34 protein-coding genes and 5 pseudogenes (1 of these 39 cut by a window edge) are annotated in these 57,671 nt (G+C 59.5%); 31 read left to right on the top strand and 8 right to left on the bottom strand.

Annotation, left to right across the window (positions count from 1 at the left end; genetic code table 11):
* Together XI09_RS04480 and XI09_RS04475 are read left to right on the top strand one after the other, a co-directional pair.
* Nucleotides 1–765 carry the 3' portion of a terpene synthase family protein gene (locus XI09_RS04480; RefSeq protein WP_271565803.1) on the top strand. The gene continues 138 nt to the left of window position 1, outside the view, so 765 of the gene's 903 nt are visible here — the last part of the coding sequence; the start codon falls outside the window, past its left edge; the stop codon is at nt 763–765.
* A gap of 85 nt (nt 766–850) precedes the next feature.
* Nucleotides 851–1,337, top strand: a pseudogene (locus XI09_RS04475) (type 2 isopentenyl-diphosphate Delta-isomerase); the annotation flags it as partial.
* A 631-nt stretch (nt 1,338–1,968) separates the two neighbouring features.
* On the opposite strand, the gene XI09_RS04470 reads toward XI09_RS04475, so the two are convergent.
* Nucleotides 1,969–2,442, bottom strand: coding sequence for a Mu transposase C-terminal domain-containing protein (locus tag XI09_RS04470; protein ID WP_097669437.1), 474 nt, complete (start codon nt 2,440–2,442; stop codon nt 1,969–1,971).
* Nucleotides 2,443–2,709: 267 nt separating this feature from the next.
* Between XI09_RS04470 and bioB the strand changes: the two genes are divergently transcribed.
* From bioB to XI09_RS04445, 5 genes and pseudogenes are all read left to right on the top strand, one after another.
* Nucleotides 2,710–3,693: a biotin synthase BioB gene (gene bioB, locus XI09_RS04465; protein ID WP_271565802.1), complete on the top strand. Its 984-nt coding sequence runs from the start codon at nt 2,710–2,712 to the stop codon at nt 3,691–3,693.
* A gap of 51 nt (nt 3,694–3,744) precedes the next feature.
* Nucleotides 3,745–4,085: pseudogene (locus XI09_RS04460) on the top strand (aspartate 1-decarboxylase).
* A gap of 84 nt (nt 4,086–4,169) precedes the next feature.
* The gene (locus tag XI09_RS04455; RefSeq protein WP_271565801.1) at nt 4,170–5,324 is read left to right on the top strand and encodes an 8-amino-7-oxononanoate synthase; all 1,155 of its coding nucleotides are present in this window, start codon (nt 4,170–4,172) and stop codon (nt 5,322–5,324) included.
* Nucleotides 5,321–5,956 carry a dethiobiotin synthase gene (gene bioD / locus XI09_RS04450; RefSeq protein WP_271565800.1) on the top strand — a complete coding sequence of 212 codons (636 nt, stop codon included), beginning with the start codon at nt 5,321–5,323 and terminating at the stop codon, nt 5,954–5,956. The genes XI09_RS04455 and bioD overlap by 4 nt, the downstream gene beginning before the upstream one ends.
* Nucleotides 5,956–7,213: pseudogene (locus XI09_RS04445) on the top strand (adenosylmethionine--8-amino-7-oxononanoate transaminase). Before bioD ends, XI09_RS04445 begins: the two are co-directional and overlap by 1 nt.
* A 990-nt stretch (nt 7,214–8,203) precedes the next feature.
* Here the strand turns inward: XI09_RS04445 and XI09_RS04440 are convergent.
* The gene (locus XI09_RS04440; RefSeq protein ID WP_271565799.1) at nt 8,204–8,566 is read right to left on the bottom strand and encodes a hypothetical protein; all 363 of its coding nucleotides are present in this window, start codon (nt 8,564–8,566) and stop codon (nt 8,204–8,206) included.
* Between the two features lie 631 nt (nt 8,567–9,197).
* Here XI09_RS04440 and panB point away from each other — a divergent pair.
* From panB to XI09_RS04420, 4 genes and pseudogenes are all read left to right on the top strand, one after another.
* Nucleotides 9,198–10,070, top strand: coding sequence for a 3-methyl-2-oxobutanoate hydroxymethyltransferase (panB, locus tag XI09_RS04435; protein ID WP_271565798.1), 873 nt, complete (start codon nt 9,198–9,200; stop codon nt 10,068–10,070).
* A gap of 13 nt (nt 10,071–10,083) precedes the next feature.
* A pseudogene (gene panC / locus XI09_RS04430) lies at nt 10,084–10,934 on the top strand (pantoate--beta-alanine ligase).
* A gap of 1,551 nt (nt 10,935–12,485) precedes the next feature.
* Entirely contained in the window at nt 12,486–12,725 is a 240-nt protein-coding gene (locus tag XI09_RS04425) for a hypothetical protein (protein ID WP_271565797.1), read from the top strand.
* A gap of 847 nt (nt 12,726–13,572) precedes the next feature.
* Nucleotides 13,573–15,567 (top strand): methyl-accepting chemotaxis protein, encoded by a 1,995-nt coding sequence (locus XI09_RS04420; RefSeq protein ID WP_271565796.1) that lies wholly within the window; start codon nt 13,573–13,575, stop codon nt 15,565–15,567.
* A 1,118-nt stretch (nt 15,568–16,685) separates the two neighbouring features.
* Here XI09_RS04420 and XI09_RS04415 read toward each other — a convergent pair.
* Nucleotides 16,686–17,336 (bottom strand): hypothetical protein, encoded by a 651-nt coding sequence (locus tag XI09_RS04415; RefSeq protein WP_271565795.1) that lies wholly within the window; start codon nt 17,334–17,336, stop codon nt 16,686–16,688.
* Nucleotides 17,337–17,396: 60 nt separating this feature from the next.
* On the opposite strand from XI09_RS04415, the gene XI09_RS04410 reads away from it, so the two are divergent.
* Nucleotides 17,397–18,368, top strand: a complete 972-nt coding sequence (locus XI09_RS04410) for a restriction endonuclease (RefSeq protein ID WP_271565794.1) — start codon at nt 17,397–17,399, stop codon at nt 18,366–18,368.
* Nucleotides 18,368–18,514, top strand: a complete 147-nt coding sequence (locus tag XI09_RS04405; protein WP_271565793.1) for a hypothetical protein — start codon at nt 18,368–18,370, stop codon at nt 18,512–18,514. The genes XI09_RS04410 and XI09_RS04405 overlap by 1 nt, the downstream gene beginning before the upstream one ends.
* A gap of 12 nt (nt 18,515–18,526) precedes the next feature.
* Here the strand turns inward: XI09_RS04405 and XI09_RS04400 are convergent, their stop codons facing one another.
* Nucleotides 18,527–18,733, bottom strand: a complete 207-nt coding sequence (locus tag XI09_RS04400) for a hypothetical protein (RefSeq protein ID WP_271565792.1) — start codon at nt 18,731–18,733, stop codon at nt 18,527–18,529.
* Nucleotides 18,734–19,704: 971 nt separating this feature from the next.
* Here XI09_RS04400 and XI09_RS04395 point away from each other — a divergent pair.
* From XI09_RS04395 to XI09_RS04380, 4 genes are all read left to right on the top strand, one after another.
* A complete protein-coding gene (locus XI09_RS04395) occupies nt 19,705–20,967 on the top strand; it encodes a metallophosphoesterase family protein (RefSeq protein ID WP_271565791.1) in 1,263 nt (420 codons plus the stop codon).
* 3 nt (nt 20,968–20,970) lie between these two features.
* Nucleotides 20,971–24,513 (top strand): ATP-binding protein, encoded by a 3,543-nt coding sequence (locus tag XI09_RS04390; protein WP_271565790.1) that lies wholly within the window; start codon nt 20,971–20,973, stop codon nt 24,511–24,513.
* A 129-nt stretch (nt 24,514–24,642) separates the two neighbouring features.
* The gene (locus XI09_RS04385) at nt 24,643–27,327 is read left to right on the top strand and encodes an AAA family ATPase (protein ID WP_271565789.1); all 2,685 of its coding nucleotides are present in this window, start codon (nt 24,643–24,645) and stop codon (nt 27,325–27,327) included.
* A gap of 103 nt (nt 27,328–27,430) precedes the next feature.
* Nucleotides 27,431–27,733 carry a hypothetical protein gene (locus XI09_RS04380; RefSeq protein WP_271565788.1) on the top strand — a complete coding sequence of 101 codons (303 nt, stop codon included), beginning with the start codon at nt 27,431–27,433 and terminating at the stop codon, nt 27,731–27,733.
* A 528-nt stretch (nt 27,734–28,261) separates the two neighbouring features.
* On the opposite strand, the gene XI09_RS04375 is transcribed toward XI09_RS04380, so the two are convergent.
* The 4 genes from XI09_RS04375 to XI09_RS04360 form a co-directional block, all read right to left on the bottom strand.
* Nucleotides 28,262–34,213: a DUF3320 domain-containing protein gene (locus XI09_RS04375; protein ID WP_271565787.1), complete on the bottom strand. Its 5,952-nt coding sequence runs from the start codon at nt 34,211–34,213 to the stop codon at nt 28,262–28,264.
* Between the two features lie 566 nt (nt 34,214–34,779).
* Nucleotides 34,780–34,905 (bottom strand): hypothetical protein, encoded by a 126-nt coding sequence (locus XI09_RS04370; protein ID WP_271565786.1) that lies wholly within the window; start codon nt 34,903–34,905, stop codon nt 34,780–34,782.
* Between the two features lies 1 nt (nt 34,906).
* A complete protein-coding gene (locus XI09_RS04365) occupies nt 34,907–35,839 on the bottom strand; it encodes a nucleotidyl transferase AbiEii/AbiGii toxin family protein (RefSeq protein ID WP_271565785.1) in 933 nt (310 codons plus the stop codon).
* Nucleotides 35,829–36,245, bottom strand: coding sequence for a DUF6088 family protein (locus XI09_RS04360; RefSeq protein ID WP_271565784.1), 417 nt, complete (start codon nt 36,243–36,245; stop codon nt 35,829–35,831). The genes XI09_RS04365 and XI09_RS04360 overlap by 11 nt, the downstream gene beginning before the upstream one ends.
* Nucleotides 36,246–36,865: 620 nt before the next feature.
* Between XI09_RS04360 and XI09_RS04355 the strand changes: the two genes are divergently transcribed.
* The 14 genes and pseudogenes from XI09_RS04355 to XI09_RS45980 form a co-directional block, all read left to right on the top strand.
* Nucleotides 36,866–38,101 carry an NAD(P)/FAD-dependent oxidoreductase gene (locus tag XI09_RS04355; protein ID WP_271565783.1) on the top strand — a complete coding sequence of 412 codons (1,236 nt, stop codon included), beginning with the start codon at nt 36,866–36,868 and terminating at the stop codon, nt 38,099–38,101.
* A 221-nt stretch (nt 38,102–38,322) separates the two neighbouring features.
* Nucleotides 38,323–39,036 (top strand): transporter substrate-binding domain-containing protein, encoded by a 714-nt coding sequence (locus XI09_RS04350; protein WP_271565782.1) that lies wholly within the window; start codon nt 38,323–38,325, stop codon nt 39,034–39,036.
* A 4-nt stretch (nt 39,037–39,040) separates the two neighbouring features.
* Nucleotides 39,041–40,012, top strand: coding sequence for a proline racemase family protein (locus tag XI09_RS04345; RefSeq protein WP_271565781.1), 972 nt, complete (start codon nt 39,041–39,043; stop codon nt 40,010–40,012).
* 11 nt (nt 40,013–40,023) lie between these two features.
* Complete coding sequence (locus XI09_RS04340; RefSeq protein ID WP_271565780.1) at nt 40,024–40,677, top strand: amino acid ABC transporter permease; 654 nt, start codon at nt 40,024–40,026, stop codon at nt 40,675–40,677.
* Nucleotides 40,677–41,522, top strand: a complete 846-nt coding sequence (locus XI09_RS04335; RefSeq protein WP_271565819.1) for an amino acid ABC transporter ATP-binding protein — start codon at nt 40,677–40,679, stop codon at nt 41,520–41,522. Before XI09_RS04340 ends, XI09_RS04335 begins: the two co-directional genes overlap by 1 nt.
* 6 nt (nt 41,523–41,528) lie before the next feature.
* Nucleotides 41,529–42,428, top strand: a complete 900-nt coding sequence (locus XI09_RS04330) for a dihydrodipicolinate synthase family protein (RefSeq protein ID WP_271565779.1) — start codon at nt 41,529–41,531, stop codon at nt 42,426–42,428.
* Nucleotides 42,429–42,515: 87 nt separating this feature from the next.
* Nucleotides 42,516–43,949 (top strand): NAD-dependent succinate-semialdehyde dehydrogenase, encoded by a 1,434-nt coding sequence (locus tag XI09_RS04325; protein ID WP_271565778.1) that lies wholly within the window; start codon nt 42,516–42,518, stop codon nt 43,947–43,949.
* A gap of 36 nt (nt 43,950–43,985) precedes the next feature.
* Nucleotides 43,986–45,374, top strand: coding sequence for an aminotransferase-like domain-containing protein (locus tag XI09_RS04320; RefSeq protein ID WP_271565777.1), 1,389 nt, complete (start codon nt 43,986–43,988; stop codon nt 45,372–45,374).
* Nucleotides 45,375–45,844: 470 nt separating this feature from the next.
* Nucleotides 45,845–47,200, top strand: a complete 1,356-nt coding sequence (locus XI09_RS04315) for a Glu/Leu/Phe/Val family dehydrogenase (RefSeq protein ID WP_271565818.1) — start codon at nt 45,845–45,847, stop codon at nt 47,198–47,200.
* 269 nt (nt 47,201–47,469) lie between these two features.
* The gene (locus XI09_RS04310) at nt 47,470–48,117 is read left to right on the top strand and encodes an MBOAT family O-acyltransferase (protein ID WP_271565776.1); all 648 of its coding nucleotides are present in this window, start codon (nt 47,470–47,472) and stop codon (nt 48,115–48,117) included.
* Complete coding sequence (locus XI09_RS04305; protein WP_271565775.1) at nt 48,086–49,663, top strand: hypothetical protein; 1,578 nt, start codon at nt 48,086–48,088, stop codon at nt 49,661–49,663. Before XI09_RS04310 ends, XI09_RS04305 begins: the two co-directional genes overlap by 32 nt.
* Before the next feature lie 328 nt (nt 49,664–49,991).
* Nucleotides 49,992–51,425 carry an O-antigen ligase family protein gene (locus XI09_RS04300; protein ID WP_271565774.1) on the top strand — a complete coding sequence of 478 codons (1,434 nt, stop codon included), beginning with the start codon at nt 49,992–49,994 and terminating at the stop codon, nt 51,423–51,425.
* Between the two features lie 1,068 nt (nt 51,426–52,493).
* Nucleotides 52,494–52,880: an ectoine synthase gene (locus tag XI09_RS04295; protein ID WP_271565773.1), complete on the top strand. Its 387-nt coding sequence runs from the start codon at nt 52,494–52,496 to the stop codon at nt 52,878–52,880.
* A 227-nt stretch (nt 52,881–53,107) separates the two neighbouring features.
* Nucleotides 53,108–57,671: pseudogene (locus XI09_RS45980) on the top strand (amino acid adenylation domain-containing protein); the annotation flags it as partial.

The following is a 57,671-nucleotide window of genomic DNA, read 5'->3' as shown; positions in this document are numbered from 1 at the left end:
ACCAGCGCCCGCACCGGCCGCGATCCGCAGGACGAAACGCTGATCGTGGCGTTCTATCGCGAACTGGCGCTGCTGTTCTGGCTCGACGATTGCAACGACCTTGGCCTGATCGCGCCGGAGCAGCTCGCCGCGGTGGAGCAGGCGCTGGGGCAGGGCGTGCCGTGCGCGCTCCCCGGATTCGAGGGCTGCGCTGTGCTGCGCGCTTCGCTGGCCGCGCTCGCCTACGATCGTCGCGACTATGCTCAGCTTCTCGACGATACCCGGTGCTACTGCGCGGCGCTGCGCGCCGGACACGCGCAGGCGGCAGGGGCGGAACGCTGGTCCTACGCCGAGTACCTGCACAACGGCATCGATTCGATCGCCTACACGAACGTGTTCTGTTGCCTGTCGTTGCTGTGGGGGCTGGACATGGCGACCTTGCGCGCGCGTCCGGCGTTTCGCCAGGTCCTGCGGCTCATCTCCGCGATAGGGCGCCTGCAGAACGATCTGCATGGACGCGACAAGGACAGGTCGGCCGGTGAGGCCGACAACGCGGCGATCCTGCTGCTGCAGCGCTATCCGGCTATGCCTGTGGTGGAGTTCCTCAACGACGAGCTGGCCGGCCATACGCGCATGCTGCACCGGGTGATGGCGGAAGAACGTTTTCCCGCGCCGTGGGGACCATTGATCGAGGCCATGGCGGCAATCCGCGCGCAGTACTACCAGACTTCGACCAGCCGCTACCGCAGCGACGCTGCGGGAGGAGGCCAGCGTGCGCCGGCCTGAACGCGCGGGAGGTGGCGGCGTGCGCGCGCTGCCGTCGGTCCGATCCGACGCAACGCCGTCGCCCGATGCGACGGATGGAGCGAGCATGAGCGACACCGCCCTGAGCCGACGCAAGGACGACCATCGGGACCTCGTGCTGGATCGGCGAACGGCGCCGGCCACGGTCGCCGCCGACTGGGAGTACATCCGGTTCGAACACTGCGCATTGCCCGAGTTGGACCTGACGCATATCGGCCTGCGCGCCTCGCTGCTGGGCAAAACCATGCGCGCCGCTGCCGATTATCTCCATGACCGGCGGCATGCCACCCGCCGAGGCCATCAACCGGCATCTGAGCGAGGCAGCGCAAGCCTTGGGGATCGCCATGTGCGTCGGTTCGCAGCGCGTGAGCCTGCAATCCCGTAACTCCCAGGGGCTGACGCGCGCGCTGCGCCGCCTGGCCCCAGACATTCCCTTGCTGGCCAATATCGGCGCCGCGCAACTGCGCGAGGCCGACGGCCTGGACCTGGCGCGCCGGGCGGTGGATGCGCTGGAGGCCGACGGACTCATCGTCCATCTCAATCCGCTGCAGGAAGTGGAGTGTTTGCGGGCGCAGCCAGCGTGGCTTAAGCTCAATACTTGGGAACCGGCTCGAACCCAAATAATCACGCGGTGTCAGGCTACACGCGGAGCAATGGACTTACGTGCAGCCCTATACGGTGGCTAATCCTAATGGCACCCAGCGAGACAACTACGGTACTAGCGGGAATTACAACCCCAACAACGGGCATTTCGGCACCGCACGCCGCGCCACTGAAGGGGCGACGCATGGCCAATCCACTCGCAATAGCGGCAAGTCTTGGACCCCAAAGGATGTCCAACAGCTGAGACAAATGGCGAAGGGCAACACGCCCACCCGAGTCATTGGATTCAAGCTCGGTCGTACGGATGCGTCCATCTATGGCAAAGCCTCGGCTGAGGGCATATCGCTCAGTCCGACGAATCACCGTACAACCGCCGCAAGTAAACTTTGATGCGCCGATAAGTCGAGCGAGAGAGGGGCGAGCGATGGGGACCTGCTCCGTCTGCGGCAAGCCTGCGGGCTCTTTGCGGCGATTCATCCGGAGTGTGAGTTTGCAGAAACGATCGTCGGAGCCGGGCCGCACGTAGCAAAGACTGCGTCGATCTACGGTAATATCAGGGAGAGAATGGGGCGCCCATACGAGCTAGAGTCGGCCCGCATAACAGAAGTGGTGGAAAGAGTTCAAGCGCTCAAACGGGAGGGGCGGCTTGCCGCGATTCCAGACGCTGATGCTGGAGGCGTCGGCCGGATTCCACTTCACGATCACACGCGCGCGCGCCTGACCGAAGGTGCGTGGATCCTGCGACCGCTTCGCTTCGAGGCGGACGAGATCGTTCAGGAGAGCCGAAGTAACGGTCTCGTCGTGCCAGCGCATGTTCTTGAACTTGATACCGTTGCCGGAAATGGTCGCCGTCTCGACGCGACCGAGGACGTGGTCGAGCGCGGCGACGTCCTTGATCCAGTTGCGGCGCTGGATCGCGAGGCCTTCCTTCCAGGCGCGTGCGGGGATGGCGTTGATGCCATCGTGCGGACGGTAGTGATAGACGTCGATGAACTCGTGGATCAGCTCGTTGAGGTCTTCTAGCGTGACAAGCGCGTCAGCGGTGCAATGACGCAAGGAGGTCGCATACCTAGCTTGGGATCGAGCCTGCTGCAACGGCTGTCGCGTTCGACCTCGGCGGTTTACGCGAGCCGCGCCTAGTTGTATGAGGTGTCCAAATATTGCAGGATTTCTTCAGTCAGGCGCCAGTTTTCGCGGATTTTGGATGTCGAAGGAGCCATACATTTTTTGGTGAGCGCCAGCTGGGCGGTGGCGGACACCACAAGCCACTCGGGGCCCTCGTTGGACGATAGTTGTCAATCGGCTCGTGGGCGTGGAAGTCTTATGGCTGCTGGTGTAGAGGTGGGCGGGAGCAGGGCGTCAGCTCGTAGCGACTGGAATCGTGTGGGCGCCGAGGCGCTTTATCGCTTGCCATTTGCCGACCTGACGTTTCAGGCGCAGAGCATTCATCGCGACAACTTCGATCCAAACCGCGTCGAAACCGCAAGCCTGCTCAGCATCAAAACCGGTTGGTGCCCGGAAGACTGCGGCTACTGCTCGCAAAGCGCGCATTACGACACTGGCCTCAAGGCCACTCGTCTGATGAATCAAGCCGATGTGGTCGCCACCGCACAGCGCGCCAAGTATGCCGGCGCGGCTCGCTTCTGCATGGCTGCCGCCTGGCGCAGCCCGAAAGACCGGGATCTTGATCAGATATGCAGCATGATCACGGCAGTTAAGGGGATTGGCATGGAGACGTGCGTCACGCTCGGCATGCTCACGCCGAAGCTGGCCGCGCAGCTCGCTGATGCCGGGCTCGATTTCTACAATCACAACATCGACTCCTCGCCCGAATTCTACGGAAAAATCATCACAACGCGGACCTTGCAGGATCGCATCGAGACGCTTGCGCATGTGCGCGAGGCCGGCATCAAGGTCTGTTGCGGTGGAATTGTTGGTATGGGCGAGCGCGTCGAGGATCGCCTCGGCATGCTCGTGCTTCTCGCCAATCTCCCCCGACATCCGGAAAGTGTGCCGATCAATCTCTGGAACGAGGTCCAAGGCGTGCCGGTCAATGAAACCGCCGAGCGCCCGGACCCGATCGCGCTGGTGCGCCTGGTCGCGACGGCCCGGATCATGATGCCGAAGAGCGTGGTGCGGTTGTCGGCCGGACGGCAGTATATGACGGACGGACTGCAAGCACTTTGCTTTCTGGTTGGCGCAAATTCGATCTTCATCGGCGATGTGCTGTTGACGACCAAAAAACCGGTGCGAGACCGCGACAAGAATTTGCTGGAGCGGCTCGGCATCACATCCGTGCTTGCCTGAGTGGAGCGGAGCTGCGAGCGCGCTCTCCGCAGAACCCGGCTTAGGTGGGGAATGCAAGTTACGGTGATGAACGGCAAAATTCATCGCGCGTCGGTGATGGAGACTGATTTGCTCGGTGAAGGCTCGATGTGGATTGGTCGTGCGCTGCTCGATGCGACAGGGTTTCTAATCAATGAGCGCGTCGAGATCTACGATATGAAAACTGGAGCGCGCTTCGCCACCTCTTTTGTTGAAGCCCCTCCTGGATCTGGCACAATAAACTTGAACGGTGCGGCCGCGCGGCTCGCAACGCCCGAAGACAAAAGCTTATGCTGCTTCGACCAGGTGGAAGCTAAACTCTCAAAACACGCGTTGTCCTGGTCGACCGGGAAAATCGCATCTTGCGAAGTTAACAGCCAAAAAGACCGTTGCTGAAGCCCCAGACCATCGCGCCGCAAGAACCTCTTGCGAGATGGATCGCTACTTGAGAATGACGAATGGATTCAAAGCACGCGACCAGATTTCGCAACTATGTCGCAGCCTTGCATGCACTGAAGGATGACCACCGGCTGCGCGGCCTCAAGCCGCGCGTGGGAATAGATTTCACTTCAAACGATTATCTGGCGCTCGCGAGCGCGCCGCGCATGAAGAAGGCTATCGTGGCCGCCCTGCATGACGGCACGCCGATCGGAGCTGGCGGTTCGAGGCTTCTGCGCGGCAATTGCGAGGAGCACGAACGTCTCGAGGCACAAGCGGCACAATTCTTCAGCGCCGATGCAGCGCTTTTTTTCAGCAGCGGTTACGTCGCAAATTTTGCCGTCCTGACAACGCTGCCACAGCGGGGCGACCTGCTTGTTCTCGATTCTCTCGTGCACGCAAGCATTCATGAAGGCGCGCGAGCCGGCCGGGCCGACGTTCGGATAAGCGAGCACAATGATCCCCAGTCGATCGAAAGCACGATCCGTGACTGGCGAACCAGCGGCGGAGTGGGCCGCGTCTGGATCGTGGTCGAAAGTGTCTACAGCATGGATGGCGATTTTGCTCCCCTCGGAGAGCTGGTCGCGCTTGCGGACAGATACGATGCGTTCCTGATGGTCGACGAGGCTCACGCAACAGGCGTCTACGGCGAGCAGGGACGCGGGCTCACCGCGGCCTATGAGCGACGCGGAAATCTGTTGGCCGTTCATACTTGCGGCAAGGCGCTTGGGGCCGTCGGCGCGATTGTTACGGCTGCCAGTGCGCTGCGCGATTTCATGGTCAATCGCTGTCGTCCGTTCATCTTCGCCACCGCACCGTCACCATTGATGGCTGTAGCTGTGCGGGAGGCGCTTTCAATCCTGCAGGAAGAGCCCGAGCGTCAGCAGCGTTTGGCTAGCCTGGTCGCGTTTACCCATCGGGAGATCGGTTTGCGCGGTCTTCGGAGTCCTTCGGACACCCAGATCGTGCCGTATATTGTTGGCGACAATGCGCGCGCGATGCAGCTCGCCTCGGCATTGCAGGCTCGCGGCTTCGATATCCGCGGGATTCGGCCGCCAACCGTACCGGTGGGCACGGCCCGTTTGCGAATTTCAGTGACACTCAACGTCGGGGAGGATGACGTGCGTGCAATGCTAGATGCGCTCGCTGAGGAGACGAAGGGCTGGCTTCGATGAGCCGGCGGATCGTAGTGACCGGTACCGATACCGGGATTGGAAAAACGGTCTTTTCCGCAGGCCTCGCTCATCTGCTCGGGGCAAACTACTGGAAACCGATCCAGGCTGGCCTCGAAGGTGAGACCGACACCCAGCTCGTCGTACGGCTGGGAGGTCTATCAAGCGATCGGGTGATCCCGGAGCTTTACCGTCTGCGAACGCCCTCTTCGCCACATCATTCCGCGGAACTCGACGAAAAGCGTATTGATGTGGATTCGCTTCATCTGCCGGACACCGGCGAGCGGCCGCTCGTGATCGAGGGGGCCGGCGGGCTGATGGTGCCCCTGACGCGAGGCGCACTTCTCATTGAGGTCTTCGAGCGATGGCAGCTTCCTGTGGTGCTATGCGCGAGGACGGCACTGGGTACCATTAATCATTCGCTGCTATCGGTAGAGGCCCTGCGGAAGCGCCACATCAGTATTCTTGGGGTTGCATTCATCGGTGAACGAAATCCTGAGACTGAAAGCGCAATCTGTGACATCGGGCGAGTGCGCTGGTTGGGGCGATTGCCCTGGCTCTCTCCTCTCACGCCAGAAACGCTCCACGCCGTCTTCAAAGATGCGTTTGTCCGCAATAATTTCCTGAACCTGTGATGCCAAAGAAGAGATCGGCGATCTGGCATCCGTTCACGCAACATGCGCTTCAAGACGAGATGATCGAGGTCGTACGTCGTAGTGGTGCTTATCTCTATACCTCGGACGGTCGCCGTATCCTGGATGCAATCTCGTCCTGGTGGGTCGTGACCCACGGGCATTGCCATCCCCGGATTGTCAGCGCGCTATCCAGGACAGGCAGGCAAGGTAAATCAGGTCATCTTCGCTGGCTACACCCACGATTCGGCCGAAAAGGTTGCGGGGCAGCTCCTGAAACTTGCGCCCCGTGGACTTGACCATGTCTTCTTCTCTGACAGGGGCTCGACCAGCGTGGAAGTCGCTCTGAAGATGGCGCTCGGCTACTGGCGCAATATCGGCGAGCAGCGAACGCGCATCGTCATGATGCAACATTCCTACCACGGTGATACGATAGGGGCGATGTCGGTTGGCGCCCGTGGCGTCTTCAACGCGGCGTATGGGCCGCTGCTGTTCGAAGTTATCTCAATCCCGTTTCCCGCGAGAGACCGTGAGCAGGCAACGCTCGATGAGCTCGAGCGTGCATGTCGAAACGAAAGGCCCGCCGCCTTCATTGTGGAGCCTCTGATATTGGGCGCGGGCGGGATGCTGATGTACCCGGCCTGGATGCTCAAGAAGATGAAGCAAATCTGCGAGGCCTCAGACGTCCTGTTCATTGCCGACGAGGTCATGACAGGCTGGGGCCGCACCGGAACACTGTTTGCCTGCGAGCAGGCCGAGGTCACGCCCGATATCGCCCGCTATTCGAAAGGCCTCACGGGAGGGGCGCTTCCGCTCGCGGTGACGCTCTGCCGTGCGGAGATTTTCGACGCATACTATTCGAAAGATCGTACGCGGACCTTCTTTCATTCGAGTTCATATACGGCCAATCCGGTGGCCTGCGCCGCGGCAAAGGCCAATCTCGATCTCTGGCAGGATCAGGAAACTTACCAGCGCCTGGCCTCGGTCGCCACCATGCAAGAACAGGCAATCCAGCCATTCCGCGCCGATCCGCGTTTTGCAAACGTCCGCCGGACCGGAACCATCACAGCGCTCGATCTCAAAACAAACGATTATCTCGCGGCCATCGGTCCGAAGCTTCAGGCATTTTTCAGGGACCGAAATCTGTTACTGCGCCCGCTCGGCAATACGATCTATGTGATGCCGCCCTAATGCGTTACGGCAGCCGATCTTGATGAAATCTATGCCGCGATTGGTGATGCGGCCGATGCGCTCGCTTGAGGAGGCGATTTGGGTGGCGCGCACCGGCAGCTCCCCGAAAGATCTGAGACAATACCTGACATACCGCGCAACCGCACGCGCCCTAATCGCGCTCCCATACCTGTTGGCCAGCACGACCTAAAGGTGCTCCCCTTACAAGGCCGGATCGGCTGAGACGTTCCTTCCTCGCGATTACGAGATCGCTGGACGTTTCCGCGCGTAGCGTGGTGACAATGCGGCTGCACGAGACCGGGCGGGGCCGCTAACGATCGCCGTCGCCTGGCCAGTTGAAGATCGTCAAAGATAGGCAAAAAGACGCAGGATTTAATCGTTTAGATGCTGCTGATTGCTTCAATCAAGATTAAATTCTCTCTTACAGTAAGAAATTCTCTGCGGGGGCGCGCTCGAATAGAGTGCGGCGCTTCGCGAAGAAGGCGTACATCAGAGTCACAGTCTGGCGCCTGGCAGTCCGTACATGCCGCGAGAATCGGAATTGGCGACGCCGCACTTTGACGTGTGCGAGCGCGGTGCTGCGGAATCGACAATGCATGAAGATATCCACATAACGCCGACAGGAGGCGACAATGCGCAACGACTATCATGCTTCCCAGCACGGTTCAGCTAGGTGCTGCGCTGTATGTGGCGGAAGGTTTGGGCTTATCCGCTACTACTGCTGGCAAACGGCGCTTTGCTCCAGGAAATGCGTCGACCGCTTCAAGGCGCGGCGGGAGACCGACCACAAGTGGCTTCGCTGGTTGCGAACAGCTTGATGCGTGGTATCCGACTGGCTGCAGCCGACCGTGCTCTCGGCAGATAGGTGTCGGGAGAATAGTTCTGCAACAATCATCGAACCAAGCGGGGCAGTTTCAAGAGTGGCAGGAACGAATCAAATGGGAGAAAGCTCGGTAACAATCATCGATTTCAATGCTTACAGGATGAAGAAGCGCGCTGCGGCAAAGCTATCATCCGACGCGGTCAGTCGATCGCGCCCTATGAAAGGGTCGCATCCTTCTATTTCTTCTGGTCCTTGCTAGCCTTGATACCTTTTGCGACGCCGGATCTGCCCGCGTCGAAACGGGAGCCTTCGTGAGCAATCCTCATCGCCATCGCGGTGGGTGCTGCGCCGAGACGGCGACATCCTGCTCCTTTGTCTGTATTTGTACCGGCCGGCCGGTTGCGCATCTGCCACGCTCCAGTAACCCAATCGTCCGCCGACATTGACAGACGTACGTCGCGGCCGTCAACTGCTTGCACCGCAGAGCGAGCGCGGGCGGACCTCCGGACGCCATCCGGCAGGGCTGGGTCGTCGATCGGTGGCCTGCCTTGTTTCAGGATCATATGGATGACATTGCCGACGTCCTTATCGGTACGCATGCCGCCATCGGGATCGGCTTGACCGTCAGGAGCATTGGCTGCGCGATGAATGCGCGAATGCCAACAGGAGGAGGTTCTATGGCTTGAGAGGCTGATGGCATGTTTGATCGAATTCCGATCTACGAGGTGGATTTGAAGCGGCGATGACGACGATGGTCATGGTCGATCTGCTGGACCGAAGGCTCATTGGTCAACATCGGGTTCAGGGCTCCACCCGATCCGATGCGCGTTATAAGGCCAACAGGGCGCTTCTTCTTCTGCTGCTCGTGAGCGCGCCGTATCATTCGGGACGTTCGCTTGACTCGAGCAAATGAAGCGATATTCGCGCGCTTCGCGGAAGACGTTTTCTCATCAAGTTGCTTCGCGGCCGCCGAACGTCTCCGCCGCTCTTTCGAGCGGTTTGGCAAAGCGGTGCGCTGATGTATGCGTCAACCCGGATCAAGGCAGTTCCGTTGCCGAGCCGGCGACTGAGAAAATTCTGACCGATGATTGCGCGACCATTAGAGAGTTTTGTGCGCCCTCCCCGCGATTGTGGAGAGGTGTATTCTTCTCTTGTCCCGCCATTGACAGCTTTCTCTCGACCTACCTACGAAGTGCTCATTGCGGAATGAGGGCTGCAAGGAAACTGAGGATGAGCCACAATTCAGACGCGCCTGTTGAACCCATCACGATTCCAGTCCTGCAGCGATGGAAGGAGGAGGGGCGTCGCATCACCATGACCACAGCTTACGACGCGGTTACGGCACGTATCGCTGATCCGGTCGTCGATATCATTCTCGTCGGGGATAGCGTTGGCAATGTCTGCCTTGGCTTCGATGACACGCTGCCGGTCAGCATGGCGATGATGAACCATCATTTGGAGGCGGTTGCGCGCACAAAGCCTCGCGCCTTGCTCGTGGCCGACATGCCATTTCTCAGCTTTCACCTCAGTCCCGAGGAGACGATACGGAACGTTGGAGGTCTTTTGCAGCGTGGCGCCGATGCCGTGAAACTCGAGGGCGGTAGCAGACGTGCCGGGATGGTGCGTGCGCTGGTCGATTGCGAAATTCCTGTAATGGGCCATATCGGTCTCACCCCCCAGAGCGTCAATGTCATGGGCGGATTCAAGGTTCAGGGAAGAACTACCGATGACGCCTTGCGCTTGCTCGATGACGCTCACCATCTGCAGGACGCCGGCTGCTTCGCGCTGGTCCTGGAAGGCGTGCCGGCCGAACTCGCCGCGCGCGCGACGGAAACTTTGACAATACCGACCATCGGGATTGGAGCGGGCCCCGATTGCTCGGGCCAAGTGCTCGTATTCCATGACGTTCTGGGCCTGACTCTAGGTCATCGGCCCAAGTTCGTTCGCGCCTATGCAAATGGTTTTGCGCTTCTGCAGCAGGCGCTGTCACACTGGGCGGCCGATGTCCGTCAGGCCGCATTCCCGACCCACCAGCAGTCCTATCGGCTTCCTGATGGCCTTCGCGACACGATCGCAAACTGGACACCGTCCAGCTCAACCTGATGCAAGGCACAAAATGCAAACAATAACGGCGGTCGCAGGGCTTCGTTGTGTCCTGGCAGAGGCTCGCAAAGCTGGTAGGCGTGTCGGATTTGTTCCAACGGTGGGTTACCTTCACGACGGCCACCTTAGGCTCGTCGAGGCGAGCCGGGCACTGTGCGACGTCACCGTTCTCAGCATCTGTCAATCCAACTCAGTTCGGTCCGACTGAGGATCTCGGCACCTATCCGCGCGATTTCGCGCGCGATGAGAAACTGTGCCGCGACACCGGTGTCGCAATCCTCTTTGCTCCGGATGCAAAGGAAGTCTATCCGCCGCCATTTGAGACCTTCGCGGAGCCTGGCGAGCTCGCGAAGCCATTGTGCGGAACTTTCAGACCTGGGCATTTTCGGGGCGTCGCAACCGTCGTCTGCAAGCTGTTCAATATGGTGCAGCCGGATATTGCGCTATTCGGACAAAAGGATCTTCAACAGTGCGCAGTCATACGGCCGGATGGTCGCTGATCTCAATCTTCCCATCGAGATCATCACCGTACCGACTGTGCGGGAGCCGGACGGCCTCGCAATGAGTAGTCGCAATCGGTTTCTTTGCGCAAAAGAGCGTCGGCGAGCTCTCGCCATCAGCCGTGGGCTGTTCGCGGCAGCCGATGAGTTTCGCTCAGGCGAGCGGGAGGCGGATCGCCTCATCGCGATCGCAAAGAGACATTTGGCGATGGTTGACCGACTGCAGTACCTTGAGCTGGTCGACGCTGATACGCTCAAACCGGCCGAAAGCCCTCTGCGGCGCGCTTCGGCACTCTGTGCTGCTGCCTTCATCGGCTCAACCCGACTCATCGACAACGTGATACTTCAGCAGGTGGCTATTTAGTGCAATCACAGTGACGGCGCCTATACTGGATAGGCATAGCTCTTGGAGAGCGGCGCCTAGCAGCTCCGTCATTGCGTTTCTGTCTGATTTTGTTTCTTGGAGTCGGGCAAGGCGTCCTGGGGATCTCAATCGAGCAAGCATGCTTGGGCCAAAGCAGGCGCTCCAAGCGTTGCGGCCCCGACAGATGCGAAGGCTTGTACCGGCCATGGGATCAGAAGCCTCAGAAGGTCATTTCACTCACGTTATTGGACGAACCGATTGCTTGGCCGAACTGAGTGAGCATATCGTCGTTGTCAGCTCGAGGGGTATGTTCTGGTCCCAGCAATCGCGGCGCCGTGCAAAGTTAAAATAGTCGGGCTGAACGGCCAGCGACCATTCGTGCCAGCAACATCAAGTCGAGTGATCGAGAGGTTCAGCCGACGGTCGGGCCTGTTGAAATTATAGAATGCCTCGATTGTGGCGCCGCTGCGGAGGGCCTCCTGCTGAAAGGCGTCGATCTCTCAACTGCAAGCGCTCTGTGAGCCGCGGGAGGCCCCCGGACTCAGCGTCTCGCTCCTTGTCGCCTCGCATGCGGCTCTCGCGCTGGGACGAAGCGCTGACCAGCAACATCTGCCAATGTGTGACTCCGCAAGTACAACGGGTCCGAACCGCTGAAATCAAACGATAAAGAGTGCTCGCAAGCAGAATTAAAGCGTGGATGCCGAACACATTGCACGAATAAATACCAGCATCTCAATACTGTGTAGGATCACAGCACGTTCTCAATTACTGGAAGGTATGCCGCAAAGCGACATGGGAGTAGGATATGGGCTACCATTTCTACCGACTCCGAATGTGCCAATATGCAGAAGGGTTGGTGCGACACAGCAAGCGCGACGCGCTGCAAAGAATCCGATTGCAATACAATCTCATCCGGCTTGGGAACGAACTACTGTGTTCAGACCGACCCTATTGCGCGGCCCGACAGCCAGTCGGGCCTGGAGTCGAACGGCCCACAACCCGATCGAGCGCTTCGCACTCAATGGTAGAGCGTATCTGCGACCCAGGAACCACTCGGGGTATTCCAGCGCGTGCGCACCATCTCGTTGCGAGCGAGTTCACAGTCAAGCCCGGCAGCGTTGCCCATCAATCTCACTCAGCGGTAGATGATCATTTTAATGCGCGCCAGCTCTCCAAGCCTGTGCTGGATCGACCTTTCGTGTGGTCGGCAGTGTCAGCGAGCGCGTGAGGCCCTCCAATCGAGCGCGCTCCAGTATACTCCGATGGTGCTCGGGTCGAACAATTCGGCGAGATCGGTCGATCGAACAGAGAAGCTCTCATTCTTGCGAGTGCGCTCTTCGTTAAGACGTGTCCCTGGTGAGAGAGCCTGGACTTTGGAGATCCAATAACAGTATCGCAAAGGAACGAGATAAGTCGGGCCCCCTATATTTCGCGTGGATTTCGAGTCAGCTCCTAGCAATTCCTCTCCATGCGGACGAACCGGCCATCTCACGCCCGAGCGGATCGCGAAGTGCGTTTCATGGAGCCAATCCGAGAAATGGGAGAATTCGGATGCCTTACTACTCTTTTGATCTCGTGATTGGTGAGGAGTACAAGAATCAAGGCGGCCTTATCCTCGAGAATATTGAGTTGGCCGTCGATCGAGCAGAGCAGCTTGCGACCGAACTGTCTATTGTGCATCCGGAGCTGAAGGCTAAAGGCTGTGCGGTACGGGTTATCAGCGTTGAAAATACTGAGTTATATCGTAGGCCACTCAATCCAACCCCATCATGGGTGAGACGGCAAGAGTGAGTGCTGGGCGCGATACCCAAGCTCCGCGGTTTGGCTGAAGGCAATCACACGTCTGCGCACGGTGCCTCAGACACCCGACGCTTGGGGGGCAGGACATAGCGTCCAAAAATTGGGCGACAGATTGCCTTCAATATCTAGTGACGCGGACATAAATGTGCCGTGCATCGATCTTGTCCAGAAGGCATGAGCCAATTCATCGCAATAGCCTCTGCGACCGCCACGAGGTCCGCCTAGCAGCCGAGATCGGCGACAAACTCACAATGTCCAATGAGCTTCAAATCACCGATGCACATTGCATCGTACGCCATATGCCGCGGCTGTTAGGCGGTATCGTTCACATTCGAAGCTCGCGAAAAATGGCCGTGCGAGCATTTCGCACGGCCAAGTCAGCGAGGAAACGCCCAAAAGGGCGGCTGAAGGGAGCATCTAGATGAGTAGAACTCATCTAGAACTCCAAGCCAGCGCAGTCGCGCAACCGCGCAAGCTGAATTCTAATATACCCGCTTCAGCGCGCTGAATGGCGGCGAGGTTTCCATGTGGGGTGCATGATTTGTGCGCAACAATCACTTCAAACGCAGCTATTAGAGTTATCGTTCGATCCGAACGCATCACAGTGCACTACAGATCTTGGTCCTAATTGATCCGAGACAGCAGCAACGAGAATTGGCGCGGATACGCTGTCTTTCACGCGCCAGTTCAGGATTTCGAAATCAATCCTGATTAGGTAGCGCCTTGTCATCGTCAGAGTGAAGCGCGCCAGCTTCGATCTCACTCAACATCAATACGCCCCTTTGGGTCGGCGTTCGTCAGCAGTACGGCGTCAACGTAGGATCAATCGAGGCACGCAATGAGCAACGTTGTTTCTGGCATTTGTGGTAAGTCGTCGGCCCGCCGCGACATTCGAATCGGGTTGCGTGAGCAAATGGCCCTGCTCGGAGTTTGCGGTGTCTTGGTCACAGGTTCAATCTGCGCGACCGCTCTCCACTACGCGAGCGTTGTTCAGCACGAGTCTAACGCGAGTGATGAAGTGAAATCGCGTGTCATGTCATTGTCACAAAGTTTTTTGGAGACTGGCCTGATCACGAGCGAATTCCTTCGCAAGCCAACCGAAGTGTTGATAAAAAAGCATGCCGATCAACACGAGCGTCAGCTCGCAGACCTAAGTCGCGTCGAAGCATTAGTGACGGCCTTGCCAGATGAGAGCCCCTTGAGGCAGGCGGGCGCTCTGCGGCCGATCATCAATATCTATGCGACACGCTTTCAAAACGTTGTCTCGGCGCAACGCAACCTCGGCTTCAATGAGGATGACGGGTTTCAAGGAAAATTGCGTAGTGCCGTCCACGCTGTTGAGCAACGACTTGATCAGGTGAAGCAGCCGCGTCTTATGATCTTGATGCTCATGATGCGTCGCCACGAGAAGGACTTCATCTTGCGGGGCGAAGACAAATTCGGTGATCAGCTGACTCAGCGTGAGACAGACTTCGAAAGTGAGCTTGGTCAAGCGACCCTGGCTCCAGAAGCAAAATCTCAGGTCCTCGAACTCATCCGTGCGTACAAGGCGAGTTTTGTATCGCTCATGGTCACGCGCGAGACGCTGAACGACGAAGTGGATGATCTCGGTCAGATCTACGACCGCATTCGCCCGGTAATCGTGAAGATCATGGCTGCCGCGGACGCGCATTCGGAGGCTGCCGAAACCCGAGCGGAAGAAATTCGGCGAAATCTGTTCTGGGTCATCGGGTTTGCGACAATGCTCGTAGGCCTGCTCGCGTTACTGTTTGGCAGGCGCATTGCTAAAACAGTCGCGGCAATGACTTCGGCCATGCGCGAGCTTGGTGAAGGGAGGTTCGACGTGGTTCTACCGGCGCTGGGCCGAAAAGATGAGCTTGGCGAAATGGCCGAAGCGGTAGAAATGTTCAAGCTGAGGGCGCACGAGAGAGCCCAAGCAGAGCTCTACGCCAGGGCGGAACAAGACCAGACTGCTGCCGTTCAGCGCAGGGCAGATATCGCGCGGCTCGCCGGCGAATTCGAGGCTACCGTGGGACAGGTGATTGACACAGTCTCGGCTGCCTCGACGCAACTTGAAGCGTCGGCACGAAGCCTTACCAGTTCGGCTGATCACAGCCGGGAACTCTCGCTCGAAGTCGCCTCCTCATCGGAAGAAGCGTCGGCTAATGTTCAGCACGTGGCAACCTCGACAAACGAAATGGCGACAACGATCGCTGATCTCGGCCGACGGGTCGAGGAGGCGGCCGATATGGCGCTCGAAGCCGTTCGCAAGACGGAACTCAGCGATCAACGCATGGTTAGTTTGGCGGCCGCGACGGAGCGGATCGGCAGCGTTGTTCAGCTGATCGCGGCGATCGCGCGGCAAACAAATCTGCTCGCGCTGAACGCGACCATCGAAGCCGCACGCGCCGGCGACCGCGGCAAAGGGTTCGCAGTTGTTGCCCAGGAGGTGAAAACTCTCGCTACTCAAACTGCGCAAGCGACCGTAGAGATTGGCGAACAAATTGAGGGCATTCAGTCAGCGACGACTGAAGCAGTTGCCGCGATTTCTGAAACGGGCGCAATCATCGCGCGCATCTCGGACATTGCTATGACTGTCGTCTCTTTCATCGGTGAGCAGAAGACTACGAGCAAGAGTATGGCGTTCAATCTGCAGGAAGCCGCGACCAGGACCACTGAAGTGGCGGCGAGAGCGGGTGAAGTCACGCATCGCGCGAAAGAAACTGAAGGGGCGTCAATGCACGTACTGAGGTCTGCCGAGCTGCTATCGCAGGAAAGTTCCCGGCTGAAGCGCGAGCTCGATGATTTCCTAGGGAGGGTTCAAGCGGCCTAACTGAGCGGTCGGGACTGGGCTGCGCGCACCAAAAGGTTGGGCGCTCGTGTTCCGAACCTGGACATCTTTTCTCAGCAACTGATCGAGCGCGTTGACGGTGGGTGGCTCATCACGAAAAAGGGTCGAGCCGTACTCAGCCTCATGGAGGCGCCCTGACTCCTTGCAGAACCGCAGCAAGGGATGGAGGCAACAGCTCCAGAGCTCCCGAAATCTGTGCTAAACAAGTCGCTTTATTGAGGGCCTGCGCCGGCAGAAGCATCAGTCCCGACGTCCCGCCTTCGATAGGCGAAGGCGTTCCACGCGATCCTAGCCCAGCCGTTTACGAGGCCGCGCTCGCTCGATAGCAGCTATAGGTGGTGGGAACATCGCCTTTGTGATATCCGCGCCGGCTTTGGCAGTTGGCAGCGGTGTCAAATGCCGCTGCGCCAGTTCTGCAATGACTGAATGACCTAGTTGACCCCAGGCCAGGGCGGACGACGTGTTGGCAACGAAGGCTGCCGTGCAGATCGGGAGTACAAGTCTAAGCGGTGTCACTATGCTTTCCTCGGGATTGATGAAATGCCTCAAGTAAATTGCTGCTCGGTCCAAGATTCTTGAACTAGGGCACGTTGACCGGCGGCATGCGTGCAGTCGGGCGCGGCTCGAAGCCAGTATGGTGCTGACCGCGAGCCGCCAACAAATCCCGCGCATTCGACGAGACTATTCAAAGCTGAATCGCAATTATGAAACGGCTCACATCCGATGCTTTCGCGACGAGTGCGAAGGGGGAGCGGCGAACCTGCAGCGCAATGAGACCCATGGGTCCTTTCACCAAATCCCACAATCGATATCCCTTTCGTCTTGCCGCAAAACGGCGAGCATGGCGGTGGCGGCGACGAAAACATGCACTCTCTTGCGACAAGGGGCGGAATTATGCATCGAATTTGAACGAAAATGCCGATCGTACGAATGGAGCAAGGCAGCGGCGGCTGCATCGTCTCTGGCGCAATCGAGGACGTTTCATGCGCAATTGTGATCTTGTTTCGGGGAGCCTCTTGACCCTGACCGCTGCCGGCATCGTGCTTCTCTGCTCTAGCTTGCTCGCATTTGTTTTGGTTTAGAGCTGGTAGGGGTCTTCCTCAACCTGTAACCGGGGAAGCGGCAGAGTTGTGTCCTATCGACCAACGCTTGTCTCGCCCAGAAGCGACAAGTGGCGCCGTCTGTGGCGGAAAGTGGTGCCTATCGCGGACATCGTCCTTCGCACTGTCCTTCGAGCCTACGAACTTCATATTCACGCGCGGCGGAACTGCAAAGTCTACATCGAGAAAGGCCGTACCAAATTTCATGCTGTTCTGCATGCGTTTAGCAGTCACAGCACTGGAGATCAGAGCAGAGACCAGTACGCCGTTGCTCGGAGCCTTTGCGGCGATAGCGCTAACCTTCTGCGGGTCCGTATTGCCATTGGACTTCAGTCGCAACCGCGCCTTTGGCGGAAGGCCCCACGTGACTTTGAACGTTGTGACCTCATAGCCCATCTGTTCAAGCAGGGGCAAAGCGTCGCCAATCTGTTGGGTGAACGTGTTGAACTCGGCCATCAGTTTGCCGGTTGGATCGGACAGATCGGGAAGCGATAGGTCTGGCATTGACGGCAATGAGACGGACGGCATCGAAGGCATCATGTCCCGCGCCGACTTGGTGATCCTGTCTATCGGGGTGGGAACGGGACTGTCCTCGGAGCGAACGACACATGTGGCACTAAAAAAGAATACCAGTATTAATGCTGTTCTCATCCTGCTTTCCTTTCGCGCCGGGTGCCACTATATGGACATTCACCACCTTAGGAAGCGGCGATGTTCGATGCAATCACAGTGGGCATCACAAAGTGGCTGGTTAGCTGCTTTGCTTCGGCCATCAGACATACGACGCGGGCAGAAGATCGGGGGCTCGCCATACAGTGGCTTAGCGAATCACGCGCAGTCGTCGCGAGTGATCTGAGCCCCATCGAGAAGTGCAGGAAGCTGAATGCACTCGTTAACTCGCGAACGGCAATCGTTGCGATTGCAAAGAGCGTTTCGAGGGCGGTTTCAGGCTACAAGAACTCTGATCTTCCGTTGCCTATGAAGATCGCTCTCCCTACGACGCTGGCGGCTATTCCCTTGGTCGGGGGACATGCCGTCGGTATCGCTGCGTTTGGCGGCGCGCTCGGAGTGCCGGTGTTGTTGCTGATCTTTCTTGGGTCAGCAGGCATCACTTCGGTAATTGAGGCCGTGGTGACCAATCCCGAGGCGCGCCCCCACATTGCCGAGATCATTGACGCGATTATCCAGGACGAACGCTTGCGCCACACGAGCGCGCAAATGAAAGCTGCGATGACAGAGCAGCCAATGGACCCCACTCGTTTCGCCGTTCCCGAGGAGGAGGTCGCGCTTCGAAGCTATCTGCTCAGCATGGACCCGTTCCAATTCGAGCGGCATACGATGAGTTTCTTTGATGCAGCTGGGTTCGAGGCGTGGGCGACGCGAAAGTCAAACGACTTTGGCGTCGATGGCTTCGCTATCCACCCTGATGGCTTGATGATCGCACAATGCAAGCGAAATGCGGCCGATAACAAGGTTGGTCGCCCGTCCATCCAGCAATTCAAGGGCGTCGTTGAAGAGCAGAGGGCGCTTCGTGGCTACGTCGTCACGACGTCTACGTTCACCGAAGAGGCGATAGAATCCGCCAAGTTGTCGGACAAAATCGTTTTGGTAGATATCGACTCTCTTGTCCGGTGGCACGCCGAAGGGCCGACGTTTTCGTGGCCTAGGCGGGAGCGTGAATAGTGCCGGCGCCGATCCGGCGCGAACGCGAGGCGAGGATCGTTGCAGGAAAGCGCGTCGGCAATCTGGAGATCCGCCGCGCCTGTGGTCCGCTTCTCAACGGCCGGCCGGCGGCTGCGGAGCGATCTCAGAAGCAGATGGCGGCATAGCCACCGCGCCCACTATCTCTTGTAGCTGGCCAGCGCCCGGCGTCCTTCCTCGGTTACGCCGACCGTGATCGCGTTATGACCGCCGTACATCACGGCTGACTCAACCTCTTCCGCGGTCAGTCCGAGGTCGTGCGTTACCTCGTAGTAAAGATACTGTTGCCGATCGGCCGGGTTGTTCGCGATCAACGTGTTGAGATGGTCGACGACTCTCCTTGCCATGGCGGTTGTGCTCGACGGCTTTGCGGCGCAAATTGTCCTTTGACCCCCGATAGGCATCAAGCCGGGGCTGCAGCGGCAGCTGTGTCGTCATCACTTGTCCCCCTTGGCGCCGAAGTGGCTTGCGGTCAGCGGGATCACCGCTACGACCTCGCAGGGCGATCCCACTCGGAAGGCGCCTGGCCGATCACAACGCCATCTCGCCGAACTCTGCCCTCGAGCGTATTGCTCAAATACGACGGGGTCGACGAAACGCGCTGATGCCAACGCCTGGTACCCTCATCGGCGGGGCGCAGGCCTTCTTTCGCGATGGCCCAACGACCGGTCGCACTGCCCCCCACATCCAACTCGTCGAAAATCTCAAACTTCATGATGCCACCCGACGAATCAGTATCGGCGCCATTTTAGGCTGGGAGGTGCCGAGCGTGAAATCGCGCCCGTTCGATGCCCTGACTTGCGCAGTGAATTGCGCCTCTAACATGCATGCGGCCCTGATTTCCTGCGAATTCCTGGCGTTTCCGTCAGGACTTGGATGGTCCGAGGGTCTTCGTTTGCCCTGATCGCGGCTGGCGCAGCCGTCGAAATCTCGCGGACGAGCAGGCTGATAATGTGCTGAGCCATCTTGCGATCGGCGGCTCCAAGCTCAGCAAACAACAGTCCAGATTGGTACGTTACGTACGAAAGCGGCGCGGCAGAACACACTCGATCTTGAAATTGAAGCCCGTTACATGTTTGTCGCGCAGAAAACATACTGATATGTCGATAAAGCAAACATCGATCCTGAGTCGCTCGCGCTGCTGGGTGTGTTCTGCGGAAAGTGGCGAGGACAACCCAACCTGATCCATTCCTGACTGCTCTTTTGCTGGCGACCGACTTACACCTCCACCGATATCCGGTGACAACTCTCCGCTACTGGTTGCGGGAGGTCTACTTGCATGATTTGTTCTAATGCAACCTGATTTGGCAAATGCCCAATGAGTTCATTTCAGTTTATTCATACTGGCGATATCCACCTGGACAGTCCCCTCAAGGGTCTAAGCGGGCAGGAGGGGCCAGCGGTCGAACGCATTCGAACAGCAACGCGAACAGCCTTCGAAGATCTTGTTACTCAGGCGATCGACGGCCAGGTCGCCTTCATGGTTATCGCCGGCGATCTCTACGATGGCGACTGGCGTGATTTTCAAACCGGCGTCTTTTTCGTTCGGCAGATGGGACGCTTGCGCGCTGCGAACATTCCCGTCTTCGTCCTGCACGGCAATCACGACGCCGAAAGCCAAATCACGAAGCGGCTGACATTACCTGATAGCGTTCAGGTGTTCAGCTATCGAAAGCCTCAGACTTTCAAACTTGAAGATCATGGTGTTGCACTTCACGGCCAGAGCTTCCGTCTGCAGGCCACGACTGACAATCTGGCAGCGGCTTATCCCCCGCCAATCAAGGGATATTTCAACATCGGGGTGCTACACACCGCGCTCGGCGGAATGAAAGGCCCCCACGAGAACTACGCTCCATGCACGCTCGATGAGCTTGTAACCCGGGGCTATGACTACTGGGCGCTAGCGCACGTGCATCAGGGGGGCGTGCTGCACGAGAATCCGCATGTCGTATTCTGTGGCAATCTACAGGGTCGTCACATTCGCGAAGTCGGACCGAAGTCGGCACAGTTGGTGACGGTTCGGCACAGCGCAATCGAAGCGATTGAACGACTGCACACCGATGTCGTGCGATGGATCCGCCTGGATGTGCCTGTCGGTGATTGCGGTCGATTTGGCGATGTCATCGATCAAATTAAACACTCGATCGGCGAGGCCACCCGAACCGCCCAGGGCCGCCTGCTCGCCTGCCGAATCCAGCTAAGCGGCGCGACCCCGCTTCACGGCCAACTTCTGGCTTCTGCGCCGCAATTGCTGGCTGAAGCGAAAGCCGCAGCCTTGGCTCTCGGCGAGGACGTCGCCTGGATCGAACGCGTCGTCGATGCAACCGCGCCAACGACGATGCCATCGAATGCGAGCGCGATCAACGATCTTAAAGTCCTGCTCGCTCAAGCGGCAAGCGATTGCGATCTGCAGGCGGAAATTGCGGACGACCTGGGCGACCTCGTTCGCAGGCTTCCCCACGAGGTGGCGAATGATCTCGATGATCCCTTCCTGGAAGCCGTGATCGCAAAACAACTGCCCACTATGATCGAGCAAGCCAGTTCATATCTTGGCGCTCGACTCGCTGTCGAAAAGCCGTGATCCATGCGCATTCGTTCGCTTGACCTGATCCGTTACGGACACTTCACCGACGCCTCGCTTCATTTTCCATCCTCCGGGCCGGATTTTCACATCGTGTACGGGCAGAACGAAGCCGGAAAATCGACAGCCATATCGGCGATCGAGGATCTGTTGTTCGGCATTCCGGGGCAATCGCCACACAATTTTATTCATGAAAACGCGGCGCTGCGCGTGGGCGCCACATTGGAACACGATGGTCAGCCGCTGTCGATCCGGCGCCGGAAGGGCAATAGGGACACCCTGCTGGGCCCTGAAGATCTACCCCTCGCGACTGGCGATGGACTGCTCGTGCCGCTGCTTGGCGGAACAGACCGCGCGTTCTTCTGCCGGATGTTCTGTCTTGATCACCAGCGCCTGCGGGTCGGTGGTCGCGACATCATTCAGGCCAAGGATGATATCGGTGCGACGTTGTTCGCCGCTGGGGCCGGCGTATCCGGCCTGCGTGACCGGCTAATCGCCATGGAGAAAGAAGCAGATGGCCTTTGGGCCAGCCGTAAGGCGGGTCACCGGAAATACTACCAGGCGGAAGATCGTTTCAAAGACGCAGATACGGCACTACGCCAGCACACAGTCACGGCAAGCAAATGGCAGGAGTTGAAATCCGCTTTTGAAGAGGCGCGCGATGCTTGTCTCCAGATCGATCAAGATATCGAAGAGCAAGCCACCGAACTTGCGAAACTCTCGCGCATTCGTCGCGTCTATCGCAGCGTGCGCAGTCTCCGCGACGTTCAGGCCGAGATAGCAGCCATAGGCATCGTTCCGGATCTGCCTCCCGACGCGAAGGCACAGCTCGAGAAGGCGTCCGCTGACAATGCAACGGCCGAAACGCGTATCAACGCTTTCCACGAACAGATCGCGGTCATCAATGCAGAGATCGCCGCGCTTGTGATCGAGGACGACATTCTTCTGCATGAAGCGGAAATTGAACGCCTTTCAAAACGCAGTATACAACTTGCTTCGGGCCGGACCGATTTACCAAAACGGCGGGCCGAGCTAGCCGCAGCGGAGGAGCTCCTGAAGCGAGCGGCAGTTGAACTGGGATGGGCCGGTTCGACTGCGGATCTGGTCGACAAGATTCCGCCGCGCGCCAACGTCGCGGTGGTCCGTGGATTATTGACCTCTCGCGGCGCTCGGGTCGCAGCCGTTATGAACGCTCACGCGGCGGTCAAGGATGCCAGCGATAAGCTGTCTGATCTGGAGGCACGAATCGAAGCGATCGCGCCGCAGCAAGATCTCTCGCCTCTGTTAGGCCTCGTAAAATCTATTCGCGCATTGGGAGATCTCGACGCCCGTCGTCTCACTGTTCAGCAAGAACGCCACGAGGCGGAACAATTATGTCAGCGGCAAATGGCGGCGATGAATCCGCCTGTCACCAACGAAAGCAATTTGTATGCAGCGAAGATCCCAGCCGAAGCCGCGGTGAGGGCGCATCGTGATGCGCTTCGTGAGCTCGAAACTCACATTTGCAATCGGCAAACCGCGATACGCGAGTTGACGCGTGCGGTCGAAAATAATCGAAAGTCATACGCGCGTCGCGTATCCGACGAAAAGATCGTCTCCGTCGAGGACTTGGTGACACTGCGGGAACGCCGAGATGCGGGATGGTCCATCATTCGACGTCAGCATGTGGACAACACCGCGGTCCCGGAGTCAGAAGAGCGTGAATTCGCAAAGGGCGATGCGCTGATCAAGGCGTATGAGACAGCCGTCGTCCAGGCCGACACCGCCGCAGATGAACGTTTCCAGAATGCAGAGTCGACAGCTGCGGCCATGGTGCTCGCTCGGCAGATCGCGGACCAGGAAGATGCTCTAGACGCCCACAAGCAGGAACTGTCCTCGTTAGCCGAAGCGCGGAATGAATTGGATGCCGCCTGGTTCTCGCTGTGGAAGGACCTGACCGGCACGCCGCTCTCTCCTGATGAAATGCTGGAGTGGCTCGAATCGAGAGATGACGCGCTTGACCTGATTGCGAAGCGCGAGGCCGCGGCTCGAGCAGAGACGTCGATTCAAGCGCAGATCGCCGCCGCGAAGCGGCAGCTTGTCAGCTTGATGCAGAACGCTGCAGTCGCCGACTCGGCGGATGATCTCCCGCTGAATGGCATCTTGGCAGCCGCCGAAGCGCTCATTCGCACCGAGGAAACCAATGCGCAAAGGAGACATGAGCTTGCCCTTGAGGAGCGAAAGGTCAAAGTAGACGTCGAACGCAAACGCGCCGCCGTCGAAAGCGCTGAGCAAGAACGCGACGTCTGGAACGCACAATGGAAGGAAGCTTTGGAGACGCTCAATCTCCGATCTGGAGATCCGATTGAAACGATCCAGGAACAGGTCGAAGCGATTGATCAGATGAGGGAGACGTCCATCAGGATTGCTGACCTCCAATACGACCGCATCGGTAAAATCGAACGAGATATCAATGCGTTTGCCGAGGACGTCCAAAGGCTTGTGAACTCTGTTTCGCCACAGCTTTCGGCTTTGAGCGCAGATGAAGCAGTTCTTCAGCTTCATGCGCGACTGAATAAGGCGAGAAAGGCAGCCGTATCCCGCGATGAAAAACGGGAAACCGCACAGCGTTCGCAAGAGAAACTGGATGAATGCGTGAGCTCGAGGAAGGATGCTGAGGCCATGATCGCTGGCCTGCAGCGCGCAGCCGGTGTCGACTCGGTCGACGCCCTGCGCGCCGCTATTCGTCAGTCCGATCGGCAACGTGAGCTGCAGCATGAGTGCGGCCAGTTGGGGAGCGCGCTCGACGCCGATGGCGACGGGTTTGGCGTAGAACAGCTTGCCGAGGAATGCCGTAGCATCGATCTGGATCAAGCGGAGGCTCACGAGCAGACATTGAGGGAGACCCTGAAGGAGGCAAGGGTCCGCCAATTAACTGCAATCCAAAGTCGTAACGACGCTGCACGGATGTTCGAAGCTGTGGGGGGTGACGCCGCAGCAGCGCGAGCTGCGTCAGACCGTCAGGCGGCTTTGGCGGAAATGAGGGAAGCAGCATCCCAATATGCGCGCGTTCGTTCAGCCTCGCTGGTCCTCAGATGGATGATCGAGCGCTTTCGGCGAGAAAAGCAGGCGCCCTTGCTCAAACGGGCAGGAGAGCTGTTTTCCATTCTGACCGGAGGTTCGTTCCAACAGCTCACTCTCGAATATGACGAGAAGGACGTCCCGCATCTGGCTGGTGTCCGTCCCGACGATAGTACGGTGACCGTATCCGGCCTCAGTGAAGGAGCCGCAGATCAGCTGTTCATGGCGCTGCGTATCGCGGCGGTCGAAGAGTACCTGGGACATGCCGCGCCGGTGCCGTTTATCGCCGACGATCTCTTTATCAACTATGACGATGCGCGTGCCGCCGCAGGGTTCAAGATCCTGCAACGATTGGCAGAGAAAACGCAGGTGCTATTCTTCACCCACCATCAGCATTTGGTAGACCTCGCCCGCACGACTTTCGGCGGTCGCGTATCGACAGCGATTCTTGAACCCCGTGTGGTTGCGATGAAGGACGTTGCGTAGATTGCCTGCAAACCCAATTTCAATACCCAATCTCAAGGCTCAAAAGGCCGAGTCAGCATGCTGACCTGCGCGCACCTCGAAACCTTCGATTGTGATTTTGTGCTCCCTTGTTACCGCAAAGATTGAACAATGAAAGACGATACAACCGCCGCCGGACGCCTGAAGGGCGGGGGCGCCATCGAAGACATTCTCGCATGGTCTTCGGGGAAGCTTTCGCCGTGGAAGCAGGACGCTTTGCGACGCCTTGCCTGCCATTCCGTTCTCACAAAAGCCGACCACTCCGAGGTGCTGAATCTCATAAAGGCGAGCGTTGGCTTTGCCTTGACCCCCAAACCTGCGGAGCCGATCCCGCTTGAGAAAGCGCACTTTGGGTCGGCTTCGGCCGGCGCGCCACTGCACATTAAGGCCATCCGCAACGTTGAGAATGTCAACAGGCTCGTACCTGCAGCAACGCTCACCTTCGCGCCGCAGGGATTGACCGTCGTTTACGGACGCAACGGGAGCGGCAAGAGCGGATTCGTGCGAATCTTTCGAACGGCGTGTCGGACGCGCGTCGAAAAGCCTGAAAAGCTCAAAGTGCTCGCGGACGTCTATGGCACGAGTCACGGACCGCAGAAAGCCGACATCGAGATTGAAAACGCGGGAGCCGAGGAGGTCGTCACATGGACTTCGGGCGGCAAGGCGCACGAGGCGCTCCTGCATGTTGCCGTCTTCGATAGCAGTGCTGCGCAATTGTATGTCGACGGCGGCAGCAACATCCAGTTCCTACCCTTCGGCCTCGCCCTGCCGCACAAGCTTAACGAGCTTTGCCTCGAACTTAAGGCGGCTCTCGACGCCGAGCGCAAGCCGGTGACGGACCAGCTTTCGGCCGCCATTGTGCATTTTGCACTGCCGCGACAGACGGCAGCACAATTGTTCTATTCGAGTCTCAGTGCCAAAACGACCGACGAGCAAATCGACAACGCATGTGCGTTTTCCGAGAACGACCAGGATCGCCTCGACCTGCTCACGCGGCTGTTGTCGGGGGGCGCTACCACCGGTGCCGATCTCACTGCGTTAGCAACGTGGATCGGCAAGGTCAGCACCGAATGCCTTGCCCTTTTCGAAGCGCTAACGGATGCCAGAATCGAGCAAGCCCGCGCAGCTAAAACGGCGGCGGTCGAAGCTCGGAGTCTGGCGGGGCTGGACTCGAGCAAGTTGTTCAAGGATGAGCCGTTACCGGGCATCGGGAGTGAGAGCTGGCGCCGGTTGTGGCAGGCGGCACGGGATTTTTCGCTGGCTGAGGCATATGCGGGCCAGCCGTTTCCCGTTGTGACCACCGAGGAAAAGGATGCCACATGCGTCCTTTGCCTTCAACCACTAACCGCCGAAGGGTCGGACAGACTCGAGCGCTTCGAAGCGTTCGTGGTCGGCGCGATCGCCACCGCGGCCAACGATGCGGAAACTCGCGTGCAAGAGTTTCGCAGCTCCGTGCCGGCGCTCGATTGTCTTGCCGCCGCGGATTGGGGCGTGCGCCTCGATCAAATCACCAAGCGCGATGCAGCATTAGGCGCAGCATTGGCTAATTTCAAAATATGTGTCGAGAGCCGCCGCGCACTGCTGAACGCACTCCTCGAAGGCAGTAAGGGGGCGGAAGCTGCTCCGCCGCAGCTGGTGTCGCCTTCCGCCGCACTGCAAGCTTTGGCGGAGGCTGTTTCGAGAGAGGCCGATGCGGCCAAGGCGGCTTATGATGATACAGCGCGGGCCAAGCTCTCGGAGGAGCGCGCGGAGCTCGAGGATCGCAAGGGCATGTCCCTCAGCGCGATAACCTTGAAGAAACGCCGCGACCTGCTCCATAAGGACAGTCAATATGCCGACGCACTTGCGGAGGTTGTCACAACCGCCATCACCAAACGGGCAAATGAACTCGTCGATGTGCACTTAACGAAGGTTGTGCTCGACCAGTACAAGACAGAGCGTGACGCGCTCGAGATCGCCCACCTGAAAGTCGCCCTTGCGCGAAAGAGCGGCAAGACCACGGCATCCTTTCAAACCAATCCGGGAACGGCGCTGACGAAGTTTGCTTCGGATATCTTGAGCGAGGGTGAGCAGCGTGCGCTTGCGCTGGCCGCCTTTTTTACTGAGGTCTCCGTTACGGACGGGGCCGGACCAATCGTGATCGACGATCCGATTTCCTCACTCGACCGCCAGCGAGGGTTGCGCGTCGCTCAGCGGATCGTCGCCGAAGCCCAAAAACGGCAGGTCATTGTTTTCACGCACGATCTGATTTTCTTCAATGATCTTTGCCACGAAGCCGATTCCGAACGCGCCCCCCTGCACACGATCGCACTGTTTGCCGATGGCAGCAACGCTGGCAAGATCGACCCAGTAGGTGTGATCTGGAAAGGTCTCAACGTCGATAAGCGGCTCAAACGTATCAAGAACGACAGCGTTGCAGTTAAGAAACAGTACACGATAAGTCCTGCCGATTACGAGGTGGGCATGAAGAATCTTTACGGTCGCTTGCGCGACACCTACGAACGCGCGGTTGAGGAAGTTATTTTCTGCGATGTCGTACGACGTGGCTCAGACCGCGTTGAGACGCAGAAGCTGCGCTTCGTGCATTTAGCGGACGCGCTCGCCATCAAATTTCACGACGGGATGACCAAGGCGAACACGCACAGCCATGACAACCCCGAAGTGGCGGCGGTACAAACGCCAACGCCAACAGATTTTGAGGCCGACCTGGCCGCGATCGAGACACTTATCGCGGATTTCAGGGCGGAACACCAAGCCGCTGAATCCAAACGCCCGAGCATGAAGCCGACGAGATAACGAGGGAATTGGATCTGCAACTGCCGGCCGTAGCGCTGCTGTTGCAAACCATCGCTCGCTCACTATCATTCCAACCGTCATGGGGCTCGAGCGACGACAGCAATTGATCGACTGCCACGACTGCGGGGGATCGGTGTCATTCTCCGCGGCGAGCTGCCCGCATTGCGGCTCAAGGGAGCCATCCGGGCCCTACATTCAAAGCCCGCGTGAGCTGCGGTTTCACCGGATCGAGGAGCGCAACGACCAGACCCTTATTGGCATGCTGGTCCTATGCACGGGAATAGGCTTCTTCTACGGCGCAGTGACCGGCGGTGCATGGCCTGCGGCCGGCTACGGTCTGCTCGGCGCCTTGATCGGGGCGCCGGCCGGATTCATCATCAACGTGAGCCGGCGCCTGTTTGAATAACGCCTGGAGTAGCAGCCCCGGCTACTCGCAGTTTGCAGCGCATGCCGCCACGCGTGAACCGATGCAGGCTTGTCGAAGAGCTTTTGGCATGGACGTCCAATGGATGCATACCTACGCTCGGGTTACGACTGATTCGTCCTCACGCTCATCGGAAGAGGGAATGATGCCCGGGGATTCGATGGTCATGAAAGCGTCGGCGCGTTTCCTCCAGTAACGGAGCTGGGAGCGATTCCGTCAGCTTGATTTCATTCCTGGAGTGCGGACAATGAAGAGTAGGCTCATGCGCGGCGCCGGCCACGGTTGCTGCGAAGTTCATGACCCCTCCTGTTGAGGCTGCTGCGTCAAGGTGCCTCGCCCCACTTTACGATCCACCTTTACCGCGATTTCCATGTTTCGGTCGAACGCCGGGAGCGCTGGTACTAGCTTTTCCACTAAAACCATTTCTGCACGCCAGCGGGACCGCGGGTGCCCGCACAGGAGCGCATCAGTAGATGCCTGGACTAAAAGTGCGAAACGAAGTTGTAACGCTCAGCGAGCCGCCGCCACAGCTGCTTCAAAGCGTTCGCGCGTCGATGCTGCGAGGCGTCCCAGGCTGAAGTGGTCTTGCATGCCCCGGATGATGTCCTCCTCCTCCTCGAGGCCGCTCGTCCGCAGCATCGCGGCAAGACCTGCCAACTCGGGAAGGGGAATGTCGCCGTGATCACGACCGCCGGCGCCTCTGTAAGGAGTGCTGTCGTGAGCCGTTGCATCCTGCGGCCAGACAATCTGCCGCTCGCCATCTTTCGTTGTCGGAAAGCGACTACGACCGAGCGACGCAGCGACGATCTTTTGCACTGTCTCGCCCGAACGCATGAAACCGTGTATGCGGGCTATCCGCTCGACCAGGACATCGAAATAGATTGGGCCCTCAATCTCAACGACGTGATCGACCATGCTACGCAGCGTTCCGCGGTAGTCGACGTCGTAGAAGCGCTCTCGGTCGGGTGTAGCCACGCTAGCAGGGTCGGCCTTGACATACGCGGCCGCCGGCTTTGCTGCGTCCCGCCCCTCGTTTGCCGGTCCCCGCGCGTAGACTTTTGTTTCCTCGATCGGCTCTCTGTCGTCGTTTGCCGGTTCTGGCGTAACTTCGATTTGCCCCTCTTCGGCCTGCGTCTCTGCGCCGGAGGTTTCGACATCAGCCGACCGGTCGGGCCCGCCTATGGACGGTATCACTTCCGGTGGAGGCGCAGGCTCTTCCTTAATGTCGACTCTCGGACGAGAAGCGCGGTCGGCGTCGAGATCGGCCACCAGCTTTGCGTGAAGCTTTTCCGCTGCGGCCGATGAATCCATCCACCATTCGGTGCTCCAGATCCGCCGGATTAGCCAACCAAGGTCCGTGAGGACCATTTCGCGGAGGCGGTCGCGATCGCGCGCGGTCGCCGAGCTGTGATAGGCGGCGCCGTCGCATTCGACGCCGGCGAGATAGCGCCCCGGAAAATCCGGATGCACGATTCCAAGATCAACCCGGAAGAAGGAGACGCCCACCTGCGGATGCACCTCCCACCCCTTCTCCTGAAGAGCTCGCATCACGGCGTCCTCGAACGGCGATTCCGTGTCTCGCCCGGTCGGCGAGAAGGCTTCGGCAATGGCGCGGGCGCCGTTTTCGGCAAACTCAAGGAAGTGCTTGAAGTCGACCACTCCCTTGGCGCTCGTTCGTCCCAGGTCGATCTGTTCGGGCCGCAATGTCGCGAACACCAGAAGCTCGCGTCGTGCGCGGGTGACGGCGACGTTGAGACGGCGGTGCCCGCCATCGCCATTCAGGGAGGAAATCTGGGCCGTGACGCGTCCGGTCTTGTCGGGCCCGACCGCGACCGAGAAGATGATCACGTCGCGCTCGTCGCCCTGTACGTTCTCGATATTCTTGACGAGGATCGGCTCCCTGGTCTGGTTGCGGTCGAAATGCGACTCCAGTGCCGGGTCGGCGCGGCGGGCCTGATCGAGCAAGTTCTCGATCAGCCGCTGCTGTTCGCCGTTGAACGTGACGACGCCAATCGAATGTGTGGACGCCCTCATGCGCCGGACAACCTCAGCCACGACCGCCTCAGCCTCTTTCCGGTTCACCTTGGCGCCGCCCCGCTCGTAGACGCCGCCCTCGACATGAACGTAGCGCACCGCGGTATCGCGCGTGACCGGAGAGGGAAAGGTCGTCAGTTCGCCGCGATAGTATTTGACGTTTGAAAATGCGATCAGGCTCTCGTGGCGGCTTCGGTAATGCCAGGATAGTCGCATGCTTGGAATGTTCGAAGCGAGACACTCGTCGAGTATGCTCTGCTGGCTATGGACAATTGAACCATCGTCGTCCTCATCATCGACGCCACGTTGTCCCACACTTGTGGGAGGCAGCTGTTCCGGGTCACCAACGATAACGACTTGGGTGCCGCGCGCGATCGCTCCGATTGCATCCCATACCGGGATTTGCGAGGCCTCATCGAAGATTACCACGTCGAAAGGCTTGGCCTCCGCGGGCAAGTATTGTGCAATGGAAAGCGGGCTCATCATCGCGCACGGCGCGAGTTGGGTCAGCACGGTTGGGATGCGGCCGAACAGCTGCCGAAGCGGCATATGACGCGCCCTCTTGTTGATCTCGCGCGCAAGCGTGCCCCATTCCGGATCCTTGCCGAAATTGGTCTGAGTTGGTATTGCCGCCCCAATGCGCGCTTTCACGATGTCTCTGGCGAGCTCGCCGATTCTTCGGTCGGCGGCGACAAACGCCTCAATCGCGGCCTCGTGCTTCTCGGCCAGAAAACTACTGAGAACCTCGTCCTCATTCACGATGGTTTCCGCGATCCAGCGCGCATAAGCATAGTCGAACACACTCGTGAGGGCCGTCCCATCCACGACACCTTTTTCGACTGCATCGACAAGAGGGGACAGTCCTGCTACGCGCGCCGCGTGAGCAGCCCAACGCCAAGTGGCCCATTGCGGAGCCTTGATAACATTTGACTTCCAGTTCTTGGTTCGCTGGAGGAGGGCGTCAATCCAGCCGGTTTCGATCTTGACGATGTCCTCCGGATCATCGAGACCGATGCATGCACCTAGCTCTTTGGCCGTCCGGTGCATAGTCGGAAATGCCTTGTACATCGCCTCGAATGCATGGCGGACCTGCCCGCTCGGTCGGAAGCGAGAGTTATCGCGAAGCAGCATGTCCTGGATATGCAAGAGCAGCTGATCCGGCGCCATGCCGTCAATAGGATAGGCATCGACCGCATCGCGCACGCTTGTGGCCCAGTCGATCAGTCCTTGGAAACGCGACACCTCGCTTTGGGGTCCACGCCAAAGGCGCTCCATGTCCCTGAAGCGAGGCTTCATATTCTCGATCTCGCGCAGCAAGATGGCGAGTTCCTGTAGCACGACAATGTCTCGACCGATGTCCTCCGGAACTTCACCCGAGCAGTATGGCTTCAGCGCCAATCTGACTTTCTTTTTCCGGCCGCCTCGCACGAGGACATTCGACGCGCACGCGTCCGTCCAATCACGCTCGAGCGACGGCAGATCGAGCAGCGCCGCTCTGAGATCGTACTGGACGGAAAGCTTCGAGCTTTTTTCGTTCAATCGGCCTACGACATCGGCAAGGTCATACAAGGCGTTCACGCGCTCTGGTGCTTCGGCCGAGAGCAGAAGCGCCCCGTCCGCGGCATCAACTTGCAACATGAGCGAGACGAGCTTGATCAGTTGTGGCAGCAGGGCGTCGTCGCCAGCAGCGCCGTCGAGCCCAATAGACAAGACCAGATCAACGGCAGCCTTCCTAACTTCCCATAAAGCGAGATGGAGGCTATCGACCAACTGCTGAAGCGACTGCACCCAGGCAGGGCTCCATTTGGTATGCTCGATGCCATTGAGTGGATGGTTGACGGGATCACCCACGGCCTCGAGTGCGGTGCGGATATCCGAGCAAATCTCGCGCATCCGAACGAGGTCTTCGGGAGTGTGTACCGTACCGGCAGGCCATGTCAGTCCGATATCTGGAAACCGCTCGCGATCGGCGATGACACGTCCGAAGGCCTCGTAGGCCGTCATCCCGTTGGTGCGACGCCGGTGCAGCGCGGAAACAAGCTTGTTCAGTTGGTCGCGCCGCCGCTTTAGTTCGCTGGCGGCAGTCGACCAATGTTCCTCGGTAACGAGATTGCGTTCGCGCCAGGCAGTCGCAAGCTGCTCGAGCACGCTAGACTTCTGAGCCTTCGTTGAATGAACCTCGAGGCAGTAGTTGCCGAGCCCGATCGCGTTCACGCGCTGCCTCACCACTTCCAGCGCTGCCGTCTTCTGCGACACGAACAGCACCGTCTTCTGGTGGGCGAGGCAGTTGGTGATCATGTTAGCGATTGTTTGGCTCTTGCCGGTACCCGGCGGGCCGAACAGCACGAAATCACCCCCGCGTTGCGCGGCCAGGACGGCTGCGATCTGAGAGGAATCGGCCGATAGTGGCGTGAAGAGCTCGGCCGGATCAACGATTTCGTCGATGGTGTTCTGGGCGACGAAGGCAGCGCCGGAGTCATCGTAGGTGTGGGTCGGGGTATCGATCAGATGGCGGACAACCGAATTGCGCTTCAGAATCTCGGTACGATCAACGAGATCTTTCCACATCAGGTATTTCGTGAAGGACAGCGTTGAGAGTACGGCCTGCTCAGTGACTTCCCAGCCCTTGATGTTCTTGACGTGACGTCGAAGCGTCTTCCAGACACCGCCGACGTCGATGCCCGCATCGTCTTGCGGCAACTCGCCGTCGAACTCGGGCATCGACAACTCGAAATCCTGCTTCAACATCTGCAGCAGCGTCGGATTGAACCGCGTTTCGTCTTCGTGTAGCGCGAGGCGGAACCCTGAACGCACACTCTTGCGCTCGAGCTGGACCGGAACGAGGATCAATGGCGCACGGTAGGGTCCGGCGCCGTCTTGTGGCGTCCATTTCAGAAAGCCGAGGCACAGGTATAGGACATTGGCGCCGCTTTCCTCGAAAGCAAGCCGGGAGGCCCGGTAGAGCTCGGTCAAGCGCCCTTCAAGTTCGGGTTCCGGAACGGTCGTGTGCAGATCGCCACGGACCATTGCGTCTTTGATGAAATCCCTACGCGCATCGTCATCCCGGCGCTGCGCCAGCAGCGCAGTGTCGCGCCCGTCGCTGCCGTCCAGCACGCTCGCCCTGCCCAGCAGCTTGAACCGCTCTCCGTCAGCCAGCCTGTCCTCCAGCATCGCAGCATCGGGGCACTCGATCGCGATAGTGGATTTCGTATCCTTGAAATTGAGCAGTCGGTTCTTTAGCGTGAGATCGAGAAGGCTGCGCTTCCAGATCTCCAGGCGATCCAGATTCCGTTCGGAAACGGGCTCGCGTGGTTTGTCGAGATCCTCCTCGAACTGCGGAACGTCACCGACTTCTTGCACAATGGGAGCTGCGGCCGCCGCAGTGATGGTTGGCTCGCCGGAGCCGGACAGATCGAGCGGTCGGATCTTGGCGCTTCGCGCCCGCCTGACGTCGATAGCAAGTTCGAATGGCGATGTCGCGTCCTCCGCAATCAGCTTTCTGCCGGCTTCTACGGCCTGCTTGAAGCGTGCCGGATGTACGCCGGTGAGGAGCGTGGTCTCCACCATCACCATTTCTTCGAGCTGGACGCGCTTGCGCAGCATCTGCGGATCGTCGATCACGAGGCTCGAGAAGTCTTCATCCACGAGCCACGAGCCGACGAAGGCGTGCCCTTCAGTCAGAACGAGCACCGGGTTGAGGCCGGCCTGTTCGAGACAGGACGCATATAGAAGCGTAAGATCCAGGCAGGTGCCGACTTGGCGAGAGAGGATGTCGCTCGGCGCCCGGATCTGCTGGCCGGAGCGCTCAAAACTCTTGGGTGGAAGGACGTATGCGATCGAGTGGGAAACTAGCGCCGCCCAGACGGCGTCGGCGATCTCCCAAGCCCTCGCCTTGGTCTTCTTGCGATAGCCGTCCATGGCATCGTCGCGTCCCGCCGCGGCGAGCTTGCCCGAGGCTTCCCGAAGGATGACATCGACGCTGGGGTCGGTGGGCCTAACGAATGCTGCCAACAGTTCAGGCGCCGCGTTAACGCCACCCCAGTGCGAGGGCGGCAGCAGATTTACCTCGACGCTCTTTTCGGCGAGCTTATCGCCGGCCGCTTCGACGCGAATGCGCAACTCGGCCCGTCTCGCCGCATTGATGCCCGCCAGGAACGCTGGATCCAGTTTGAGATCCAAACTACGGATGCGATGGGTCGCCCCGTCCTCAATTCGTTCGATACGCCAGACCCCCGACGTCATGAACGCGGGTTCCGACGTGAGGTGCACCGAAAGCTCCCTCAGGTCGCGGCCTTCACTATTTTCGAGCGCCAGTTCGCGGATAATTGGAATCGCGTTCTGATAAAAGGCAACGTTGATGTTGTTCGCGGCGGTGCAAACTATCTTGAGCGTTCCCGCCGCCGATCCCCCAGCTCGTGTCTGCTCCAACCTACTTGCCCCCAAAAAAAATACGTTACGACAAACGTCTTCGAACCGATAAATGTGCGCGGAGCTGAACCGCGTAGCTCTTTCGCAGAACCGCCGCGTACCAATACTGTTTACTTCGCGCAATTAGAAATTATAGGCCAGATCACTGCTGCAATTCGAGAGTATTCTGGAGTTGTGCATTGGAAAATGGAATAACTTGCGCGCTCCTGTCCAGATTCCTGCGTCGAGGCGCGCTGCACGAGCACGCTTCCCAGTGCGGCGACGACGTGTTGCGGATTTGGTCTTTGGAAAAGTTTCCGGCCGCTCACGTTGGGCCGCGGTCGGTTCAAGGCCCCAAACGCGCGGATCGGATCGTTCAGCCGGGCCTCTCCCGCGCGGCTACACTGAATAGGGCCTGCACCTTCTGGCTAGCGTGGAGACCTATCTGCTTGAGACCCGGCAACGCGACTGCGGGTCATCGGAGCGCATGGGTTCGTGCATGCGGTCCTCTGGGCGTGTTAGCTGCCTTAACGAGGGATATCCTGCTGTCAGCGTAGGGATACCATTCGGTACGGCTGGCACTGAGCTCAATCCCGATAATGTCTTGATTGTTTGACCGCTTCGGCAAGCGACAGCGCGCTTTCCGGCATCGCAACCGGATCGGCAGGCCGTTGCGCGGACAATGCGCCCAGTTTGTCGGCTGCGGCCGTCATATCAGACCGGTACTTTCTTAAGATGATCGGCCAGCGCGTTGAGCGTGCCCATCGCCGTCGTGAAATCCGGCTTGTCGCCATAGACCATGTCACGCTGGAAATTCGCGTAGCCGTCCACGAACACCTTGTCCTTGGGAATGCCTTCGATCGCGCGCAGCGTTTCGGCCAGAGGGTCCTTCTTCCATGCCGAGAAACTGTCGCCGCGCGTCGCGGCATCCGCGAGCATCACTTCATGGGCCAGCGTCGCAGCGGCCTTCACATCGTACTCGCCGCGGATCATGTGAAGATCGTAGATATGCCGGACCAGCGTCGGATCGCGCTCCTCGCGCAAGCCGGCCAGTTCGGAGCCGGCGCGCCACGTCAACGCCACGAATTTCTCGGCTGCGGTTTCGAGAACCGATGAACAGGCGGTCTTTGGCAATTCCGGATCGCGGCCATAGGCCTCGGCGATGAAGGAGGTCACGGATTTATCCACCGTATCTCGCCGCAGCGGCCATACCGAAGTTTCAATCTGGACATCGGGCCGCAAGATGCCCTTCCCCTCGGCGAGAGCTTTGTAAGGCAACTGGTATTTGGTGTAACGCCCTTCGTACATCGTGACGCGATGGTCTCTGTTCTCGGGATCGAAGACAAAGCCCGCGCCCAGCAGCGCATCGGTAATTGTCTTCCGCAACTTCCGGAGCTCGCCGCGCGTCGGAGCCTTATCGCGGACGATCTTGAGGTCGACATCTTCCGACATACGCTTGGTGAGCTTGTAGGCGCGGCTTAACGCCGTGCCGCCCCCGAACACGAGCCGGAAGTCACCGGTATCGACAGCGGCAATCGCGGCCAGTGCCTTGACGACATACCAGTCCTTCTCGACAAGCGCCGGGCCCGGCAACCCAAAATGCTCCTGGACTTCGAGTAGCTGTTCGAGGGTTGGGCTATCGCTCAAGAACAAGCTCCGCGTTGCGGTACCGTAGATGACGCGAGAAGCGGCCTTTGACCCGGACCACCGGGTTCACCGGCACCTGCGTGGAGCGGCCCTCATTATACGCGCGTTCGGCTTCGGTCGGCTCCCATTCAACGCCGAGCTTGTCGAGCGCCTGACGCGCCACGCCGGCAAAGCCGTCGCGGCTATAGAGCATCGGCTTGCCGCTGAGGCTCGAAACAGTTGCGCGGCCGTAGACGCCATAACCGAGCCGCACCAAGCGCCCCTCGTCCACCAGCTTGCGCAAGGCGCGCAGTACCTGATCCTCGCCGCCGAGCGTCTTGAACTCGCGCGTCAGGAACACGTCCTCGCCCTTCTTACGGGCGATCCGCTGTTCTATCTTTTCGCGCAATGTGTGCTTGCGAGGCATGATCGGTCTCCTTGCAAAAACCCGACATCTAATATAGGCAAAAACCCGACTTATTCAAGAAATAATACAATAAATTCAGTGATATAATTGATGGCAATGACTTAGGAAGGTTTGTCTGTGGTGAGGCGAGACAAAGCGGTGACCCGATCTTCATGGTGATCGAGCGTCACCGCGAGCTCTCGGCGGGCTATCGCGCGGCCGAATTTCCTTGCATTGCTTCAGCGCCTCCTCATCCGCCCTTCACTATTCCGATGGCCCCGATGCGGACGGTCACTTCGCAATCCTTCTGCCGCTTGCGGAGATTGTCGGCACATAAAGCCGCCATTTGGTCACGCTCCAGCGGACCAAAAGCCTCAGCTCTTGGGTCGTGTCGAGGGGTTCCGAGCCTTCCGCCTCGCGGCCAGGGCGTCTGCCGTTCCGGCTGACAAGGTCCAACGGAGATAACCGTGCCCGGGGAACAAGATTATCATTGAATCCTGCTACGAGTCGTGATTGATGTATGTCAATCCACTGGGAATGTTGCTAAATGTACTATGGCAATCGTAGGGCAGAGAGCGTCTCTGCGATGATCGAGGCGCAGCCGGACTCGGTCACGACTTTGCGCGAACAGGAGATGTTGCATGGCTGAATCGCGTACTGTCGCGGTTATTGGCGGGGGCGTAGTCGGTGTGAGTTGCGCTCTCATGCTGGCGCGGGAAGGGCACAGCGTCACCGTGGTCGAGGAGGGACGCGTCGGCCATGGCTGCTCTTGGGGCAACGGTGCCCAATACAACGCGGGATCGGCTCTGCCCATGGCTCATCCCGGTGTCATGTGGCGTGCGCTGCGCTGGTTCGCTGACGCTAACGGTCCGGTGCGCCTCGCCCCGCGTGAGTTACCCCGCACGCTCCCATGGCTGGTCCGCTTCCTGCGCACGGGACGCCGGGAGGCTTGGGAGACGGCGTATACGGCGTTGCACGCTCTCAACCATCCGTGTGCCGCGCTGTATCGCGATATGCTCGGCGACACCGATTGGAAGCGATTGTTCCGGCCGAACGGTGCTCTCCATGTGTGGCGCGACGTATCACCCGGCGCGCTGGATGAGCGAGTGGACAGTCTGCGGACCAAGCATGGCGTGGCCTTTGAGAGGCTGAGCGCCCAGCAACTGCACGAATTGGAGCCGGCTTTGTCCCGCGACTACAAGCGTGGAATATACTTTCCAAACAGTGGTCATGTGACGTCACCTCCGGCGCTGGTGGAGGGCCTGATGGAGCGATCCGCTGCGCTTGGCGTCTCAATTCGGACCGCGCGGGTTGAGGCCATAGAGCCAGGCACGGACGATGTAACGCTGCAGACCAGTACGGGGTCTCACCGCTGCGATACGGTGGTTATCGCAGCAGGTATCGCCAGCCGCGATCTGGCGCGCTCCCTGGGAGTTTCCCTGTCGCTGGCCAGCGAGCGTGGCTACCACATCACTATGCCCGGTAAGTCCGGCGCCATCAGCCGTCCCGTCACCGACGCGGCCTCGGCCTTCGTTGCTACGCCTCTCAACGAGGGGCTGCGCATCGTGGGCATCGCCGAATTCGATGCGCCCGATGCACCGCGCGATGCGAAGCAGAACAAAAAGCTGCAGACATACGCCCGCGCAATGCTGCCGGACATATCCATCAGCCAGGTGACTGACTGGATGGGCGTAAGGCCATCGACGCCCGATAGCCTCCCGATCATTGGTCACCATCCGAGGCACGCCGCTATCCTGTTCGCCACTGGCCATGGTCACATGGGCATCAGCGGAGCCCCCATGACCGCGGCCATTATCTCGGATCTCGTCGCGGGCCGCGCGTCCCGGATTTCAAACGCGCCTTATCGGCTGCGATAAGGCTGTCCGGCAGCAAGTTTATTCTTGCGCGACTACCTGAATATTGATATGTGACAATTGTAAATTGACATAGTTCAATGCAGGAGGTTTCAATGAGCCGTTGGATAAGTGCGATCGTAGCCGCTGTCGTTGGTGCGGCCATGCTGTTCGGATCGGCCTCCGTGCCAGCGCGGGCCGAGGATCCGTCCTTGGTGCTCAATCGCATCAAGGCGAGCGGCAAGTTGAAGTTCCCGGTGATGGTTGCGGAGGAGCCGGGCTACCTCAAGGATCCGCGCACCGGCGAGTGGTCTGGATTCTTCGTCGACTGGGGCAAGGATATCGCCAGTCTGCTCGGCGTTCAGATCGAATACTATGAGACGACCTGGGGCAATCTTGCTGCCGATTTCCAGGCCGGCAAGGTGGACCTCGCGGTCGCGCTGAACCCCAATCCGCGCCGCGGTCTGGTTATCGACTATGTGCCAGGGTCCATTGTCGAAGGCATCTGGGCGCTTGTCGCGCGTCCCGGCTTCGCGCCCAAGACTTGGCGCGAGATGGATAAGAAGGAAGTGCGGGTCGCCGTGCAGAAGGGCGGCACCATGCAGGTGATCGCCGAATCCGTGATCCCCAACTCCACCATCGTCGTAGTGCCGTCGCGCGACCAAGCGGTGCTGGAATTACAGTCAGGTAAGGTCGACGCGATGATCGTCGCGGACCAGGATGCTGCGCTCCTCGACTCCAAGGGCGTCGGCAAGGCCGTGGTGCCGACACCGGTCCTGCGCAATCCGGCAACGATCGGCATCCGCCGCGAAGCTGGCAACGAGGGGTTCTCAAACTTCTTGGCCAACTGGATGTCGCAGCAGAATTCTCTCGGCCTCGCCTGCTCGCGCATCACTCGCTACATGCTCGAGCGCGGCATTGACATGAAAGTGGTTCCTCAGTCCGGCAAGTATTGCTGACGCCATGCGTACGAGCCGTATCTTCACTGTCATCGACAGCCACACCGCGGGGCATCCCACCCGAACGATCATGGCGGGCATCCCTCCGCTGCGCGGGCAGAGCGTGCGCGAGCAGCGGGACGATTTCCGCAACAACCATGACGGCTTGAGAACGCTACTGCTCCATGAGCCGCGCGGCCATGCCGCCATGGCGGCGGCGGTGCCCGTACCATCCCGCGAGGCGGACCAGGGGCTGTTCTTCATCTTCTCTTATGTCTACGCCGACATGTGCGGTCATGCCACGATCGGCTACATCGCCAGTCTCGCTGCGATAGGAGCCCTGCCGAATGGCTTCGAACAAAACGGCATGTCCATCGAGACGCCGGCGGGTATCGTCCACGTGACCGGTGCGTTCGAGTCCGGTCGGCTGACCTCTGTCTTGTTGCGCAACGTGCCCTCCTTTGTTTTCGCCTCCGACGTTGTCTCGGAGGTTGAAGGTATCGGTAGGGTGACCTGCGACGTCGCCTATAGCGGTATCACATATGCGCTGGTCGACGCCGAGCAAGTCGATCTTCCCTTTGATATTGACCATGCCAATGGGTGGTGCCGAGCGGGCATGGCCATCAAGCAAGCGCTTAATGCGCGGAGCGGAGTGACGCAGGTCGATAGCGTGTTATTTCATCATTCCATCGAGGGTGGCGCCCGCCATCTGGTCATTCTGGCCGGCAACAAGTTCGACCGTTCGCCTTGTGGCACGGGTACCTCCGCTCGGCTGGCCCAACTCCACGCCCGCGGGCAGTTAGCCGTAGGGGCATCCTACCGGGCGGAAAACATTCTCGGGGTGCCTTTCACGGCCAAGGTCGCGGAATTGGCCCGAGGCAAGGACGGCCAGGCCGCCGTGATCCCGGAGGTGCGTGGCATGGCTCACATCAGCGCATTCTCCACCCTCGTGCTGGAAGCGGACGATCCGCTGCCCGCAGGTTTCCTTCCCACCTGACGGAGAGCACCATGAAATTCGATCCGTCCATCGTCTTCGCGAATTGGGACATCCTTGCCTACGGATTGCTCGTCACTCTGAAGTACACGATTTACACCTGCGCGATCGGACTCGCGATCGGCCTGTTTGTGGCGCTGCTTCAGCTCACCCCTTGGCCACTCTTGCGCTGGACCGGCCGCATCTGGGTCGAATTCTTCCGCAACATCCCGCTGCTGGTGTTGCTTATGTGGACCTATTATGCGCTCCCAATCTTTCTTCAGATCCAGATCGGTAAGGAAACGGCGGGCATCCTTGGTCTCGGGTTCTATGCCAGCGGCTTTTATGCCGAGATCCTGCGCGCCGGAGTCCAGTCTATCGACCGTGGCCAGACTGACGCCGCCGTTGCGCTGGGCATGGGTTACTTTCAGCGCATGAAGCGGATCATATTGCCGCAAGCGCTGCGTCGCATGGTGCCGCCACTGATGGGGCAGACCATCATGCAGCTCAAAAATACGACCCTTCTCTCAGTGCTGACCATTCCTGATTTGCTCTATCAGGCGGGCTACATTGCCAGTTTCACCTACCGGCCGATGGAGGTCTACACCGTCATCGGTGCCGTCTTTATCCTCCTGCTCTTCCCCCTCAGCGCTCTTTCGCGCCGGTTCGAGCGCAAGGAGGCCGCATGATGACCGCAACATCCACCGAAGTCGTACTGAGCGTACGCGGCATCGAGAAGTCCTACGGGAAGAATCATGTGCTACGTGGCGTCGATCTTGACGTGCATCGCGGAGAGGTGGTCTGCCTGATCGGCGCGAGTGGCTCGGGCAAGACCTCACTGCTGCGCTGCATGAACCTGTTGATGGAGCCTGACCAGGGCGAGATCGTCATCGAGGGGGCGCCTCTTTTCCGCAGCACCGGGGCCGAGCGACTCAAGCTCTCTGGCAGGCAGGTTAGTGCCGTTCGTATCAAGACCGGCATGGTGTTCCAGAGCTTTAACCTGTTCCCTCACCGCACGGCGCTAGAGAACATTATCGAAGCCCCATTGGTGGTGAAGAAAGTGCCGCGCGCCGAAGCCGAGGCTCGGGCACATGAGCTCCTCACTCGCATGGGTCTTCCTGACGCTGGGCATAAATACCCTTCGCAATTGTCAGGCGGCCAGCAGCAGCGCGTCGCAATCGCCCGGGCGCTGGCTATGCAGCCCACCATTATGCTGTTCGACGAGCCGACTTCGGCGCTGGACCCGGAACTGGTCGGCGAAGTCCTCGCCGCTATCCGCCAGCTCGCCGCCGAGGGAATGACCATGGTCATCGTCACCCACGAGATCGGCTTCGCCTATGAGTTGGCCGATCGGGTGGTCTTCATGGACCAAGGAGTCGTCGCTGCGAGTGGCGCTCCGCGTGAGCTTTTGCTGTCGAATGCCAATCCGAGGCTCGCCGCTTTCGTCGGACGCTTCACGGAACAGGCTCGTCTTCTCGGTCCGCTCGCTGCGCCGGCGACCGCAACTCCAGTTACATCTTCCAACAAAGGATAACAGATCATGGCCGATGCAAATTGGGGCGGTATTTTCCCCGTTCTCGTCACTCCGTTCGGAACCGACGGCTCCATCAATGAGACCCGATACAAGGCGCTCATCGACGATGCCATTGTCAATGGCGCGAAAGGCGTCGTCGCGGCTGGTAGTACCGGCGAATTCTATGCGCTCACCAAGGCTGAGCGAGCGCGCCTCTACAAGTTGACGGTTGACCACGTAGCTGGCCGCGTCCCCGTCTTGGCAGGCGTCGCCGACCTGCGTGTCGAAGATGTACTGGAAGCTTGTCAGTCAGCTGTCGCAGCGGGCTGCGCGGGCGGTATGATCCTTCCACCTATCTACGCCATGCCGAGCCCGCGTGAGATCGTGGCCTTCTTCGAGTACATCTCCCGCAATACCTCACTGCCGCTGATGCTCTACAACAGCCCCCGCCGCGCGGGTATCGACATCACCCCGGCCCTTGTGGAGCAGCTCTCCGCCCTCCCAACTGTCGTCGCTATTAAGGATAGCTCCGGTGTTATTACTCAAGTGACAGAGCTTGTGCAGCGTGTCGGAAGCAGACTTCGTGTCTTCGTCGGTTACGAGACAATGATCGTGCCGGCCCGCGCTGTTGGCGCTCATGGGGTCGTCGCCATGGCGCATCAAATCGCAGGGCCTTTGATCCGCGACTACTGGGACAAGGCTCTGAGTGGCGATAAGGCATTGGATGATCTCGGCCGCGACGTCTTCGCCTTCTACCGTTGCTTCCAGTCCGGCTCCTATTATGCGGCGATCAAAGAGACCATGAGCCAGCTTGGTCGGAGCGCGGGTGGCCCGCGCCTACCGCTGCTGCCGTTGGCAGACGAGCAGAAGGCGGCCATCGCGAAGATCATCGCCGAGGCTGGCCTTACTCGCTGGGCCAAGGCTTAACGAGACAGTCTCGGCTCAAGAGTTCGGTCCATCGGTCCCGCGCCTAAAGGCGTCAGGACACACCTTACCCTGTTCAAGGAATAGACTATGTATACGAAATTGGCACTCCTCATTGATGGCGAATGGATCGAGGAAACCAATACAGGAAGTGAAGCTGTTCTCAACCCGGCCACAGAACAGCCTCTCGGCACGCTGCCGCACGCTGGAAAGGCAGAGCTCGACCGCGCACTCGCCGCGGCAAGCCGCGCCTTTGAGGGCTGGAAGCGAACCTCGCCGTACGAGCGCGGCCAGATCTTGCGCCGCGCGGCTGACCTGATGCGCGAGCGTTTGGAGCACATCGCTACGGTGTTAACCTTGGAGGAAGGTAAGACCCTGGCGGAAGCGAAAGGTGAGATCACCGCGGCGGCGGAGTTCTTTGACTGGTTCGCAGAGGAAGGACGGCGTAGTTATGGCCGTGTCATCCCGGCGCGGCTGCCCGATATGCGCCAGACCGTCACACAGGAGCCGGTCGGTCCCGTCGCTTGCTTTACGCCGTGGAATTTCCCGGCAGTAACGCCGGCGCGTAAGATTGCTCCTGCTCTCGCCGCTGGTTGCACCTGCATCATCAAGCCGGCCGAGGAAACACCGGGCACCACGCTAGAAATGGCGCGGGCGCTGGTCGATGCAGGATTGCCCAAAGGCGTGCTGAATGTGGTCTTCGGCGTGCCCGCGGACGTGTCCGAGTATCTCATTCGTTCGCCCGTGATCCGAAAGATTTCATTTACGGGATCGACGCCGGTCGGACGCCACCTTGCTCGTTTGGCAGGAGAGACGCTGACGGTCGCCACCATGGAGTTGGGCGGCCATGCGCCGGTGATCGTCGCAAAGGACGCTGACGTCAAGCGGGCCGCGGAGCTCTCGATGGCCATCAAGCTGCGCAACACTGGACAAGTTTGTACCTCGCCGACGCGATTCTTCGTCGAACGCTCTGCGTACGAAGAGTATCTCGAACACGCTCGCGGATTCGTCGAAAAGCAGGTGGTGGGCGACGGTCTGCAAAAGGACACCACGGTCGGTCCTGTCGCCAACGCCCGCCGCGTCGCTGCTATGGATGACCTGATCGCCGACGCGTTGTCGCATTCGGCTCGCCTGGTCGTTGGCGGTGAACGGCTGAAGGGGAAAGGCCTGATGTACCGACCCACCATCCTGGCGGACATGCCTGACAAGGCGAGGGCCATGAGAGAAGAACCATTCGGTCCGCTTGCGCTGGTACAACCTGTTGATGACCTAGAACAGGCCATCGCTCGGGCGAACGCATTGCCTTACGGTCTGGCAGGCTATGCCTTCACCCGCTCCGCCGCGTCCGCAAATCGCATAGCGGAGAAGCTGGAGGTCGGCGTTATCGGCATCAATCAGATGGTGGTGACGATACCCGAAACCCCATTTGGCGGAATCGGCGACAGCGGCTGGGGCCGCGAAGGCGGCATCGAGGGTTTGGAATCTTATACCGTAAGAAAGTATGTCGGCCATCTTCATGTCTAGCAGGCGATGAGACCGAAAGGAAAAGGAGCGCGGGACATGAGCTTGGATGGACCACTTTCGGGCTGGCGACCTCGGCAGCTCGCCTCCGAGGGGCCGCGTTACCTTGCCTTGGTCAATGCTTTGGAGCAGGATATCGCCGACGGCCGGTTAACGGACGGCGATCGTCTGCCGCCGCACCGTGACTTAGCCCGAGACCTTAGTCTATCCGTAGGCACCGTGAGCAAAGCCTATCAGGAGGCCGAACAGCGCGGTATCGTAAGCGGCCATGTCGGGCAGGGCACCTTCGTCCGGCGCCGTTCCGCCGCCCGAACCGAGACAACGGCAAGCCAAGAACCGGTCAATTTAGCGCTGAACGTACCCGTCGAGGGAACCGAGACGCAGATCCTGTCCGCGTTGTTTAGCGAGGTGGTGCGCGAGCGTGATCTTGCACCGTTGCTGCGCTACCACCCCCATGGGGGCATCTGGAAGCACCGCGAAATCATCGCTGCGTCATTGTCTGATAACAGCTTCACCATCAAGACGGCTCAGCTGTTTCTGTGCAATGGCGCTCAGCACGCCATCGACATCGCCCTCCGCCTGGTGGCAAAGCCAGGCGACAGTATCTTGGTCGACACCTTCACCTATTCCGGATTCAAAGCGATCGCCGCTGCCAGCCACCTCAATTTGATACCAGTCGAGATGGACGATGAGGGAATAAAGCCGGAAGCACTAAAACAGGCCTGTCGCGCGTCCGGGGCACGGGTTCTCTATTGCATGCCGACCTTGCAGAGCCCCACGGCTCGTACCATGAGTCTTGCTCGCCGGCAGCACATCGCCGAACTCGCCGAGGAGCTCGATCTCGCCGTCATAGAGGATGACGTCTACGGCTTTTTCTTCACTGAGCGTCCGGTGCCGATCGCTTCCTTAGCGCCGAGCCGCACCTTCTACGTTACGTCCTACTCCAAATGTCTTGCACCAGCCTTCCGGCTCGGCACATTGAGCGTCCCAACGGATTATATTGCCCAAGCTGAGCTCCTCTTGCACGCCTCCGCCTGGTTTGTGGCTCCGATGCTAAGTGAGGTGGTGGTGCGGCTAATCGAGAGCGGGAAGCTTGATGAGCTTCTGCGTGAGCGGCGCCTGCAGGCGCTTGAGCGTTACCGCGTGTTCCTGGACGTCTTTCCCAAAGCCGCGAAACTTCAGTTTCCCGCCTTCTACGGATGGTTGCCGTTACCTCAAGAGTGGTCCGCAGATCAATTTACCGCAGCCGCCCGAGGTCGCGGCATACTTGTGACCCCACGCATCGCGTCCGCGGTTGGTGAGAGGGACCCAGGCGCAACCCGCATCTGCCTTGGCGCGCCAAGAGATATTGCCGCCCTCTCTGATGTGCTCCAGACTCTGCGTGATATCCTGGCTCGCCACCCAATAAACGTCGTTTCTGTCGCCTAAGCATCGCTCGCTCTGCTTTCGGTTCGCTCAGGCTGGGGCGCCACCAAACACAGCATTTCCCAACAAGATGCGCTTTGCGTGCGCAATGTGACTCATGAGATCGAATCTTCCGAGCCAAAACTGGCCATCAATCAGCGGCCGCAAGCAACGGATGCTGCATTGGCTGGTCATTTGATGTCACTAGCTTGGCTGCAGGGTTCGCAACAGACCGCACACTGGAGAGACGGCAACTTGGAGGGCCCAGCACTCTTGGCTACAAGAAGGCAGCGACGGTGCATGCGAATTCACCGCGACAGTTCGTTGTCGGTGAAGCGAGCTGCTTAGTGGCCCCGCAATATGCCTAAGCAGTATCGATGGCCTCTAGGCGAAATCTCGCTGCGCGGGGGCCTTTTACATCAATGAGAAGGTGGGTAATGCAGCATAACTCAGCTGGCTTTCTTGAAACCGTTGACAAGAATTTCCGTCATTCCATGACGTTTCTCGATCTCCCTGAAGGGTTGGCCGAGCGGATCATTCAATGCAACTCGACCTATACGGTCCGCTTCGGCGTGAGATTACGCGGCCGCATGTATAGCTTCATCGGCTGGCGATCAGTTCACAGCGAGCACTCTGAACCTGTAAAGGGCGGTATTCGCTACGCGCCGAACGCCGATGCGGAAGAAGTGGAGGCGCTTGCTGCGCTCATGACGCTTAAATGCTCGCTTGTCGATGTACCGTTTGGCGGTTCGAAGGGGGCCCTCAAGATTGACCCGCGCGAATGGACCCCGCAAGAACTCGAGCGCATCACCCGGCGCTTCACGCAGGAACTCAACAAGCGGGGCCTGATCGGTCCCGGTGTCAACGTTCCAGCCCCGGACATCGGCACAAGCGAGCGGGAAATGGCCTGGATGATGGACGAATTCCGCCGCGCCAACCCTACCGATGTCGTCAACGCGCGTGCCTGCGTAACCGGAAAGCCTTTGTCAAAGGGCGGTATTGCCGGTCGCACCGAGGCAACAGGCAGGGGCGTGCAGTTTGCGATCCAGAGCTATCTTCGCGATCCGCGAACCTCAGGTTTGAATGGTCGGCGCGATCTCAAGGACGCATCTGTTATCGTCCAAGGCTTTGGCAATGTCGGCTATCACGCCGCTAAGTTCCTGTCCGAAGAGGACGGCGCCCGCGTGATCGTCGTTGCAGAGCGGGACGGCTACGTGGCCAATCCGATGGGCCTCCCGATTGAACTGCTAAAACAACACCAGCTTCTAACGGGCAGCATTCTGAGCTTTCCTGGCGCAACGTCCGTCGCCGGCGACATGACGGGGATCGAATTGCCCTGTGATGTTCTCATTCCTGCGGCGATGGAGAACGCCATTCATTCGGAAAACGTGGGCCGCATAAGGGCGCGCCTTGTGGTAGAAGCCGCCAACGGCCCTGTCAGTTTCGAGGCTGACAAGATGCTCCGTTCTGTAGGAGTAACTATTCTACCGGATCTCTATGTAAATGCTGGTGGCGTGGTCGTCAGCTACTTCGAGTGGGCGAAGAACCTGACGCGCATCCCCTTCGGCTTGATGGAACGACGGCGCCGAGAAAGGCGAAACCAGACGATCGCCGCGGCGCTTGAACAGATGACCGGCAAGGAGTTCCCCGCCGATATGCGCGACGAGTTTCTTGAAGGAGGCGCAGAGATCGACCTCGTTCGATCCGGCCTTGAGGACGTCATGCGGAGCACCTGGGCACGTATTGCAGATCTCATGGAAGAACAGCCGGAGCTCGGCGATTACAGGACCGCCGCCTATGTCGCCTCGATCCGACAGATCGCCGAAGCCTATGAAGTGATCGGGATCTGAGGAGCGGAGACAACGCGCGGGTCAAACTGAGCGAATGCCAGCCGGCTTCGTATAAGCCGTGCAAGCGTCCGTGAGACATTGTTGTCTATCGTTGATCGAATTATCGGATCCGAGAGCGTCGCTCCGTTTATTCCACCCGGCAAGGCATTTCTTTTGACGCTCGAACAAACGGATGGCTACGACGGCATCCACTTAAAGTGGTTCTGCAGCCGCTTCGACTGGTTTCTGCATTTCGGCCGCGTCGTTGTCGACGAGGAACACCGGGGGGCATGTTCAGTGTACGGTTTCCCTGGAACTTCGACTCTCCCTACAAGTCGTTGTCGATCGTGGAATTCTGGCGTCGATGGCACATCACGCTTTCGCAATTCCTGAGAGGCTACCTTTACATACCGCTCGGCGGTAATCGGCGCGGCGAGCGCCGCCACTATCTCAACCTTTTTCTTACGATGGTGATCGGCGGCTTCTGGCACGGCGCGGCGTGGACCTTCTTGATCTGGGGGGCTTGGCACGGCGTTTTGCTACTGATCAACCACGCCTTTCGGCAGGGCCTCACTATCTCGCAAACTGTACTCTGGCGTGCCGTCACCTGGGCGCTGACGTTCGGGGCCACCGTCATCGGCTGGGTGTTCTTTCGCGCCACGACGATTGGTGGTGCGCTCGCAATGTTGAAGGCCATGTTCATCGGCGGAGGAGCCACGGCAAGCGCGACTGTTCTTGATGTCGATTTTCTGTCCCTGCTCACGCTAGCGACGCTCGTTGCCCTGTTCGCGCCGAACGCCCGCCAACTGACCGAAGCCATCGAGGCAGAACGCTTCGATCCACGTCTGGCTGGCGCCGCGTTCGGTTCACTGGTCCTTGTCATCATCATTTCAAAGGCATTCATGCATGAATCGCCCTTTCTTTATTTCAACTTCTGACGTTCGGCAGCCGATCCGCCCAAGACTGGTCGCACTCGTGGCGAGCGGTCTGGCAGGCTTTGCCGTTGTCAGCTTTGCTTATGTCGCATCGGTCATGTCGACCGTTCCGAAAAACAGCATCCCGAGCACCTACAAATGGCTTTTGCTCGAACACACGCCGGGGCCGCGCATCATCATCGACTCCGGCTCGAACGGCCATCACGGAATTGATGCGGGAGAACTCGCCACCGCCTTCAACATGCGGACCATTAACGTGGCCGATAATGCCGGTTATTCGCTCGTTGATCGCTCAAGGAGAATTCTCGAATTTGCCAAGCCCGGCGATATTGTCGTCATGCCCATCGAATGGCAGGGCTATTCCGATCCCGATGGTGACGCGGGCTATGCCCGGCTTTCTCTGGAGCTGATCAGCGAGTATTTCTGGGTGCAGACCCCGATCGAGAGGGTGCGCAGGATCCTTACGACTCCGTTTCCGATCGTCGGCCGCGCCGTCTGGCGCAACATCAGGAAACTTCGGTCGCAGGGCCTGTCGGCCGGTAGCGTCGAGGCCGTACATGCGATGGCGCTCCGCCATGTGGAGGCGATGCTCTATTCGAACGGTTCCGGTGGTTGGGCCAACGACGTAAGCCAAGGCGTAACCAAACAGGCCCTTGCCGCCGGGTGCTTCAGGACGACGATCGGAAGCCGAAAGGAAGCGCGGTCGGGGCGGGTCCTGGAGGCATTCCAGCTGTTGCATGCAGCCAAGGAGAGGGGCGTTCGGGTCATAATCACCTGGCCGACGGTTGTCGGTGACGATTGCTACGCCGACGAAGCGCGCGTGGCCGACCGAGCCGAACAGGTCCGTGATCTGGTTTCGCAAGCAGGACTCGAACTTATCGGAACTCCGGCCGATTTCTGGATGCCGATGAGCCTGGCTGACAACTCGTTCTACCACGTCACCCAGCGTGGGCGCGCGATTGTCACGCGTCGGCTGATTAGCCTCCTTCAAGAAGCCGGACTGAAGCCGGGCGCCGGCGCTCCGCCGGCAAGCCTGATCGACACCATGAGCGAAGAGATCTTTCGCATTGAGCTCGCACATGCGGAGGTGATCGAACCCGGGATCGGTCCTCTGGAACTTGACGAGTTTGCCGACGGCGGTACCGGCTCCTCGCAAATAGACTACACAGCCGGATGGTGGGATTCCGAGCTGCGCGGCCGCTGGGCGCGAAATAACGAGGTGGTTTTGCGTGTGCGCCCGGCGCAGCCGGCGCAAACCATCCGGCTTCGCTTGATCTCGGCCTTCGCGCCGCGCAACATCACCGTGTCCATCAACGGCATTGAAGCGGGTAAGATCTCGATCGACATGGCACGCCGGGACTACGCCGTGAATGTCCCCGAGGCCGCGTGGGGCATTTGGGTCTGGTCGATCCGTCTCAAGGGCGACGACCGCCCTCTGATGCGTCCACGTGATCTGGGCGGCGAGGACGATCGTCGGGTCCTCACCTTCTTCTTCGAGGGCATTACGCTCGAAGACGAAGACCGGCCCACTGCTGAGACGATTCCCTAGGACCAGGCGGACCTTCGACCTATTCCCGGGTTTGATCATCGACCCTGTAGCCCCAGCCTCGCCAGGCAGGATACCTCGCCACCTGTGCGGCCAGGTAGAAGTCGAGCCCTGTCCCAAATGGGACGGGCGGCAAGTTCGCATCCCTGCTATGTAGCTCGTCCCCATTCTGGCAAGAGCGCGCGGCCCGCCCGCGTCGATCCAGGGCAGGCCGCTTCCGATCGGCTGCATGAGAAGCTGCGTGCCGGGCGCAACTCGAGGCCGAACGTCGCAGGTCAGCCAGGGTCGTGTGGGTGGATTTCCAGCAAGCCCGAAAATGGAGTTCGCGAGAATGGCAGTAACGGTGCCCGAGACCATATCTCCTGCTTCTCGGAAAGGTGTCTTCATTAACCGTTGGAATGGCTGGCCCAATCTGGTCCGTCTGATCACGGGTACCGGGAATGAGCCGGGTGCAAGAGACCTCCGGATCGGGATGATAGATGCTTCTATTGTGGCATTAGCCCTCGTATTTCCATGGTCAACAACGGCAACCGCGGCGCTCGGGTTTCTCATTTGCCTCGCGATTGCGAGCACCTATTCGGCGCAAGAGATGATCGCCCAGCTGAAGCGTCCTGCTTTGGCGCTTCCCGCCATGCTCCTTGCGCTGGCGGCTGTCGGCGCGGCTTGGGCTCACGGCATCCCCTGGGCGGATCGGCTACACGCCTTTGGAAAAGTCTCGAAATTTATCTGCCTTCTCCCGCTCTTCCTGCACTATCAGCATACCCACCGCGTGAAATTGGTATTCACAGCTTACGTCGTATCCAATCTCCTCCTGCTTGCGCTCTCATTCCTAGTGTTCCTCTCGCCGGACATCTATAGCGTTGTCGGAGCGAAGGCTCCGGGCGTGCCGTTGAAGAACTACATAGATCAGACGCAGGCCTTCGCGTTCATCGCCGTCGTTTTCGTGGCGCTTGCGGCGGAAGCCGTCCGACAGCGGCAGCGAGGCCAAGCCATATTGTTTGCCGCTCTATCGGTCGTATTCTTTGCTAATCTCGCTTTCGTCAATATCGCGCGGACCGCGTTCATCTATCTGCCGGCCATGCTCGCGCTCGTCATCATCCGCTATGCGCGTGGGTGGTATTCTCTCGCGATCATAACGGCGATTGCTATGCTCGCGGCCGGAGCATGGGCGATGTCGCCCAACCTTCAGGTCAAGATCGCGCGGCTCCTGGGCGAAGTCGACGCGTTCCAGACCAACACCATGTTTGTCAACGGGACCGAGACTGGCGGCGCGGAGCGCCTCGAATTCTGGCGCAAGTCCATCGGTTTTATTCGGTCGGGACCAATCCTGGGACACGGCACCGGTTCGACAAAGGAGCTTTTTGAATCTGAGGCAGCCGGGCAAACTGGCATCATGGCTAAAGTGGTCGATGATCCCCACAATCAGACGCTTGCGGTAGCGATCCAGTGGGGAATTGTTGGATGCCTCGTTCTCTACGCCATGTGGGGCGCTCATCTTCTATTGTTTCGAGGCGCATTCAGCAGGCAGCAATGCGGTGTTCTCGCCTGGATAGGCCTCGTAGCAGTGGCGCAGAACATCGTGAGTTCACTGCTCAACTCACATCTGTTCGATTTCTACCAGGGTTGGCTCTACCTGTTTGCCGTGGCGATAGTCGGAGGACAACTCCAACGACTGCAAGCACCACCCAGAGTCGACGCCGACCGGATCGCTCATGAACCATCTCGACGCGGAAACCCCCGACCTGCGGGGAGCAGGCCTTGCTGACGCACATTGTTGACGGAATTGTCTCTAACGCAGAGATCGTCGTTGGAGCCGGGCTATTTTGCTGGCTGCTCGAAATGGCGCTTCCAGGCGAAACGCAGAGTGTTGCGTCCCGACTACGAGGAGCCTGATGTGGTGTGTCCCCACGCCGGCATCTGGTGATTGGACTATGGTTTTATCCTTGACCACCAGCCATCAATCCGAATTGATTCTGAGCCATTCCCGAAGGTCTTTCCGGTAGTAACCGAAATGGCAAGCATCGATGGTGTCCACCTCGTTAATTGTGGACACCTCATCCCATCCGCGCGCTCAACTGCATAGGTGTACAAAAAATATCGCTTACCATCATCGTGCGTGATGTCGTCGATCGTAGGATGTTATCATTCGATGACGAGCTACTCGAAAATCCCATGGCATTCTGACCGGCAAGGGTGGTCTCGGGGAGATTGCACTTTTTAGCGGCCGTCGCCATTGACCCTCCGTACTCCTGTTTTGAGCTGTGTCTTGTTCAAGACATCGATGTTGCTAGCGCTACGGCAGGACGCCGTATTCAGCTAGCGCGACGAGAGGCGGCGCATTGTTTTTCAGGACGTTTTCAGAACGTCGTTGGCACGCCGGTTGCTTGAGACGGGGGGACCCGCTGCGACCATAATAATGGCTCACTGTTCAGATGAAACTCGCTCTATCGATCCCGATGCTGATGCATCCCCCGCGCGCGCCATCGTGGCGAGTCTCTCATCTCATAATTCGGCTGCGGTTTCCCGGCGAGGTCAGGACGGCGCCGTATCAGGAGTGGGGCGAATGGTGTCAGCCAAAGAGCTCTCGCGCGCCACGACCGAAGCGATGTGCTGTCGGCCGACGTTCGCCAGATCAATCTGCTGGAACTGGGATGCGGAAGCAGTATGGGCGATGGAGGACATGGATTGGCAGGTTCTTGCCGGCCTGCCCGGTCCAAATAACCATACCTTGCCTTCCGCTTCGGGAGCGCGCGGAAGCCGCGCGTCCAGGTCAGAACAACGGCCTCCGGCTTCCACAAAGTGACTTAAACCCGTATTCCTGGAATCAAACGCTATGATTGTGCGTAGCCTGCACGATGTTGAAGCGACCGATCACTTCGTTGATTGGGGCAATGGGACTAGCCACCGCCTCCTGACGGCTAAGGACAGCATGGGCTTTAGCATCTGCCACACCGTAGTGCGCGCTAACACCGTCTCGCTTCTGCAATACCGTAATCATCTCGAAGCCTGCTACTGCATCGCCGGAGAGGGCGAGGTCGAGGACATGGACGGCAATGTCTTCCCCATTCGCAAGGGCGACATGTATGTGCTTGACAAGCATGACAAGCATCTTCTGCGCGGTGGTCGGGGCAAGGACCTGATCCTCGTCAGTATCTTCAACCCGCCCCTCAACGGAACCGAGCGCCACAACCTCAACGACCCGGCAGGCTCGGCATATTGAGCATCCGCCGGAGACCATTGGTTTAATTCATGCTGCCATGGCTGGTTGTTCCAGCATGGCGTAGTAGCGTTGTCCGGCTCGGCCGGCGGACTGTTTGTGATGAGCCCCAGGAGCTGTCAGTGGTTGAACCAATCGACCCATTCGAGGGTGAAAATCGACAGCCTCCAACCTGCCGGGAGGCCTGAGCGTTGAGGCAGCACCTCCAACCGCCTGACTATGACAACCCCATCGCCAACGGAGGTGATCGCCTTCCTATTTTGAGCGAAGATGAGGCGCGGAGCATAACTGCGAGCCATGAATTGCTGGCGCCCCAGGAGGATTTTTGGCGACAGCGGCTCGGGCAGTTTAGAATATTGCGTCCTCCTTTCCTGTCGTCGTCCGTGGCTCCGGCGCCGCCCGGATGGCGGTCGAGTTCGTGGTTAATTGCAAGAGCTTTGGCTAAGTTGTCGCCACATGATCGCACGGAATACTTGGTAACGGCTTGGCTGATCTATCTCGCCCGCATGACGGGAGAAACAGAGCTTCAACTGGGATGGACGCCTGCATCGGATGGATCGCAAGCTGGCTCCAAAGCGGAGGAGGTGTTGATCTCCTCTGTCGTGCCGATGGAAGTTACCATTGAGCTTGCTGATGATTTTGAAGAAGTGCGCAAAGCGGTAGCGGCCGAATGCGCTCAGCTGAGGGCGCACGGTAGCTTTGCCCGGGATCTTGTCGCGCGCTGCCCGACATTGCGAGGTGTGGAGGCGCTACGCTCGAAACGACCCTGGCCGATTGGCATCACAATCAGGACAGAGAGCAGCTCCCTCGCTGACGATCTAATGACGAGCCACAGAGCTGGCCCAGCCCTATGCGGCGATTTGCTGACCTTTGAGTGCGCTTCGGATGGGAGCTTCCGCTGGCATTTTGATGCCAGCCGATTAGCGCCGAAGCAGATCGACGGCATGACGCAACATTTGCAAACTTTGTTAAATGGTGTGATGGCCGATGCAGGGCAGCCGGTCGGCCGCATCAACGTTCTCCCGGCCGATGAGCGCACGTATCTACTGGAGGAGTTGAATCGGACGGCGGCGCCTTATCCGTCGGAGCGGTGCATCCATGAGCTGTTCGAGGCGCAGGTGCAAAAGGTACCGGCGGCGGTTGCGGTGGTCTATGAGAACGAGAGACTGAGCTATGGCGAACTCAATGCGCGGGCCAACCGGCTAGCGCATCATCTGATCGGGCTCGGGGTCAAGCCGGACCAGCCGGTGGCGATCTGCCTGGAACGCGGCCTCGCGATGGTGGTTGGTGTCTTGGCGATCCTGAAGGCGGGCGGCGCCTATCTGCCGCTGGATCCGGCCTATCCGTCGGCGCGGTTGCGGCAGATTGTCGATGATGCCGCGCCGCAAATGCTGCTTTGCGATGCAGCCGGCCGCTCCGCACTCGGCGCCGAGGCTGTGGCCGATCTCAGCGTGGTCGACCTCAATAATGCCACTCCGCCCTGGGCCGCGCTGCCTGTCTCCGATCCCGAGCCGCGCACGCTTGGCCTCACATCGCGCCATCTCGCCTATGTCATCTACACCTCAGGCTCAACCGGAACCCCAAAGGGCGTCGAAATGTCCCACGGCTCGCTTGTGAATTCGCTTGCGGGGATTAGCACGTCAAAACTGCGCACACTTCAATTCGCGACCCTGAACTTCGATGTGTCCTGCCAGGAATTGTTCATTTGTTGGAAGGACGGTGGACTGCTCGTGCTCGTGCGGGAAGAGACCCGTACGCACTTCTCCGACTTGCTTGTATTCGTGGAGGGGGAGGCGATCGAGCGGCTTTTTCTCCCATTCGTAGCATTGAACCATTTTGCGGAGGTCTGGAGCGCGCAGCAAGTGCAGCTGCCCTATTTAAGTGAAATTTATACAGCGGGTGAGCAACTGCAGGCCACTCTACCGCTTAGGGCGTTCTTCGAAGCACATCCAAAGGCGAGATTGATCAATCAATACGGGTCCACAGAAATCAGCGTCATTGCCGAGCACCACCTTCCAGCTGACCCATCATCTTGGCCCCAATTGCCTCCCGCGGGCCGAGCTTCTGGGACTGGAGCGGGTCGGACGTCACGACCACTTTTTCGAACTGGGCGGCCACTCACTGCTGGCCGTGCAGGTGTCGAGCCGGCTGTCACAGGCTGTTGGGGTTGAACTGCCGCTGTCGATGCTGTTTGCCAAGGCGGTGCTGGCCGATCTGGCGGCAAGCATCGTCGAGGTGTTGAGCCGCTCCGGTCCCCAAGACCTGCCGGCGATTGCGGCGGTGTCGCGTCATGAGCCGCTTGTGCTGTCGTTTGCGCAGCAGCGGCTATGGTTTTTGGCGCAGCTGGACGAAGGCAGCACGCACTATCACATTCCGCTGGCCTTGCGGCTGCGTGGGGCGCTCGACCGCAGCGCCTGGCAGCGCAGCCTTGACCGTCTGTTTGCCCGTCACGAGGCGCTGCGCAGTATCTTTGTCGCACCGGAGGGCAAGCCCCGAGTTGAGGTCCTGCCGCCGGATGCGGGACTGCCGGTACTTGAGCACGATCTGCGGCACAGGCCGGATGCGGAAGCGGCACTTTTGGATCTGTGCCATGAGGAGGAGCACACGCCGTTTGATCTTGCGCGCGGGCCGCTGATCCGCGGGCGTCTGGTGCGGATGTCGGATGAGGAACACGTCTTCCTGCTGACCCAGCATCACATCGTCTCGGACGGCTGGTCGATGGGCGTGCTGGTGCATGAACTCAGTCGGCTTTACCGGGCGTTCGAGGCTGGACAGGACGATCCTTTGCCGCCGCTGGCGATCCAGTATCCGGATTATGCCGCCTGGCAACGGCAGTGGCTGTCGGGGGAACGGCTGCAGAAGCAGGCGAAGTATTGGCGCAACGCCCTGTCAGGCACGGCCCGTCTTGTCTTGCCGACGGACCGTGCGCGGCCGGCCCAGCAGTCGTTTGCCGGGGCCAGTGTTCCTGTTGTCATCGATGCGGATCTGACGCGGGACTTGAAGCGGCTGAGCCGGCAGCATGGCACGACGTTGTTCATGACGGTGCTGGCGGGCTGGGCGGCGGTGCTGTCGCGTCTGTCGGGGCAGGACGACCTTGCGATCGGCGTGCCGAGCGCCAATCGCGGCCGGCGCGAGATCGAAGAGTTGATCGGTTTCTTCGTCAACACCCTGGCGCTTCGGCTGGACTTGTCGGGCGAGCCGAGCGTGTCGGAGCTTCTGGAGCGGACGCGGCGCACGGCGCTGGCTGCGCAGGAGCATCAGGACCTGCCGTTCGAGCAGGTGGTGGAGATCGTGCAGCCGCCCCGGGCTCTTGACCACACGCCGTTGTTGCAGGTGATGTTGGCCTGGGAGAACAATGCGGTGGGGTCATTGGACCTGCCGGGGCTGAGTGTGGAGGCTGCCGGGAAGGGGCTCGATCAGGTCAAGTTCGATCTGGAGCTGAGCCTTAGCGAGCATGGCGAGGAGATCGCTGGAACACTGGGTTATGCCACGGCGCTGTTTGATCAGGCGACGATCGAGCGGCAGCGTGGTTATCTGCTGGCGCTGCTGCGGGCGATGGCTGCCGATGCAGGCCAGCCGGTCGGCCGCATCGACATCCTGCCGGCCGACGAGCGCACCTATCTGCTGGAGGAGCTGAACCGGACGGCGGCGGCCTATCCGTCGGAGCAGTGCATCCATGAGCTGTTCGAGGCGCAGGTGCAAAAGGCGCCGGATGCGGTGGCGGTGGTCTGCGCGGACGAGCGCCTGAGCTATGGCGAGCTCAATGCGCGGGCCAACCGCCTGGCGCATCATCTGATCGCACTCGGGGTCAAGCCGGACCAGCCGGTGGCGATCTGCCTGGAGCGCAGCCTGGCGATGGTGGTGGGACTCTTGGCAATCCTCAAGGCGGGCGGAGCCTATCTGCCGCTGGACCTGGTCTATCCCAGCGAGCGGCTGCGGCAGGTTGTCGAAGATGCCGCGCCGCGGCTGCTGCTTTGCGATGCCGCCGGACGCGCAGCACTCGGCCCCGAGGTGCTGACCGATGTGACGGCGGTCGATCTGGAGATGGCCATGCCGACCTGGGCCGAACGGCCGGCTTCGGACCCCGACCCGCGCACGCTTGGCCTCACATCCCGCCATCTCGCCTATGTCATCTACACCTCAGGCTCAACCGGAACGCCCAAAGGGGTACAGAATGAGCATCGGGCTATTATCAATCGCCTGATCTGGATGCAAAAAGCGTATACACTCAATCCGGCTGATGTCGTCTTGCAGAAGACCCCGTTTGGCTTCGATGTCTCGGCCTGGGAATTCTTCTGGACGTTGCTTGAAGGGGCGACCCTGGTGCTGGCGCTTCCTGGTGCGCACAAAGACCCAGATGCGCTTGTAAACTTAATGATCAGCCAACGCATCACCACTGCACACTTTGTACCATCCATGCTGGTCAGCTTCATGGATACGAACGGTGTTGATCGCTGCACATCCCTGCAGCGTCTCGTGTGTAGTGGGGAGGCGCTTTCTGCCTCCCTTACGCAGAAGGTTCGGCGCGTATTACCTTGGACTGGTCTGCACAATCTATATGGTCCCACCGAAGCTGCTATCGACGTGACGGCCTGGAATTGCCCGGCTGATTTTGATGGGGCAGTGGTCCCGATCGGCCGTCCGATTGCCAACACGCGGGTGTACCTGCTGGACGGTCATGGCGCGCCCGTGCCGTTCGGGGCGGTGGGCGAGCTTTACATCGGCGGGGCGGGGGTGGCCCGGGGCTACCTGAACCGCCCCGAGCTGACAGCCGAGCGGTTCATCGCCAGTCCG

This window comes from Bradyrhizobium sp. CCBAU 11386 (genome assembly GCF_028128955.1).
Taxonomy (GTDB): domain Bacteria; phylum Pseudomonadota; class Alphaproteobacteria; order Rhizobiales; family Xanthobacteraceae; genus Bradyrhizobium.
The sequence above is the reverse complement of the archived record's forward strand: the minus strand, read 5'-3'. Positions and strand labels throughout refer to the sequence as shown.

Coding starts and splice junctions, on each gene's coding strand:
- XI09_RS04335 (WP_271565819.1), top strand. CDS start 40,677: ATGACCGCAACATCCACCGAAGTCGTACTGAGCGTACGCGGCATCGAG.
- XI09_RS04330 (WP_271565779.1), top strand. CDS start 41,529: ATGGCCGATGCAAATTGGGGCGGTATTTTCCCCGTTCTCGTCACTCCG.
- XI09_RS04355 (WP_271565783.1), top strand. CDS start 36,866: ATGGCTGAATCGCGTACTGTCGCGGTTATTGGCGGGGGCGTAGTCGGT.
- XI09_RS04320 (WP_271565777.1), top strand. CDS start 43,986: ATGAGCTTGGATGGACCACTTTCGGGCTGGCGACCTCGGCAGCTCGCC.
- XI09_RS04305 (WP_271565775.1), top strand. CDS start 48,086: ATGAATCGCCCTTTCTTTATTTCAACTTCTGACGTTCGGCAGCCGATC.
- XI09_RS04325 (WP_271565778.1), top strand. CDS start 42,516: ATGTATACGAAATTGGCACTCCTCATTGATGGCGAATGGATCGAGGAA.
- XI09_RS04385 (WP_271565789.1), top strand. CDS start 24,643: ATGAAAGACGATACAACCGCCGCCGGACGCCTGAAGGGCGGGGGCGCC.
- XI09_RS04345 (WP_271565781.1), top strand. CDS start 39,041: ATGCGTACGAGCCGTATCTTCACTGTCATCGACAGCCACACCGCGGGG.
- XI09_RS04455 (WP_271565801.1), top strand. CDS start 4,170: ATGGATTCAAAGCACGCGACCAGATTTCGCAACTATGTCGCAGCCTTG.
- XI09_RS04390 (WP_271565790.1), top strand. CDS start 20,971: ATGCGCATTCGTTCGCTTGACCTGATCCGTTACGGACACTTCACCGAC.
- XI09_RS04340 (WP_271565780.1), top strand. CDS start 40,024: ATGAAATTCGATCCGTCCATCGTCTTCGCGAATTGGGACATCCTTGCC.
- XI09_RS04360 (WP_271565784.1), bottom strand. CDS start 36,245: ATGCCTCGCAAGCACACATTGCGCGAAAAGATAGAACAGCGGATCGCC.
- XI09_RS04300 (WP_271565774.1), top strand. CDS start 49,992: ATGGCAGTAACGGTGCCCGAGACCATATCTCCTGCTTCTCGGAAAGGT.
- XI09_RS04315 (WP_271565818.1), top strand. CDS start 45,845: ATGACGTTTCTCGATCTCCCTGAAGGGTTGGCCGAGCGGATCATTCAA.
- bioB (WP_271565802.1), top strand. CDS start 2,710: ATGGCTGCTGGTGTAGAGGTGGGCGGGAGCAGGGCGTCAGCTCGTAGC.
- XI09_RS04395 (WP_271565791.1), top strand. CDS start 19,705: ATGAGTTCATTTCAGTTTATTCATACTGGCGATATCCACCTGGACAGT.
- XI09_RS04440 (WP_271565799.1), bottom strand. CDS start 8,566: ATGCGTACCGATAAGGACGTCGGCAATGTCATCCATATGATCCTGAAA.
- panB (WP_271565798.1), top strand. CDS start 9,198: ATGAGCCACAATTCAGACGCGCCTGTTGAACCCATCACGATTCCAGTC.
- XI09_RS04310 (WP_271565776.1), top strand. CDS start 47,470: ATGTTCAGTGTACGGTTTCCCTGGAACTTCGACTCTCCCTACAAGTCG.
- XI09_RS04420 (WP_271565796.1), top strand. CDS start 13,573: ATGAGCAACGTTGTTTCTGGCATTTGTGGTAAGTCGTCGGCCCGCCGC.
- XI09_RS04295 (WP_271565773.1), top strand. CDS start 52,494: ATGATTGTGCGTAGCCTGCACGATGTTGAAGCGACCGATCACTTCGTT.
- XI09_RS04415 (WP_271565795.1), bottom strand. CDS start 17,336: ATGAGAACAGCATTAATACTGGTATTCTTTTTTAGTGCCACATGTGTC.
- XI09_RS04425 (WP_271565797.1), top strand. CDS start 12,486: ATGCCTTACTACTCTTTTGATCTCGTGATTGGTGAGGAGTACAAGAAT.
- bioD (WP_271565800.1), top strand. CDS start 5,321: ATGAGCCGGCGGATCGTAGTGACCGGTACCGATACCGGGATTGGAAAA.
- XI09_RS04400 (WP_271565792.1), bottom strand. CDS start 18,733: ATGGCAAGGAGAGTCGTCGACCATCTCAACACGTTGATCGCGAACAAC.
- XI09_RS04370 (WP_271565786.1), bottom strand. CDS start 34,905: ATGACGGCCGCAGCCGACAAACTGGGCGCATTGTCCGCGCAACGGCCT.
- XI09_RS04410 (WP_271565794.1), top strand. CDS start 17,397: ATGTTCGATGCAATCACAGTGGGCATCACAAAGTGGCTGGTTAGCTGC.